This window comes from Pseudomonas sp. BF-R-26, assembly GCF_019947395.1.
GTDB lineage: Bacteria > Pseudomonadota > Gammaproteobacteria > Pseudomonadales > Pseudomonadaceae > Aquipseudomonas > Aquipseudomonas farris.
The window spans coordinates 1-57,671 of sequence record NZ_JAGYGK010000003.1; the positions used below are offsets into that span (position 1 = coordinate 1).

31 protein-coding genes, 1 rRNA gene and 1 pseudogene (1 of these 33 running past the window's edge) are annotated in these 57,671 nt (G+C 60.7%); 23 read left to right on the plus strand and 10 right to left on the minus strand.

Translation table 11 applies throughout. The annotated features are described in order from the left end of the window. Positions 1–186 precede the first annotated feature (186 nt). Positions 187–302: ribosomal RNA gene (gene rrf / locus KGB18_RS04280) — 5S ribosomal RNA — on the plus strand. A gap of 469 nt (positions 303–771) precedes the next feature. Continuing rightward, a complete protein-coding gene (locus KGB18_RS04290) occupies positions 772–2,652 on the plus strand; it encodes a methyl-accepting chemotaxis protein (protein WP_123719013.1) in 1,881 nt (626 codons plus the stop codon). Positions 2,653–2,807: 155 nt separating this feature from the next. Here the strand turns inward: KGB18_RS04290 and KGB18_RS04295 are convergent, their stop codons facing one another. The 5 genes from KGB18_RS04295 to KGB18_RS04315 form a co-directional block, all read right to left on the minus strand. Continuing rightward, the gene (locus KGB18_RS04295; RefSeq protein WP_223569439.1) at positions 2,808–3,275 is read right to left on the minus strand and encodes an SRPBCC family protein; all 468 of its coding nucleotides are present in this window, start codon (positions 3,273–3,275) and stop codon (positions 2,808–2,810) included. A gap of 29 nt (positions 3,276–3,304) precedes the next feature. Then, entirely contained in the window at positions 3,305–6,721 is a 3,417-nt protein-coding gene (locus KGB18_RS04300; RefSeq protein WP_223569440.1) for a non-ribosomal peptide synthetase, read from the minus strand. Between the two features lie 13 nt (positions 6,722–6,734). Further along, entirely contained in the window at positions 6,735–7,664 is a 930-nt protein-coding gene (locus tag KGB18_RS04305) for a diiron oxygenase (RefSeq protein WP_223569441.1), read from the minus strand. After that, positions 7,661–8,437: a DUF3050 domain-containing protein gene (locus KGB18_RS04310; RefSeq protein WP_201062752.1), complete on the minus strand. Its 777-nt coding sequence runs from the start codon at positions 8,435–8,437 to the stop codon at positions 7,661–7,663. Before KGB18_RS04310 ends, KGB18_RS04305 begins: the two co-directional genes overlap by 4 nt. A 746-nt stretch (positions 8,438–9,183) precedes the next feature. Further along, the gene (locus KGB18_RS04315) at positions 9,184–9,894 is read right to left on the minus strand and encodes a GntR family transcriptional regulator (protein WP_123719008.1); all 711 of its coding nucleotides are present in this window, start codon (positions 9,892–9,894) and stop codon (positions 9,184–9,186) included. 198 nt (positions 9,895–10,092) lie between these two features. Here KGB18_RS04315 and lapG point away from each other — a divergent pair, with 198 nt between their 5' ends. From lapG to KGB18_RS04330, 3 genes and pseudogenes are all read left to right on the plus strand, one after another. After that, the gene (gene lapG / locus KGB18_RS04320) at positions 10,093–10,785 is read left to right on the plus strand and encodes a cysteine protease LapG (RefSeq protein ID WP_123719007.1); all 693 of its coding nucleotides are present in this window, start codon (positions 10,093–10,095) and stop codon (positions 10,783–10,785) included. A 14-nt stretch (positions 10,786–10,799) separates the two neighbouring features. Further along, the gene (gene lapD / locus KGB18_RS04325; protein WP_123719006.1) at positions 10,800–12,746 is read left to right on the plus strand and encodes a cyclic di-GMP receptor LapD; all 1,947 of its coding nucleotides are present in this window, start codon (positions 10,800–10,802) and stop codon (positions 12,744–12,746) included. Between the two features lie 456 nt (positions 12,747–13,202). Then, positions 13,203–13,406 (plus strand): annotated as a pseudogene (locus KGB18_RS04330) (DUF6124 family protein); the annotation flags it as partial. Between the two features lie 26 nt (positions 13,407–13,432). On the opposite strand, the gene KGB18_RS04335 reads toward KGB18_RS04330, so the two are convergent. Further along, on the minus strand, positions 13,433–13,771 hold the full coding sequence (locus KGB18_RS04335) for a tryptophan synthase subunit beta (RefSeq protein ID WP_123719004.1): 339 nt from the start codon (positions 13,769–13,771) through the stop codon (positions 13,433–13,435). A gap of 147 nt (positions 13,772–13,918) precedes the next feature. Beyond that, positions 13,919–27,760, minus strand: coding sequence for a retention module-containing protein (locus tag KGB18_RS04340; RefSeq protein ID WP_223569443.1), 13,842 nt, complete (start codon positions 27,758–27,760; stop codon positions 13,919–13,921). Between the two features lie 359 nt (positions 27,761–28,119). Between KGB18_RS04340 and KGB18_RS04345 the strand changes: the two genes are divergently transcribed. From KGB18_RS04345 to KGB18_RS04395, 11 genes are all read left to right on the plus strand, one after another. Next, on the plus strand, positions 28,120–29,472 hold the full coding sequence (locus KGB18_RS04345) for a TolC family outer membrane protein (protein WP_048395956.1): 1,353 nt from the start codon (positions 28,120–28,122) through the stop codon (positions 29,470–29,472). Between the two features lie 39 nt (positions 29,473–29,511). After that, entirely contained in the window at positions 29,512–31,668 is a 2,157-nt protein-coding gene (locus tag KGB18_RS04350) for a type I secretion system permease/ATPase (RefSeq protein WP_123719029.1), read from the plus strand. Then, positions 31,658–33,025, plus strand: a complete 1,368-nt coding sequence (locus KGB18_RS04355) for an HlyD family type I secretion periplasmic adaptor subunit (protein ID WP_052967242.1) — start codon at positions 31,658–31,660, stop codon at positions 33,023–33,025. The genes KGB18_RS04350 and KGB18_RS04355 overlap by 11 nt, the downstream gene beginning before the upstream one ends. A 191-nt stretch (positions 33,026–33,216) precedes the next feature. Continuing rightward, positions 33,217–34,128: a TauD/TfdA dioxygenase family protein gene (locus KGB18_RS04360; protein ID WP_223569444.1), complete on the plus strand. Its 912-nt coding sequence runs from the start codon at positions 33,217–33,219 to the stop codon at positions 34,126–34,128. 15 nt (positions 34,129–34,143) lie between these two features. Further along, complete coding sequence (locus tag KGB18_RS04365) at positions 34,144–35,169, plus strand: ABC transporter substrate-binding protein (RefSeq protein ID WP_223569445.1); 1,026 nt, start codon at positions 34,144–34,146, stop codon at positions 35,167–35,169. Between the two features lie 5 nt (positions 35,170–35,174). Continuing rightward, on the plus strand, positions 35,175–36,035 hold the full coding sequence (locus KGB18_RS04370; protein WP_123719032.1) for an ABC transporter ATP-binding protein: 861 nt from the start codon (positions 35,175–35,177) through the stop codon (positions 36,033–36,035). 19 nt (positions 36,036–36,054) lie between these two features. Further along, a complete protein-coding gene (locus KGB18_RS04375) occupies positions 36,055–36,921 on the plus strand; it encodes an ABC transporter permease (RefSeq protein ID WP_123719033.1) in 867 nt (288 codons plus the stop codon). 202 nt (positions 36,922–37,123) lie between these two features. Then, positions 37,124–38,044 (plus strand): LysR family transcriptional regulator, encoded by a 921-nt coding sequence (locus KGB18_RS04380; protein ID WP_050682100.1) that lies wholly within the window; start codon positions 37,124–37,126, stop codon positions 38,042–38,044. A 198-nt stretch (positions 38,045–38,242) separates the two neighbouring features. After that, positions 38,243–39,781 carry an MFS transporter gene (locus KGB18_RS04385; RefSeq protein WP_223569446.1) on the plus strand — a complete coding sequence of 513 codons (1,539 nt, stop codon included), beginning with the start codon at positions 38,243–38,245 and terminating at the stop codon, positions 39,779–39,781. A 26-nt stretch (positions 39,782–39,807) separates the two neighbouring features. Then, positions 39,808–40,872: an HlyD family secretion protein gene (locus KGB18_RS04390; RefSeq protein ID WP_223569447.1), complete on the plus strand. Its 1,065-nt coding sequence runs from the start codon at positions 39,808–39,810 to the stop codon at positions 40,870–40,872. After that, on the plus strand, positions 40,869–42,446 hold the full coding sequence (locus KGB18_RS04395; protein WP_223569448.1) for an efflux transporter outer membrane subunit: 1,578 nt from the start codon (positions 40,869–40,871) through the stop codon (positions 42,444–42,446). Before KGB18_RS04390 ends, KGB18_RS04395 begins: the two co-directional genes overlap by 4 nt. Here the strand turns inward: KGB18_RS04395 and KGB18_RS04400 are convergent. Further along, on the minus strand, positions 42,427–43,116 hold the full coding sequence (locus tag KGB18_RS04400; RefSeq protein WP_123719037.1) for an NYN domain-containing protein: 690 nt from the start codon (positions 43,114–43,116) through the stop codon (positions 42,427–42,429). The two genes, KGB18_RS04395 and KGB18_RS04400, sit on opposite strands and share 20 nt — an antisense overlap. A 496-nt stretch (positions 43,117–43,612) precedes the next feature. Here KGB18_RS04400 and KGB18_RS04405 point away from each other — a divergent pair, with 496 nt between their 5' ends. Genes KGB18_RS04405 through KGB18_RS04420 form a run of 4 tightly spaced genes read left to right on the plus strand, consistent with a single transcriptional unit; the run spans position 43,613 to position 48,332 of the window. Continuing rightward, positions 43,613–44,395 (plus strand): efflux RND transporter periplasmic adaptor subunit, encoded by a 783-nt coding sequence (locus tag KGB18_RS04405; RefSeq protein WP_123719038.1) that lies wholly within the window; start codon positions 43,613–43,615, stop codon positions 44,393–44,395. Beyond that, positions 44,392–45,711, plus strand: coding sequence for an efflux RND transporter periplasmic adaptor subunit (locus tag KGB18_RS04410; protein WP_223569449.1), 1,320 nt, complete (start codon positions 44,392–44,394; stop codon positions 45,709–45,711). Before KGB18_RS04405 ends, KGB18_RS04410 begins: the two co-directional genes overlap by 4 nt. Then, the gene (locus KGB18_RS04415; RefSeq protein ID WP_223569450.1) at positions 45,712–47,808 is read left to right on the plus strand and encodes a biotin/lipoyl-binding protein; all 2,097 of its coding nucleotides are present in this window, start codon (positions 45,712–45,714) and stop codon (positions 47,806–47,808) included. It abuts the gene before it with no gap. 26 nt (positions 47,809–47,834) lie between these two features. Then, positions 47,835–48,332, plus strand: a complete 498-nt coding sequence (locus tag KGB18_RS04420) for a GNAT family N-acetyltransferase (RefSeq protein ID WP_050682093.1) — start codon at positions 47,835–47,837, stop codon at positions 48,330–48,332. Between the two features lie 25 nt (positions 48,333–48,357). Here KGB18_RS04420 and KGB18_RS04425 read toward each other — a convergent pair whose 3' ends face one another. Together KGB18_RS04425 and KGB18_RS04430 are read right to left on the minus strand one after the other, a co-directional pair. Continuing rightward, complete coding sequence (locus KGB18_RS04425; RefSeq protein ID WP_038978407.1) at positions 48,358–48,669, minus strand: DUF6916 family protein; 312 nt, start codon at positions 48,667–48,669, stop codon at positions 48,358–48,360. Positions 48,670–48,724: 55 nt separating this feature from the next. Then, positions 48,725–49,312 (minus strand): phage tail protein, encoded by a 588-nt coding sequence (locus KGB18_RS04430; protein WP_052967251.1) that lies wholly within the window; start codon positions 49,310–49,312, stop codon positions 48,725–48,727. A gap of 246 nt (positions 49,313–49,558) precedes the next feature. Here KGB18_RS04430 and KGB18_RS04435 point away from each other — a divergent pair, with 246 nt between their 5' ends. The 3 genes from KGB18_RS04435 to KGB18_RS04445 all read left to right on the plus strand — a co-directional run. After that, positions 49,559–51,130, plus strand: a complete 1,572-nt coding sequence (locus KGB18_RS04435; protein ID WP_201062739.1) for a glycosyltransferase family 39 protein — start codon at positions 49,559–49,561, stop codon at positions 51,128–51,130. Positions 51,131–51,289: 159 nt separating this feature from the next. After that, positions 51,290–52,126 (plus strand): sulfotransferase family protein, encoded by an 837-nt coding sequence (locus KGB18_RS04440; protein ID WP_038978410.1) that lies wholly within the window; start codon positions 51,290–51,292, stop codon positions 52,124–52,126. 50 nt (positions 52,127–52,176) lie between these two features. Beyond that, positions 52,177–57,671 carry the 5' portion of an Ig-like domain-containing protein gene (locus tag KGB18_RS04445; RefSeq protein WP_223569451.1) on the plus strand. 2,365 nt of this gene lie beyond the right edge of the window, so 5,495 of the gene's 7,860 nt are visible here — the first part of the coding sequence; its start codon is at positions 52,177–52,179; the stop codon falls past the right edge of the window.

Here is a 57,671-nt window from a genome sequence, read left to right on the forward strand (position 1 = left end):
TCCCGAACTCAGCAGTGAAACGATGCATCGCCGATGGTAGTGTGGGGTTTCCCCATGTGAGAGTAGGTCATCGTCAAGATTAAATTCCGAAACCCCTATCTGCGTATGCAGGTAGGGGTTTTGTTTTAGTAGAAGTCACTGATTTTGCTGGCACGTTACCGCTGTAACGGGCTGGTCACAGAATTTCTTGACGACCATAGAGCATTGGAACCACCTGATCCCATCCCGAACTCAGCAGTGAAACGATGCATCGCCGATGGTAGTGTGGGGTTTCCCCATGTGAGAGTAGGTCATCGTCAAGATTGAATTCCGAAACCCCTGTCTGCTTATGCAGACAGGGGTTTTGTCTTTCTGGGCTATAGAAACCTCAATCCGGTATGGGGTACATGCCGCTCTTGCGTGCCTTGCTACTCCTTCGAGCCAGCAACTTGCGCCACCAGATATAGATTCCCGTCACCGACAGTACTGCTATCAAAACACCCCACCGCGATCATCACTTGCCCGGTGAGCCAACGATCCGCCCTCTACTGCCGTTCGAACAACTGTCAGCAAACACTGCTACTCGGGCGCTCTAACACGCCGTTCGGCGGGTATCTGACTGAAGTACCCTGCATTTCGTACAAATTCCTAAGATTTCTCCTGCTCGTGCCGACAGACTGATGAGACATGCGTGCACCAAAGTAGAGCGGCTCCAGAATGCCGTCTGCGCTGTTACATGGAATGTTGCAACCCGGAACGCATCCCCACTTTTTGCATAAGAAGTCCCATGAAATGAATCTTAAGTTCAGTCATAAAATTCTGCTGGCCGCTTCAGGCGTCGTGGTGCTGGCTTTTGCGTTGTTCACTTTGTACAACGACTATCTGCAGCGAAACACCATCCGACAAAACCTCGAGTCTTCCGTTGAGCAAGCAGGCGAGCTGACCGCCAGCAGCGTGCAGAACTGGATGAGCGGCCGGGTGCTGGTCCTGGAAAACCTCGCGCAGAACGTCGCTCATCAAGGCGCCAATGCCGATTTGCCGGGGCTGGTCGATCAACCCGCCCTCACCTCGAACTTCCAGTTCACCTACGTCGGACAGGCCAATGGTGTGTTCACCCAGCGTCCTGACGCGAAGATGCCGGACGGCTACGATCCGCGTCAGCGCCCTTGGTACAAACAAGCTGTGGTCGCCGACAAGACCATGCTGACTCCGCCCTACATGGCTGCGGTCGGCGGGTTGGTGGTGACCATCGCCATGCCGGTGAAAAAGCAAGGCGAACTGCTGGGCGTCGTCGGCGGTGACCTGAGTCTGGAAACCCTGGTGAAGATCATCAACTCGGTGGACTTCGGTGGCATCGGTCACGCGTTCCTCGTCAGTGCCGATGGTCAGGTGATCGTCAGTCCGGACAAGGATCAGGTGATGAAGAACCTGAAAGACATCTATCCGGGTTCCAGCGTCCGTATCGGGAAAGGCAATCAGGAAGTAGAACTGAACAAGCAGGACCGCATCCTCTCGTTCACGCCGGTGAGTGGTTTGCCGAATGCCGAGTGGTACATCGGTCTGTCGATCGACAAGGCCAAGGCCTACGCACCACTGAGCCAGTTCCGCACCTCGGCGCTGATCGCGATGTTCATCGCCGTGACCGCCATTGCAGTGTTGCTGAGTCTGCTGATCAGCGTGCTGATGCGTCCGCTGACCACGATGGGCCGTGCGATGCAGGACATCGCTCAGGGCGAGGGCGACCTGACCCGTCGTCTGGTGGTAGAAAGCAAAGATGAGTTCGGCGAGTTGGGCGGCTCCTTCAACCAGTTCGTGGAGCGGATTCACGCGTCGATTTCCGAAGTGTCCTCGGCGACCCGTCAGGTTCATGACCTGTCGCAACGGGTGATGGCATCGTCCAACGCTTCGATCCTCGGCTCCGACGAACAAAGCGCCCGCACCAACAGCGTGGCTGCGGCGATCAACCAATTGGGTGCCGCCACCCAGGAAATCGCTCGTAACGCCGCCGATGCTTCGCAACACGCCAGCGGCGCGAGCGAGCAGGCTGATGACGGTCGTCAGGTGGTGGAAAAAACCATTCTGGCCATGACTGAGCTGTCGCAGAAAATCAGCCTGTCCTGCACGCAGATCGAAACCCTGAACGCGAGCACCGACAACATCGGTCACATTCTCGATGTGATCAAAGGCATCTCCCAGCAGACCAATTTACTGGCGCTAAACGCGGCCATCGAAGCGGCCCGTGCCGGTGAGGCCGGTCGTGGTTTTGCGGTGGTGGCGGACGAGGTGCGTAACCTGGCTCATCGCACTCAGGAATCGGCGGAAGAGATCCACAAGATGATCAGCTCGCTGCAGATCGGTTCCCGCGAAGCGGTGACCACCATGAACGCCAGTCAGGTCTCCAGCGAGCAGAGTGTCGAAGTGGCGAACCAGGCCGGCCTGCGACTGGTCAGCGTGACCCAGCGCATCGGCGAAATCGACGGCATGAACCAATCGGTGGCCGCAGCAACCGAAGAGCAGACTGCCGTGGTGGAAACCCTCAACGTCGACGTCAACCAGATCAACCTGCTGAACCAGCAGAGCGTGGCCAACCTCAATGAAACATTGAAGGATTGCGATGCGCTGTCCCAGCAGGCCAATCGGTTGAAGCAGTTGGTTGATAGTTTCAAGATCTGATTGAGGTCAGTTCTACCGCGTTATCGTTCAATCGCGAGCAGGCTCGCTCCCATATGGGATTTTCAGTGATCACAACATTTGTGAACGACTGATAACCCCTGTGGGAGCGAGCTTGCTCGCGATAGCGGTATACCAGTCACCGCTGAACCGAAGCCTTATACAAACCGCTTCACCACATTCCCCATCGCATCATCGGCAAACCCCTGAACAAAATCCTTGAACCCCGGCAGTGCCTCGGCGCCGCCCTGGGCCGGTTCGGCGATGATGGTCCAGGTCGCTCGCGACTTGCTCGCCCCCAAGGAATCAACACTCATCGCCGCCCACAAATTGGCCACGCCCAGCGTGTTGTAGATCGTCGTCCAGGTCATGTTCAGCGCCTGGTCATCCCGGGAGTTGAGTTGCTCGACCACCAGGTTGCCATCCTTGAAGAATTTCTTGCGCAGCGATGACACGCCTTCGCCGGTCATCTCGATATGCGACAACGCCGGAATGAATTGATCGAAGCCGGCAAAGTTACCGACCACCGCCCAGACTTGCGCCGCATCGGCCGGTACTTCCACCGAAGACACAACGTGGCAGCCGTGAGGATTTTTGATCAGGGTATCGGGTTGCAGAGTATTCATGGTTTTGCTCCGTGCAGGGTTAGGGTGAATCAGATGAAGTTGATTTCTTTGAGGTAGTCGCAGCCGCGCCGCAGCAGCGCCGGGGATTTTTCCGGGTAGTGCGCGCCCATCTGCCGGACGCCGGCCTGGGCGTTGTCGTGGCCGATCATCGAGATGTCGCCGATGTCTTCTTCGAAGCCGTTGAGGTAGAAACCCAGCACGCCAAACAGCGCGTTATCACTGTCGACTCGGCCCAGTTGCTGCTGCCAGTCGGCGACGCTGACCATGGCGAACTCCCGACCGGCCTCGCGAAATGACGCCACGTAGCAATCCCAGCTAAGGGGCTCGGGGTTGTGCAGGTTGAACACCGCTTTTTCGGCCTGGTAACGGCTGGCGTGGAAGGCGATGAAACGGGCGAGGAAATCCACCGGCATCAGGTCGAAATTCAGCGCGAACTCCGGCACCTGGCCGAGCTGGATCGAGCCCTTGAGCATCAGCATCAAGCGATTCTTGTGGGGCTGGCAGACGCCGGTGAGGCTGTTGAAGCTGATGTTGCCGGGGCGATAAAGATTGACCCGCACCCCACGCTCCCGCGCCCGTTCGAGGATCCGCTCGCCGACCCATTTGGACAGGTTGTAGCCGTTCTTGATGTAGATCGGCGGTGTCTGCGCGGCGGGCAATTCCAGCACCCGGCCATCGTCGGAAATCGTGCTGGACGCCGAGAGCGTCGAGATGAAATTGAAGATCTTCTTGCTGCGTCCTTCACACAAACGCAGGCACTCGAAAATCGGCTCGACGTTGTCCCGCGCCAACGACTCGTAATCGAGGACGTGATTGACGTTGGCGGCGTTGTGCACCAGCGCGCCGAACTCGCGGTCCAGTCGTTGGTAAACATCTTCGCTGAGCCCCAGTTGCGGGCGAGTGATGTCCGCCGCGTAAACCCGCACCCGGCTCAGGTCCAGATGCTCCAGACGGTTCTCCCGCAACGCCTGAGAAAAGCGTTGCGCCGCCGATTGCCCGCCACCATCGCGCACCAGGCACGCTACTTCGCTGGCGCCCCAGGCCAGCAGCGCTTCGACGATATGAACACCGACAAAGCTGTTGGCGCCGGTGACGATCACCTTGTGCACATCGCCCATTCGGCTGACTGGCAACGGCTTGATGTCCAGTTCACGGAAGGCATCGGCCAGGGCTTTTTCGCTCAACACTTCTTCGGTCCCGGAGCCGCGCACCAAGGTCGCCAGCTTTGCAATTGTCGGCAGTTCGATGAAGCGGTTGATCGAGATGCTGCGGCCGAACTCCTCACGCAAACGCAGCAACATGCGCGACAGCAGGATCGAGTGCCCGCCGAGATTGAAGAAACTTTCGTCGGTGGAAATATCGCTGGCGGGCAGCTCCAGCAGCTCGGCCCAGATCTCCAGCAGCAGCGCTTCATCGGCGCTGACGGGCAAACGCCGTTGGCTGTTTTCGGTCACGTTGATGGGCAGTTCCAGCAGCGCTTTACGGTCGACCTTGCCGTTGCTGGCGAACGGCATGCTCGCCAGCTCGGTCCATGCGGTCGGCTGCATGTAGTCCGGCAGAAACTGTATCGCGTGGGCTTTCAAGGCTTCGCGAGCAGCACCGGGTTGCTCTTCCTGAGGCTGCGCGAGAAAGGCCAGAATCCGTCGATGACGGTCGATAACCACCGCCACCTGACGGTACAGCTGACTGTCGCGAAGGCAGCGTTCGATCTCTTCCGGCTCGACCCGAAAGCCGCGAATCTTCACCTGATTGTCTCGCCGTCCGCACAGCTCGATACCGTCGCGGGTCCATTTGGCCATGTCGCCAGTGCGATACGCGCGCAAGCTCTGGCCGTTCGGCAGGCTCAGGTTCAGATAGCGTTCGGCAGTCTGCTGCGGGTTGTTCAGGTAACCCAGGCATACCCCCGGGCCGACGATGTACAACTCACCGACGGTTTGCTCGGCCACCGGTTGAAAGTTCTCATCGAGGATCAGCACCTGACTGTTGGCAATCGGTGCGCCGAGGGTCCGGTTGTTGTCGCCGGTGCGCAGTTGCCGCGCGGTGATCAGCACCGTGGCTTCGGTCGGGCCATAGAGGTTGTAGAGATTGCCTTGGCGGGTCAGTTGCTCGATCACATAAGGTTCGCAGACATCGCCACCGGTCATCACATGATCGAGGATTTGCAACTGATCCAGCGGCAGGATGCTCAACAGCGCCGGCGGCAAAAAGGCGTGGCTCAGCCGCTGGTGACGGATCAGCTCGACCAGTTGCAACGGATCGCGACGTTGGTCCTCGTTGGGCACGATCAGCTCGGCGCCCTGAAGCAATGTCGGGAAAATATCGATCAGCGATGAGTCGAAACTCAACGATGAAAACTGCAACGCCCGACTCTGTTCGGTCAGCTGCACGTAGGCGGCGTACCACGCGGTGAAGTGCGCGAGGTTGGCCTGGCTGAGTAACACACCTTTGGGGTGCCCCGTGGTGCCCGAGGTATAGAGCGCCATGCACGGCGCGTCGAGATCAGGTCGTTTGCGCATCAAGGGTTGATCGAGATTCACATCGCCGATGTCGATGCCGCTGATGTCCAGCCCAGGCATCGTCTCGCTGAGCGGATGTTCTCCGTCATGCAGCAACAACACAGCCCCAGCGTTTTCCAGAATGTACTGCTGACGTTGCAACGGATGGCTTGGCTCCAGCGGCAAGTACACCGCGCCGCTGCCCAGAATCGCCAGAATCCCCGCATACAACGCGCTGCATTTTGGCAGGCAGATCCCGACCACCAACGGTCCCTGGTGCTGATCGAGCAACGGTTGCAAGCGCTGTTGGATGGCGCGGCTGTGGACGTGCAATTGCCGATAGCTCAGCGACGTACCGGCGATGTTCAGCGCTGGTCGCTCGGCAGACTGGATGAAGCGCTGTTCAAGCCGCTCGATCATCGGGATCTGGGCGAGTTGCAGCAGCCATGGTTCCGCCGTGGTGTTGAGCTGATGGACGTAGGCCAGACGCTCTAAAAACAGCAGGTTTTCCACCTGCTCGAAGTGCGCGGAAGCCATCGGTTCTGCCTGCGAGAAATAATCGGCATCCCGGGAGAAGCGGCTGACCAGCAGTGCCACGTGATCGACCAGATCGGCCACCGCTCGCAGGCGCAATGCCTGGCCGTTACCGGACAGTTCTTCGGCGACTGGCACGCGACTTAGCTGCATCAAGTTGTATGTGCACAGCAGGTCCAATGCTGGCAGGCCTGAGGCTCCGGGCAGCCCGACACCCAGCTGCAGCGTCAGGCGCGGTGCATCGCCGAAGTCCTGAAACGGCAGGCTCGCATCGTCGATCAGCAAATCAAACGTGCTTGGCGGTAGCGCCTCCAGATTCGCCAGCCGCACCAGTGAATGACCGTGTTGTTCGAGTTCCAGCGCCAGGTCGGTCAGGGCCTGGCTTTGCCCAATGAGCAAAATATCGAGACGTCTCATGATGTTCTCCTCGTTAAACCAGGTAGTCGCTCAGGGTGCTTTGCACGCACGGTGAATCGAGCAGCGAACTGCTGCGGAAAAACCGCACGATGTTGGCGACCAGCGGGTGATGGCGATTGATCGGGAAGGCCAGCCCCGACACTTCGCTCTTGAGTGCCCGCCGCGCTGCGTCGCTGATCTGCAAGGCGTCGATCAAGCGGAAGTCGAAGGACTTCTGGATGTCGTTGGTCAGGTAATGGCCGATGAATACCGGGAGGATTTGCGCGATGCGCTGGCGGTCGTCTTCGCTTGCGGTGTGCCAATAGATGCGCACCAACCGCGCCCAGAACCCGGAGTGACGGCCCTCGTCGAGCAAGTGGTCGGCCATCAGGCCCTTGATCGACTGCTTGACTGTGTCGTCCTTGGCGAACGCGGCGACATCGCCGGTCACGGTGTTCTCGGCGATCGCCACGCAGATCAGCTCCACGGCGCTGCGCAGGTGTTCCGGTGCGAGCGCCACGGCCGCTGGAATGGCACGGCTCAGTTCGATTTCATCCGGCAGTCCGATCGGCGTAATGCCGGTCATGGCGACGGTTTGCTGCATGAAATCCATGGCCACCAGGGCGTGGTAATCCTCGTCCACCACCACGGTCATGGCGTCGTAGCGACAGGCGAACGGGAACGCCACGCTGAAGCGGTTCTTGGCGATGCTGCGGGCGGTCTTGTCGACGATCTCGGTTTCGAAAATCACCACGTCGTTGATGAACTTGTAGAGCGTCTGCACCAGAGCAAAGTCCCGTTGTTCCGGGCATTCGCGCAGGAAGGTTTCACTCAGCACCAGCGGCTGACGGCTCAGCGGATAGATCAGTTTGTCGTCGTTTTCCAGTACGCGCCGGGGGCGGGTGCGAATGGTCGCGCGGCTTTCCCAGGCGTCGGCGAAGGATTGGTAGTCGGCGGCGTTCATGCGTTCACCTCCGCCACCGGTTCGCTCATGCTCAGGCGCAAGCCGTCCCACAGAGCGATGCGGCTTTCCACGGCGGCAATGGCGCTGGCGTAGACGTCTTCTTCGCGCTGCGGATCGCCATCGACCAGGCGGGCGAGGAGCTTTTCCGCCGCCGGGCCGTGGTCTTCGGAATCGACTTCGATGTGCCGTTCCAGGTAGTAACGGAAGGTAGGCGCCTGTTCGATGCCGATGCCCCAGTCGTCGAGAATCCGCTGGAACATCTGCGGGATGACACTCTCGCGGCCATGCAGAAACGCCGCCGCCACACTGTGGCCCGGTGCATGCATAGCGGTGTGCAAGGTGTGGCGCACGAACTGCGCGGCCGCCGGGTCGACGTCCACGCTTTGCAGTGCCACGTCGTAGCTCACGCCTTCTTTTTGCAGCGCCACGAAGCGTTCGACGGCGGCCGTGCTGGCACCGACTTCGCGCATCGCATCCAGGTACAACTCAAAATGGCTGTAGTGACCCTGGGCGGGACGATCATCAGACTCTTCACCGAGCACGATCTCGTTGATCAACCGCGCGGCCTGAGGATCTCGCGGAGGCAGCCAAGGCAGTTGAACGCAGGTCAGTTCCTGTTGCAGGCGCTTGGTCAGCGACATGAAATCCCACACCGCAAACACATGGGTTTCCATAAAGCGTTGAAGGACCGATAACGAATGTATTTCAGAGAAGATCGGGTGCGCACTAAGTTCTGCTTTCTTCTGATTGAGACGATCTTTAGTCGGTTTCATGAGCGAGCCTATAAGTGATCTGGAATACCGTTGAGGGTGGTGTTGATCAATAAGTGACGGTTGCTTGAAGTTTCTTGTTGGCGAGCAGGGGCCTCAATTGAATTGATGTTATTCAGGTGTGTAATCACTAAGTAGTACGTGGTGCCCAGTGTTTGTGGGCGGCGGAGAAAAACTAATACACGATTAAAGTGTCGGGCAAGTCATTTTTGAATTAATTTAAAGTTTAACTTTGTCGGGCGCGACAAGTTCCAATAAAACTTTTGTATTGAGTTTTATTTGGGCGTAGTTGCTCCTTTCAGCTTATATAGGCCAAAATTTAAATAAAGAGTGAATGCCTCACTCAAAGCAACTTTCTACTGGGTTAGTTGATGTGATCTGAGGGGGTGGAAGTTGGCTGGGAGCGACGCCGGTTCTTCCTTTCCCGTGGCAAGACTCCTTCCGTAGGTTCTTGGTGCGTCGACTGCTCCGTGGGTGCGGTGCGCCGTCCGTCATTATTCGTTGGCAGCTCAAGAGTGAGCGTAATTCACGGCAGTCGCTATCGCCCCTGCATGATCTGCCAGGTGCAATTGTCGGGCTGGAAGATGGCGGGGGCTTTGTGGAGCAGGCATGAAGTCGCTGCACACCGGTCCGGTATGAACGAAAAGGGGGATTTGTAAGCAGATTGTTCGTCGACCAATCCAGGTGCGGATCAGCTCAATAGCGAAAGCGAGCCACTCAATGGGCTCGCTCGGGGCTGTCGCTGCGGGTTATTTCGAGGTTTTCCTGCGCTGCGGTTCAGAGCTTTCGAGGTAGCGTGTGATGACTTCGACACCCCGATTGAGGTGGTTTTCGAGCAACGTCACCGAGCGCTCGACGTCCCGCTCCTCGGCGGCGCGCAATAACGCTCGGTGATCTTCCTGGGACAGTTTGCCCAGGCCCATGGCTTCCAGATTGAAGCGCAGAAAGCGTTCCTCTTCATTCAACCCGTCTTCGACGAGTCTCAGCAGCCGCTGGTTGGGGGCCTTTTTATAAAGCGCCATGTGGAACAGGCGATTGAGCCGGCCTATCTCGGTGTAGTCGTGTTCCGTTTCCAACTCGTCGATATAGCGCGCCGCCTGTTCGAAGTCGACGGCTTCAAGCAGGGGGATCGACCGACGCAGGGCTTCGGACTCCAGTAAAATTCGCAGTTCATAGGTTTCTGCCGCGTCGCCCTGAACCAGCGGTGCAACCACCGCGCCTTTATGGGCGATCACGTTGAGCAGCGATTGCGCTTCGAGTTGGCGCAAGGCTTCGCGCACCGGCATGCGGCTGACGCCGAACAGGTCGGCGAGGTCTTGCTGACGCAGAGCGATGCCGCAAGGAATGCGACCGTCGAGAATCGCCGCGCGCAAGGTTTCTTCGATTACCGACCGCGCCAGATGGGCGGGAATCGGTCCGTTGACCTTGATACTGCTGAGAGGGTTGGGCTTCTGTGTCACAACAAACGCACCCTGTTTGGCTGAAATATTTGGATCCAACTGGACACTAGTGACTGCTTGACTGGTTGTCAAACGGGCAAAAGATCGCATTACCTTAAAGTCTAGCGTGCCGACAGTGATCTCACCGTGCCATTGTCTTTTACCGGGCTAACCTGCACCATCAACCGACTTCCACCTGCCTACCCTGGATGCCTCGCATTGGCGGCACGTTTCGCGATCCCTCGGACTTTGCGCTGGCTAGGCTGCGCGCTGCTGCTGGCCGGCGTCATGCTGGGCGGGTTGCATGCCGACTGGGATTTTTCGCTGATCAGTCGCCGCGCGCAGGCATTGTACGGACCTTTGGGTGAAGGGCAGCAGCGCATCGATGCATGGCAGCAGTTGCTGGCCACGCAAAAGCAGATTGGCGAGCTGGAACAGCTCAACGTGGTCAACCGCTTCTTCAACAAGCAGATGCGCTACGAGGAAGACATCGATCTGTGGCACGAGGTCGATTATTGGGAAACGCCGATCGAAGCCTTGTGGAAAGGCGCCGGCGACTGCGAAGACTACGCTATCGCCAAGTATTTCAGCCTGCGCCATCTCGGTGTCTCCAGTGACAAGCTGCGCATCACCTACGTCAAGGCTTTGCGCCTGAACCGCGCGCACATGGTGCTGACCTACTACTCGAGCCCCGAGGCCATGCCTTTGGTGCTCGACAGCCTGATCGACGCGATCAAGCCCGCCAGCCAGCGAACCGATTTGCTGCCGGTCTACTCTTTCAATGCCGAAGGGTTGTGGTTGCCGGGTGCCAAGGGCAACAAAAAGGTCGGAGACACCAAACGCCTGTCCCGCTGGCAGGATGTGTTGAAGAAAATGCAGGCCGAAGGTTTTCCGGTCGAGACGACTAACTAGGAGCACGCGCTCAGATGTCTTTGTTCAAACAGCTGTTGATCGCTATCTGTCTGTTCCTGGTGGTCGCCTTCACCGGCAGCTTCATGGTCAGTCTGGAAAGCTCGCGGACCCAGTACGTCAACCAGTTGCGCTCCCATGCCCAGGACGCAGCCACGGCGTTGGCGCTGTCCCTGACGCCGAACATCGACGACCCGGCGATGGTCGAGTTGCTGGTCAGTTCGATCTTCGACAGCGGTTATTACGCGAGCATCCGTGTGGTCGATCTGGCCAACGACAAGACGATTGTCGAGCGCAGCGGCATTCCGGCGGTCACCAACGTGCCGGACTGGTTCGTCAAATTGATCGGCCTGGAACCGGCCGGTGGCGACGCGATTGTCAGCCGTGGCTGGGAGCAGGCCGCGCGGGTCGAGGTGGTTAGCCACCCGATGTTCGCGTTGGCCAAGCTATGGCAGAGCGCGTTGGGCAGCCTTGGTTGGTTGCTGATCTGCGGCGCGGTGAGTGCGGTGCTGGGCGCGCTGTTGCTGCGCCGGCAACTGAAGCCGCTGGATTACATGGTCAAGCAATCCCACGCCATTGCTCGCCGCGAATTCCTCAGCCTGCCGGAACTGCCGCGCACCCCGGAACTGCGCCGGGTGGTGCAGGCGATGAACCAGATGGTCGAGAAGCTCAAGGCGCTGTTCCAGGAACAAGCCGAACGCAGTGAAAGACTGCGGGCCGAGTCCTATCAGGACAACCTGACCGGCCTGGCCAACCGGCGCTATTTCGAAATTCAATTGAACGCGCGAGTGAGCAATCCTGAGCAGGCCAGTTCCGGCTATTTGCTGCTGCTTCGGGTCAAGGATCTGGCTGGTTTGAACCAGCGGCTAGGCGGTCAGCGTACCGATGAATTGTTGAAAGCGGTGGGCGAGCAGTTGTCCCGTGAGTGCGCCAAGTACCCGGAAACCCAGAACCTCGTCACGCGCATTCGTGGCGGTGAATTCGCCGTGCTGGCGCCGGGGCTGGTGCGCGAAGAAGCGCTGCAACTGGCGAGTAACCTCGACAGCGCCTTGGCGAGCCTGCATGCGACGGGCGCCACGGACGTGGCGTCGGTGGCCTCGATCGGGCTGGCCCCGTTTGCCCATGGCGACTCGCCGCAAGCGGTCATCGGGTTGGCGGATCAGGCACTGGCCCAGGCGGAAAGTCAGGGCGAACCAAGCTGGGCGTGCCTCGATCACAGTACATCGGCCCGGGTTGGCGATGACCACCATGCCTGGCACACCTTGCTGGATCAGGCGTTGGATCAGCAGCGTTTCGAGCTGTACTTCCAGCCGGTAGTCGCCAGCCACGACACGCAGGTAGTGCTGCATTACAAAGTGCTGTCGCGCCTGCTCGATGAGCAGGACCAGACCATTCCCGCCGGGCGTTTCCTGCCATGGCTCGAGCGTTTCGGCTGGACCGCGCGGCTGGACCGTTTGATGCTGGAATTAGTGCTCGAGCAGATGGCCGACCATGAAGAGTCGCTGGCGCTGAACCTGTCTTCGGCGACACTGGCGGATCCGCAGGCGCTGAACAAAGTGTTCGATATTCTGCGTCAGCATTCGAATCTCGGGGAACGATTGACCCTGGAAATCGGCGAGGAACAATTGCCTGAGCAAGCGGTGCTGGAACAGCTGACGCGGCGTTTGCGCGAGCTTGGATTCTCGCTGAGTCTGCAACGATTTGGTGGGCGCTTCAGCATGATCGGCAACCTGGCGCGGCTGGGGTTGGCGTATCTGAAGATCGACGGCAGTTACATCCGGGCGATTGATCAGGAGAGTGACAAGCGTCTGTTCATCGAGGCGATTCAGCGGGCAGCGCACAGCATTGATTTGCCGTTGATTGCCGAGCGGGTCGAGACCGAAGGGGAGTTGGCGGTGATTCGTGAGATGGGGTTGTATGGGGTTCAGGGGCAACTCTTCGGTGAGCCGAAGCCTTGGCGGTGAGGCTGATGCCGTCATCTCGGGCAAGCCCGCTCCCACAGGATTTGTGTGGTACCACAATCCTGCGTTCACCTGCGCCCCCTGCGGGAGCGGGCTTGCCCGCGATGGCGCCCGTGCGGACTCCGATTATTCCGGTAGCAAAGTCCTAGGAGATTTCCTTCAAGTTGTAGCGGTTTTGGTGAACTTGTTCCGGCCGAAGTCCAAGGCTAGTCTGGCCTTGTCACTGAATAATCGGTGACACGGACGTGCAAGTCCGACCAAACTGTTTAGGTAGCGTGCTGCCATTCCTCTCAATGAGCATTTCGATGCTCACTGCTTTATGGCGGCTGCGCGCAGGAGATCCTCGGATCTGCTGGGTGTCCTAAACAGTCCCGGTCTTGCACACCTGCGCACGGCCGCCACCCTATTCGCGTGCAAGCGAACGGTGACGGCTCCAACTTACTGTTTAGGGTATTTCTTATGTTCAAAGTAACGCCGAATCCGCCTGCTCCCCGCAAAGGCCGCCTCGTCACCGTCTCCCCCGACATCGACACCGAAGCCCTTCTGGCCAACGCCTCCGAAGACCTACTCTCCATCAGCGCCATCGCCGCCGACCTGGCGGATGACGTGGAAGGTTCACGGCGCTCAATAGCCCTGGCGCTGAGCCGAATGGCCGATGGCGTCAGTAAAGGCAACAATGAAGGCAGGGACTAGATCAACCCCGTCTCATCATCATCGATCAACTGGCTCAACCCGCCCAACGCTTCACGGGCCTGGGTCCGGTCCATCAGCTTGGCTTGTGCAGCGGCCGGCAGGTCGGTGACGCGGATCACGCCTTTTTGGGTCAATACCTGAATCAAGTCGTCGAGTACCCGGATCATTTCCAGGTCGCTCTGCTTGAGCTGCTTGAGGCTGGTTTCAACCACTTCGTTGGCATACCAGGCCTGGATTTCATGGTTGTCGGCCGGTAGCGTTTCCGTGGCCTCGGCGTAGGCCGTGGCTTCCACGCGCACTAACTGACCTTGCGCATCGCGTTGCACGTAAAACATTGAGCATCCCTCGGAAATGGACCAGCGTCGTGCTGTCAGCAGCATAGGCCAACGCAGGCGAGTATGCGGTGCGACGACAAAATCGTCACCCGTGAGGTGGGCACAAACGTGACGACCGCCCGGTTTGGGCGGCCGTCAGCCTGCTGATCAGGTGTTGTTGTGATCGACTTTAATGGTCGGATCACTGCCGGCAATCAGCGAGTTGATGCTGGCGCTGGACCAATTGTTGCCTTCCAGTTTGATCGTCACGTCCGGGGTGGCCGCTGCTGCGTCGGCACCGTTGAACTTGCCGCCAGAGCTGACTTGCAGGGACGACACACCATCCACCGTGGAGATCTTCAGGAAGTTATCAATGGTGCTGCCGGTTTCGCCCTGCAACAGATCACGCAGGTCGATGCGGTCGCCTTCGCTGGCCTTGAAGTCCTTGATCACGTCGCTGCCGGTGTCGCCAGCCTTCCAGATGAAGGTGTCGGCACCCGAACCGCCAATCAGAATGTCGTTGCCTTGACCGCCGATCAACGAGTCATTGCCGCTGCCGCCGAGCAGGATGTCATTGCCCTTGCCGCCGTCGAGGAGGTCGTTGCCACCCTGGCCGAAGAGAATGTCGTTGCCCGCGCCACCCAGCAGCGTGTCGTTACCGTCGTGAGCGCCGGACACGTCGAACGCGGTGTAGTGCTCGGTGATGTACTGGTGCACGTTGCTGGTGGTGACTTTGCTGGCGTCGACGCCGGTCTGCTGGGCCACGAACGCCTGCATGGCCTGATAACCCTCACCGGCAACGCCGTTGAAGCTCACCAGATCGCCGAACAAGAGGTCGTTGCCGTCACCGCCATTGACCGTGTCGGCACCCGGCATCGTCGCTTCGGTATGGCCGATGATCGAGTTGGCCAGGTCTTTCGGGTCGATGTTGGTTTGTGGCGTTTGATCCGAGTCGTACGGCTTGAGGTCGCCAAGCGTGACGTCCTTGTTCAGGCCGATCGCTTCTACTGTCGACACGTTGTTCAGCAATGCAAAACTGTCAGTGGAGTTGTCAATTGCGTTGGAGCCAGTGCTGCTGCCATTGCCATCGCGATAGGACAGTTCGTAGGTGCCGTTGCCCTCGGCGCGGAGGGTGCCCAGCTCGGAACTGCTCCAGTGACCGCCCCATTGGTTTTTGTAAGTCTGCAACGTGACGGTGCCGCCGCTATCGATGGTCAGGTAGTGAGTGCTGTCCAGGTAGCTGGAATAGGTCTGCCCCAATTTGTAATTGGCGGTGGTGATGACGTCATCGAGCTTCACGTTGCCGAACAAGTTCGGGTTGGTTTGCTCGCCGCTCTGGTAGTAGGTCGGCTTGCCATCGGTGATGAAGTACGTGAGGTTCTTCGCGCCAGTGTTGGCCAGTGCGTCGGCACTCTGGAACCAGTTGGCCGTGGTTTTGAACACGTCCTCGTAGTTGGTGCCACCGCCGGACGACATCGAATCCAGAACGGATTTGAGCAAAGTCAGAGCGTTCGGGTCATTCAGGTTCACCGACACCGACTTGTTGACCTGGTTATCGAAGTCCACCAGGAAGATGTTCACCGTCCCGGAGTTGCCGCCCATGCTTTGCTTGAGGGTGTTGAACACCGCCGTCAGCGAATCCTTGGCGGCGCTGATCGAAGAAGCGCTCATGCTGCCCGAGCTGTCGACCATGAAGGCGATGTTGTAGTTGGTGCCCGGCACCACGGTCAGCCCGCCGATGTCGGCAATCATGATGTCGTTGCCGTCGGTGCCGGTGATGGTGTCATCGGCGGCGGTGGCGGTGATGGCGTTGTATACCGCCGGGTAAACCGTAACGGGGATCTGTGCGGTGCTTGGCGCCGAACCGCCGAGCGCTTCGGTGGATGTCGAGGTGACGGTCAGGGTGAACTGGCCGTTGTAGTACGGCGGCGGGGTGACGGTCAGCGTGCCGAGGTTCCAGCCGGTGACGTTGGCTTCACCAGAGGTAGCGCTGGCGGTGAAGGTGTGGCCCGCGCCATCGGTGAGCACCGAGCCCGCCGGTATGCCGCTGATCTTCACGCTCAGGCTTTCGGAGCCGTCGGTGTCGGTCAGTGCCGTTTTGATCGCGGACAAGTGAACGCTGGTGCCTTCGGCGCCTTCGTTGAGTTTGTAGCCGTCGTAGTAGCCTTCGCCATTGGTGCCGTGCAGGTCGGAAACCGTCACGCCAGAAGCGGCCAGATCCGCCACGCCGGTGTACAGCGGCACACCGGCACTGCTGAGGTCGACCGGCGCACCGCCGTTGACCGACAGGTTGACGTCATAGCTGCCCGGGCCCTTCTGGTTATGGTGGTAAATGTCCAGGGTGTAATAACCGCTGGTGGTCGGGGTGAACGAACCGTTCAGGTTACCGCCCGCACCCCAAGTAATTGCGGCCACGTTTTTACCGCCAATGGTCACCAACAGGCTGTCGTCACCGGTACCGCTGAAGGTGTAAGTCTTGCCCGCTTCGAGGTAGATCAGGCCGGACGTTTTCGAGGCCGTGCCAGCCGTGACACTGCCGTCGGACTGAACGTTGGTCACGGTGCCGCTGGAGTTCGGTGTACCCGCGCCGTCGATGACCGATTTCAGCGTGCCGGAAGACGCGCCGTTGCCATCGGTGCCGAGGCCCGACAGACCGGTCCAGACTTCCTTGGTCAGGCCGGTGGACTTGACGCTGTTGTCCGCGACGCTCAGGGAGGGCGCGTCGGCAACCGGCGTGATGTCGATTTTCACCGTGCCAGTGTTGCCCAGCAGTTGACCGTCGGTTGGCTGAAACTTGATTTGCGCGTAGTCCGCCTGGTTGTTGCCCACGTTGGTGCCGCCGTAGCCATCGACGCCCGATTCGTTGGCATCTGGCGTGAAGCGCAATTTGCCGGCGTCGATATCGGCCTTGCTGAAGGTCTGGTTGGTCGCCACGTCTTTCCAGGTCGCACCGTCCAGGTACTGCAATTTACCTTCGCCCGGTAGCTGAGTGATTTTCACCCCCAGGTTGGCGGCCGGGCTATCGACATCGCTGATGCCGAAGGTCGACCAGCCGAGGATCAGCGGGGTGTCTTCGGTGCCAGTGACGTTAACCGGTGCGGCGGTCGGCGCATCGTTCACAGCCACTACGTTGACGGTGGTGGTCGCGGTGTTGGAGTAGTTGCTGCCATCGGTCACCGTCACGGTGATGATCCGCGGCACGGTGCTCGGGTCCTCACTGCTGTTGGTGAAGCTGATGTTTTTGATCTGCTGCATGTAGTCGGCCAGCGTCGCGTTGCCCGACAGGGTCAGGGTGACGGTGCCGTCCTGGCTGTTGGCGTTGATGCTGATGCCATTGACGCTGTTGCCCAGGTTCAGCGCGTCGCCCGGCTGACGGTTGGTCAGCACGATGGTGGCGCCGGTCAGCAGCGTGCTATCCGGGTCGGTGATGCTCAGGTCGGTGTCGCCGATCGAGACGCCCTGGCCCGTGGTGCCTTCGGTGAAGGTCACGTTGTAGTTGGCCCCGGTGGCGCCGCTGGAGTTGTTGGCGTCCAGGTCGAGAACCGGCGCGGCATCGTTGTCGATGATCGAGGTGCTGACGCTGCCGTTGGAAGCGCTAACCGCGAGGTTTTCGAAGTTGCCACCGTTGGCCGAGTCAATCTTGACCACGAAGTTTTCGGTGCCTTCGGTGAGCTTGTCGTCCAGCGTCGCAACGTCGAAGCTCGCGCTGCTGGCGCCCGCCGGGATTTTCACGGTGTACACGCCGGTGAAGTCAGAACCGTCGGCAGCGGTGCCGCTGTAGACGATTTTCAGGGTCACTTCGGTCTGCGCCGGATGCGTCAGGCTGACGGTGTAGCTGGCGGTCTGGCCTTCGGTGACCGAGGTGCTGCCGCTGATGCTGACTTCGGTTTTGTCGATCGTGTCGGTGACAGTCGTGACCGCAGCGGTATTGCTGGTGACCAGGTTTTCGAAGTTGCCGCCGGTCGCGCCAGTGATGGTTGCTTCGACTTGGCCGGCGTCTTTGTAGACGTCGTCCTTCGGCGCATCGACAGTCACGGTGCCAGTGGTTTTGCCAGCGTCGATGGTGATCACGGCGCCATTGCTCAGCGTCACGGTCACCGGAGTGCCGGCGGCGTTGGTCAGGGTCGCGGTGTAAGTGATCTGGCTGCCTTCGGCGACCGAGTTGGTCGCGCTCAGGCTGAGGTTGGTGGTGTCGACGGTGTCGGTCACGGTGGTGCTGACCGGCGTTTTATCCGCTACCAGGTTCTCGTAATTACCGCCGCTGAGGCTGGTGATCGAGTTGGTCAGCGGGGCGTGACCGGCCAAGGCGTCGTTCGGTGCGGCGGCAGTCACGGTGCCGGTGGTTTTACCGACTTCGATAGTGATCGTCTGACCGTTGGCCAAGGACACGGTGACCGGGCTGCCCGTCACGGGAGCACCGACAGTCGCGGTGTAAGTGACGGTGCCACCTTCAGCTGCCGAAGCGGTGGCGTTCAGGGTGACGGTCGAGGTGTCGATGGTGTCGGTGATGCTGGTAACCGCTGGAACCGTGCTTGGCACCAGGTTTTCGAAGTTGCCACCGGTGGCGGTGGAGATGGTTGCCTGGACAGTGCCGGCGTCTTTGTAGACGTCGTCTTTTGGTGCATCGACGGCCACGGAGCCGGTGGTTTTGCCCGCTTCGATGGTGATGATGGCGCCGTTGCTGAGCGTGACGGTCACTGGTGTGCCAGCGGCGTTGGTCAGGGTTGCCGTGTAGGTGATCTGTCCGCCTTCATCCACGGTGCCGGTCGCGGTCAGCGACAGGTTGGTGGTGTCCTGGGTATCGGTAACTGAGGTATCTGCTGACTTACCGTCAACTTCCAGTTTCTCGTAGTTTCCGCCCTTGGCATCGTCGATCTTGACGCTCAGCGAACCACCACCAGTCAGGGCATCGTTCGGCGCAGTGAAATTGACGCTGGCGCTGCTCGAGCCGACGGGGATGGTGATGGTCTGGCCGTTGGACAGGGTGACAACCACCGGCGAACCGGTGACCGGTGCGCTGACGGACGCGGTGTAAACCACGGTGCCGCCTTCAGCCACAGTGCTGGTCGCAGTGAGGTTCACGGTCGAGGTGTCGATGGTGTCAGTCACATCGGTGACCGCAGCCGCCGGATTGGTGGTCAGGTTTTCGAAATTGCCGCCCGCAGCGTCCTTGATCGTGACTTCAACCTTGCCGGCGTCTTTGTAGACATCGTCTTTCGGTGCGTCGACAGTCACGGAGCCGCTGGTGGCCCCGACCGCGATAGTGATGATCGCGCCGTTGCTCAACGTGACGGTCACTGGTGCGCCGGCGGTGTTGGTCAGGGTGGCTGTGTAGACGATGGAGCCACCTTCAGCGACCGAATCGGTAGCGCTCAGGCTGAGGGTGGTGGTGTCCGCCGTATCGGTAACCGAGGTGTCCGCCGACTTGCCGTCGACGTCCAGCTTCTCGTAGTTGCCACCCTTGGCATCGTCGATCTTCACGCTCAGGGAGCCACCGCCGGCCAAAGCATCGTTCGGCGCAGTGAAATTGACGCTGGCGCTGCTCGAGCCGACCGGAATGGTGATGGTCTGGCCGTTGGACAGGGTGACAATGACTGGCGAACCGGTGACCGGTGCGCTGACGGACGCGGTGTAAACCACGGTGCCGCCTTCAGCCACAGTGCTGGTCGCGGTGAGGTTCACGGTCGAAGTGTCGATGGTATCGGTGACGTCGGTGATCGCAGCCGCTGGGCTGGTCGCCAGGTTTTCAAAGTTGCCGCCTGCAGCGTCCTTGATCGTGACTTCGACCTTGCCGGCGTCTTTGTAGACGTCGTCCTTTGGCGCATCGACGGTTACAGAACCGGTGGTTGCACCGGCGGCGATGGTGATGATCGCGCCGTTCGACAAGGTCACGGTGACCGGCGTGCCGGCGGCGTTGGTCAAGGTCGCGGTGTAGACGATGGAGCCACCTTCAGCGACCGAATCGGTAGCGCTCAGGCTGAGGGTAGTGGTGTCCTGGGTGTCGGTCACCGAGGTGTCCGCCGACTTGCCGTCGACTTCCAGTTTCTCGTAATTGCCTCCTGCTGCGCCGTCAATCTTGACGCTCAGGGAGTTACCACCTGCCAGCGGGCTGTTTGGCGCAACAAAGTTCACGCTGCCGGTGGTTTCGCCGACCGGGATGGTGATGGTCTGGCCGTTGGACAGGGTCACAACCACCGGGGAACCGGTGACCGGTGCGCCGACCGTCGCGGTGTAGACCACGGTTTCGCCTTCGGCGACGTTCGCGGTGGCGCTCAGCGAAACGGTGCTGGTATCGATGGTGTCGTTGACGGTAGTGATCGCCGGGGTGTCGCTAGCCACCAGGTTTTCGAAATTACCGCCGGTCGCGCTTTTGATGGTTGCTTCGACGGTGCCTGCATCTTTGTAGACGTCGTCCTTTGGTGCATCGACGGTCACGGAACCGGTGGTTTTACCCGCTTCGATGGTGATCACGGCGCCGTTCGACAGCGTCACGGTGACTGGTGTGCCGGCCGCGTTGGTCAGGGTCGCCGTGTAGGTGATCTGGCCGCCTTCATCCACGGCACCGGTCGCGGTCAGCGACAGGTTGGTGGTGTCCGCAGTGTCCGTCACCGAGGTATCCGCCGACTTGCCGTCGACGTCCAGCTTCTCGTAGTTACCGCCCTTGGCATCGTCGATCTTGACGCTCAGCGAGCTGCCACCAGCCAGCGCATCATTTGGAGCAACGAAGTCGACAGAACCGCTGCTCGAGCCGACCGGGATGGTGATGGTCTGGCCGTTGGACAGGGTGACAACCACTGGCGAACCGGTAACCGGTGCCGATACGGACGCGGTGTAAACCACAGTGCCGCCTTCGGCGACGGTAGACGTCGCGGTCAGGTTCACGGTTGAGGTGTCGAGGGTGTCAGTCACATCGGTGACCGCAGCCGCCGGATTGGTCGCCAGGTTTTCGAAGTTGCCGCCCGCGGCATCCTTGATGGTCACTTCAACTTGGCCGGCGTCTTTGTAGACGTCGTCTTTTGGTGCGTCGACAGTCACGCTGCCCGTGGTTGCGCCAGCGGCGATGGTGATCACAGCGCCGTTGCTCAACGTGACGGTGACCGGAGTCCCGGCAGTGTTGGTCAGGGTCGCGGTGTAAACAATGGAACCGCCTTCAGCGACCGAATCAGTAGCGCTCAGGCTGAGGGTAGTGGTGTCCTGGGTATCGGTGATCAAGGTGTCGGTCGACTTGCCGTCAACTTCCAGCTTCTCGTAGTTACCACCTTTAGCGTCGTCGATCTTGACGCTCAGCGAGCCGCCACCGGCCAGCGCATCGTTTGGTGCGGTGAAGTTGACGCTGGCACTGCTCGAGCCGACCGGAATGGTGATGGTCTGGCCGTTGGACAGGGTGACAACCACCGGCGAACCGGTGACCGGCGCCGACACGGATGCGGTGTAAACCACGGTGCCGCCTTCAGCGACAGTCGAAGTGGCAGTCAGCGAAACGGTGCTGGTGTCGATGGTGTCGTTGACGGTAGTGATCGCCGGGGTGTCGCTAGCCACCAGGTTTTCGAAATTGCCGCCGGTCGCGCTTTTGATGGTCGCTTCGATGGTGCCGGCATCTTTGTAGACGTCGTCCTTCGGTGCATCGACGGTCACAGAACCGGTGGTTTTACCCGCTTCGATGGTGATGACGGCGCCGTTCGACAAGGTCACGGTGACCGGCGTGCCGGCGGCGTTGGTCAAGGTCGCGGTGTAGACGATGGAGCCACCTTCAGCGACCGAATCGGTAGCGCTCAGGCTGAGGGTGGTGGTGTCCGCCGTATCGGTAACCGAGGTGTCCGCCGACTTGCCGTCAACTTCTAGCTTCTCGTAGTTACCGCCCTTGGCATCGTCGATCTTGACGCTCAGGGAGGTGCCGCCGGTCAGGGCATCGTTTGGCGCAGTGAAGTTGACGCTGGCGCTGCTCGAGCCGACCGGAATGGTAATGGTCTGGCCGTTGGACAGGGTCACAACGACTGGCGAACCGGTGACCGGTGCGCTGACGGATGCGGTGTAAACCACGGTCCCGCCTTCTGCCACAGTGCTGGTCGCGGTGAGGTTTACGGTCGAGGTGTCGATGGTATCTGTGACGTCGGTAACCGCTGCCGCCGGATTGGTTGCCAGGTTTTCAAAGTTGCCGCCTGCGGCGTCCTTGATCGTGACTTCAACCTTGCCGGCATCTTTGTAGACGTCGTCTTTCGGCGCGTCGACAGTCACGGAGCCAGCGGTTGCACCGGCGGCGATGGTGATGATCGCGCCATTGCTCAGCGTGACGGTGACCGGTGTGCCGGCGGCGTTGGTCAAGGTCGCGGTGTAAACGATGGAACCGCCTTCAGCGACCGAGTCAGTAGCGCTCAGGCTGAGGGTTGTGGTGTCCGCAGTATCGGTCACCGAGGTATTCGCCGACTTGCCATCGACGTCCAGCTTCTCGTAGTTACCGCCCTTCGCATCATCGATCTTGACGCTCAGCGAGCTGCCACCGGCCAGTGGGCTGTTTGGCGCGACAAAGTTCACGCTGCCAGTGGTTTCGCCGATCGGGATGGTGATGATCTGACCGTTGGACAGGGTGACGACCACTGGCGAACCGGTGACGGGTGCGCTGACCGTCGCGGTGTAGACCACGGTTTCGCCTTCGGCAACGTTCGCGGTGGCGCTCAGCGAAACGGTGCTGGTGTCGATGGTGTCGTTGACGGTCGTGATCGCTGGGGTGTCGCTGGCGACCAGGTTCTCGAAGTTGCCGCCGGTCGCGCCTTTGATGGTCGCTTCGACGGTGCCGGCGTCTTTATAGACGTCGTCCTTTGGTGCGTCGACGGTCACGGAGCCGGTGGTTTTGCCTGCTTCGATGGTGATCACGGCGCCGTTCGACAGCGTCACGGTGACTGGTGTGCCGGCCGCGTTGGTCAGGGTCGCCGTGTAGGTGATCTGGCCGCCTTCATCCACGGTGCCGGTCGCAGTCAGCGACAGGTTGGTGGTGTCCTGGGTATCAGTCACCGAGGTATCCGCCGACTTGCCGTCAACTTCCAGCTTCTCGTAGTTACCGCCCTTGGCATCGTCGATCTTGACGCTCAGCGAGCGGCCACCAGCCAGCGCATCATTTGGAGCAACGAAGTCGACAGAACCGCTGCTCGAGCCGACCGGGATGGTGATGGTCTGGCCGTTGGACAGGGTGACGACCACTGGCGAGCCGGTGACAGGCGAAGTTACGGACGCGGTGTAAACCACGGTGCCGCCTTCGGCCACAGTGCTGGTCGCGGTGAGGTTGACCGTCGAAGTGTCGAGAGTGTCAGTCACCTCGGTAACCGCCGCTGTTGGGCTGGTGGTCAGGTTTTCAAAGTTGCCGCCTGCGGCGTCTTTGATGGTGACTTCGACGGTGCCGGCGTCTTTGTAGACATCGTCTTTCGGCGCATCGACGGCCACGGAACCGCTGGTGGCGCCGGCGGCGATGGTGATCACGGCGCCGTTCGACAAGGTCACGGTGACCGGAGTCCCGGCCGCATTGGTCAGGGTCGCGGTGTAAACAATCGACCCGCCTTCAGCGACCGAGTCAGTAGCGCTCAGGCTGAGGGTGGTGGTGTCCGACGTGTCAGTGATCGAGGTGTCGGCCGACTTGCTGTCGACTTCCAGTTTCTCGTAGTTACCACCTTTGGCATCGTCGATCTTGACGCTCAGGGAACCGCCGCCAGCCAGTGCATCGTTTGGCGCAACGAAGTCGACAGAACCGTTGCTCGAGCCAACCGGGATGGTGATGGTCTGGCCATTCGACAGGGTCACAACCACCGGCGAACCGGTCACCGGTGCCGACACGGACGCGGTGTAAACCACGGTGCCGCCTTCAGCGACACTCGAAGTGGCACTCAACGAAACGGTGCTGGTGTCGATGGTGTCATTGACGGTGGTCACCGCCGGTGTATCGCTGGCGACCAGGTTCTCGAAATTGCCGCCGGTCGCGTCTTTGATGGTTGCTTCGACGGTGCCGGCATCTTTGTAGACGTCGTCCTTCGGTGCATCGACGGTCACGGAGCCGGTGGTTTTACCTGCTTCGATGGTGATGACGGCGCCGTTCGACAAGGTCACGGTGACCGGCGTGCCGGCGGCATTGGTCAGGGTCGCGGTGTAGGTGATCTGGCCGCCCTCATTCACGGCACCGGTCGCAGTCAGCGACAGGTTGGTGGTGTCAGCGGTGTCGGTCACCGAGGTATCCGCCGACTTGCTGTCGAGGTCCAGCTTCTCGTAATTACCGCCCGTTGCGCCGTCAATCTTGACGCTCAGGGAGCTGCCGCCCGCCAGCGGGCTGTTTGGCGCGACAAAGTTCACGCTGCCGGTGGTTTCGCCGACCGGGATGGTGATGATCTGACCGTTGGACAGAGTGACGACCACCGGCGAACCAGTGACGGGAGCGCCGATCGTCGCGGTGTAGACCACGGTTTCGCCTTCGGCGACGTTCGCGGTGGCACTCAGCGAAACGGTGCTGGTATCAATGGTGTCGTTGACAGTGGTGACTGCCGGGGTGTCGCTAGCCACCAGGTTTTCGAAATTGCCGCCGGTCGCGTCTTTGATGGTTGCTTCGACGGTGCCGGCATCTTTGTAGACGTCGTCCTTCGGTGCATCGACGGTCACGGAGCCGGTGGTTTTACCTGCTTCGATGGTGATGACGGCGCCGTTCGACAAGGTCACGGTGACCGGCGTGCCGGCGGCATTGGTCAGGGTCGCGGTGTAGGTGATCTGGCCGCCCTCATTCACGGCACCGGTCGCAGTCAGCGACAGGTTGGTGGTGTCAGCGGTGTCGGTCACCGAGGTATCCGCCGACTTGCCGTCGACGTCCAGCTTCTCGTAGTTTCCGCCCTTCGCATCGTCGATCTTGACGCTCAGCGAGCTGCCACCAGCCAGCGCATCATTTGGAGCAACGAAGTCGACAGAACCGCTGCTCGAGCCGACCGGGATGGTGATGGTCTGGCCGTTGGACAGGGTGACAACCACTGGCGAACCGGTGACCGGCGCCGACACGGATGCGGTGTAAACCACGGTGCCGCCTTCGGCGACGTTCGCGGTGGCTGTCAGCGAAACGGTGCTGGTATCGATGGTGTCGTTAACGGTGGTCACCACCGGTGTATCGCTGGCAACCAGATTCTCGAAGTTGCCACCGGTCGCATCTTTGATGGTTGCTTCGACGGTGCCGGTGTCTTTATAGACGTCATCCTTCGGCGCATCGACAGTCACGGAGCCGGTGGTTTTGCCCGCTTCAATAGTGATCACGGCGCCGTTCGACAAGGTCACGGTGACCGGCGTGCCGGCGGCATTGGTCAGGGTTGCCGTGTAGGTGATCTGGCCGCCTTCATCCACCGAACCGCTGGCGGTCAGCGACAGATTGGTGGTGTCCGCAGTGTCCGTCACCGAGGTATCAGCCGACTTGCTGTCAACTTCCAGCTTCTCGTAGTTTCCGCCCTTCGCATCGTCGATCTTGACGCTCAGCGAGCTGCCACCGGCCAGCGCATCGTTTGGCGCAACGAAGTCGACAGAACCGCTGCTCGATCCGACCGGAATGGTAATGGTCTGGCCGTTGGACAGGGTGACAACCACTGGCGAACCGGTGACAGGCGAAGTTACGGACGCGGTGTAAACCACGGTCCCGCCCTCAGCGACAGTAGACGTCGCCGTCAGATTGACCGTCGAAGTGTCGAGGGTGTCAGTCACATCGGTGACCGCGGCTGCCGGGGCAGTCACCAGGTTCTCAAAGTTGCCACCGGCGGCGTCCGCGATGGTCACTTCAACCTTGCCGGCATCTTTATAAACATCATCGGCAGGCGCATCGACGCTCACGCTGCCGGTGGTTGCGCCGGCGGCGATGGTGATCACCGCTCCGTTCGACAAGGTCACGGTGACCGGCGTACCGGCCGGATTGGTCAGGGTCGCGGTGTACAGAATCTGACCACCTTCGGCCACTTCGGTGGACGCCGACAGGCTCAGGCCGGTGTCGTCTTTCGAATCGGTAATGGTGGTGAGCGCCGGCTCGGTGCTCGGGGTCAGTTGCTCGAAATTGCCACCGGTGGTGCCGGTGATCGTAGTGCTGACGGTGCTGCCATTGTTGTAGACGTCGTTGGCCGCGGTATCGACAGTCACGCTGCCGGTGGTCTTGCCCGCTTCGATGGTAATGACCGAGCCGTTGCTCAAGGTCACGGTCATCGGCGTGCCGGCCGGGTTGGTCAGGGTGGCGGTGTAGGTGATCTGTCCACCTTCGACGACGGTGCCGGTGGCGCTGAGGCTCAGGCCGGTGTTGTCGATCGAGTCGGTAATGGTGGTGACTGCCGGCGTGGTGCTCGGTACGAGATTCTCGAAGTTGCCGCCGGTAGCGCCAGTGATCGTGGTGCTGACGGTGCTGCCGTTGTTGTAGACGTCATTGGCCGGGGTATCGACGTTCACGGAGCCGGTGGTTTTACCGGCTTCGATGGTAATGGTCGAACCGTTGGACAAGGTGACGGTGACCGGTGTCTGCGCCGGGTTGGTCAGGGTCGCGGTGTAGGTGATCTGGCCACCTTCAGTGACGCTGCCGGTGGCGGACAGGGTCAGGCCGGTAGTGTCGACCGAGTCGGTAATGGTGGTGACCGCCGGAGTCGGGTTCGGCACCAGATTCTCGAAGTTGCCGCCGGTAGTCCCGGTGATCGTGGTGCTGACGGTGCTGCCATTGTTGTAGACGTCATTGGCCGGCGTCGGAACGTTCACGCTGCCGGTGGTGTTGCCAGCGGCGATGGTGATGGTCGAACCGTTGGACAGAGTCACGGTGACTGGCGTCTGCGCCGGGTTGGTCAGGGTCGCGGTGTAAATGATCTGACCGCCTTCGGTGACGGTCGAGCCCGCCGTCAGCGTGACGGTGGTGGTATCAGGCGAATCGGTAATGGTGGTGACGGCCGGAGTCGGGTTTGGCACCAGGCTCTCGAAGTTGCCGCCGGTAGCGCCGGTAATTGTGGTGCTGACGGTACTGCCGTTGTTGTAGACGTCATTGGCTGGTGTTGGAACGTTCACGCTGCCGGTGGTGTTGCCGGCGGCGATGGTGATGGTCGAACCGTTGGACAAGGTGACGGTGACCGGCGTCTGCGCCGGGTTGGTCAATGTCGCGGTGTAGGTGATCTGGCCACCTTCAGTGACGGTCGAGCCTGCTGACAGTGTGACGGTGGTGGTGTCGACGGTGTCGGTGACCTGGGTCACGGCCGGAACGGTCGGCGGGGTGACCACGATACCGCTGCCGCCCGTGGTGCCGGTGACGGTCACGTTGATCTGGGTCGGATCGTTATAAACAGTGTCGTTCGGTGCCAGCGGAACGTTGACGGTGCCGGTGGTTTGGCCGGCCGCAATTACGATCACCGAGCCGTTGGACAAGGTGATGGTCAGGTCGGTCAGCGGTGCCTGGGTCAGGGTCGCGGTGTAAACCAGCACGCCACCGGCCTCGGTGATGGTCGGCGTGGCGCTCAGGCTCAGGGTCGATTCGCGCAGGGCATTGGCGCTGGTATCAGCAGTCTGGCCGCCGGTGGTGTCTTGGGTTGCCAACGCGGCAGTGGCGAGACCCTCAGTCGGAAAGCCGATAGTCGGGTCGACCCGGGCAGCGGTTGCCTCCAGGGCCACGAAGGTATGGCCACCACCGGCAGCACCACCCGTGCCCGCAGCCGTAGGGCCGGCTGCGGTGGCTTCAAGAGCAGTGGTCGGGTCGACGCCGGCGGCGATGGCTTGTTGCAATTCGTCAACCGATGGCGCGGCTTGTGCAGTGGCTTGCGCAAGGTCGGTGCTGGAATCCGGATCACTGCCGCTCCACTGAGTGTCGCGGCCCAGGTCCAGGGTGCGGCCATCAGCCAGTTCGAGCGTAATGGCGCCGGCGGCACCGGTGTCTACCTGATCGCCGACCAACAACCGGTCGCCTTCAACGAGTACGCGGCGGATGCCTTCTGGCGACACCGCGAAAACCTGACCAACAATGCTTTTGACGATGGCAACAACACTGCTCATTGAAGACTCTCCGGGTGTCACGTTCAGTTGACCTCCATGAACCGCTCGGCGTGTTCGCCGATCGGGGCTGGACGTACTTTCTAAGATGTTTGATGCATAACTTTGACGCGGTAATCGTCAATAATTTGGCTATATTTTTTCGAAATTAACTTTATGCCAAACTATTGACCTTATGGGAGCCATCCTAAACAATCGCCCCAGTAATGTCACATTGATATTTAAGCGGCGACCTGTCCTACAGCGTGTGATCCAGTTCCGATTTTGAACTTTCCGACATACGGTCATTCCGGTTGCCATCATCCGATGCAGCGCCACGTTCTGCAGTGATTCAAGACAAGAAGTCTCGGGAAATTCCAACTATGCGTTTGCACCTGTTCAAGGTTCTACCCTTCGCCCTTGCCGCCAGCTTTGTTCAGGCGCAAAGCCTCCCGCAGGCCATGCAGCAGGCGCTGGATGTCCATCCGGAAATCCAGGCAGGGGTTAACAGCCGATTGGCCGCGGATTATCAGTTAAAGGCCGCTAAAGGTGGATACCTGCCGAGGGTCGATCTGCTGGGCGGTTATGGTCGTGAAGGCACCGACAGCGTCACCACACGTGCCGCCGGTAACAACAACCACTGGGAAACGCTGAACCGCAGCGAGTCAAGTTTACGTCTGTCACAGATGGTTTTTGACGGTTTTGCGACGTCCAGCGAAGTGGGGCGTCAACAAGCCACCGTTAATTCTCGCGCTTATTCCTTGCTGGGCACCTCGGAACGTACCGGACTGACCGTCGCTCAGGTCTATCTCGATGTATTGACCCGCCGCGAATTCGTGCGCCTGGCCGAAGACAATCTGAAGAACCACGAACGGATCCTTGACCAGATCAAGTTGCGCACCCAGCGCGGCGTGGGTAGCGGCGCCGACCTGGATCAGGCTGACGCGCGTATGGCCCAGGCCCGCAACAACCTGATTACTGAACAGACCAACCTGGCTGATGCCGAAACCAACTACCTCAGCGCCGTCGGCCAGATGCCCGATCAACTGGAGCGGCCTGCCGATTTCATGGCGCTGTTGCCGGCCAACCTGAATGAAGCCCGGGCGCAGATGCTGGAAAACAGCCCGATCCTGCGCTCCGCCGAATCCGATATCGCTGCCGCCGAGAAGCAGTACGAAGCCGCCAAGTCGAGCTTCTACCCGCGCTTCGATGCCGAATTGGGTCGCACCGCCGATAACGATATCGACGGCCAGAACGGTCACAACAATGAATGGCAGGCCATGCTGCGCATGCGCTTCAATTTGTTCGCCGGTGGCAGCAACAAGGCTGATCTGGAATCCAAGTCCTACCTGTCGAACCAGGCACTGGATATTCGCAACAACGCCCTGCGCGTGTTGAACGAAGAACTGGGTCTGGCCTGGAATGCCCTGAACAACGCCAACGCCCAGGTGCCGATCGCCCAGCAATATGTCGATCGCAGCGCCAGTGTGCGCAGCGCGTATCAGAAGCAGTTCAGCCTCGGCGAGCGGACATTGCTCGATCTGCTCGACAGTGAAAACGAGCTGTTCAGCGCTTCCCGTCGGCTGGCCGAGATCAAAAACATTCAGTTATTTACTCAGTACCGAATCAAGGCGACCATGGGCGAATTACTCAAAAGTCAGGGCGTGGTCGCACCATTGGCATCCGTTGTGCAAAACGACGTGAAGCCCAAGGTTCAGCTGCCCGGGATGAATTGAGTCCTGCCCCATTTCAATTGTTAGCCAAGAGTGTCGAGCGTGGAATCAGAAGTCAGTCGAGTTCAACTCATTCATGATCCGCGCGCGCTGCATGACGATCCGTTACTGGACGGCCTGTTAGCCCTTTGCACTTTGCACCAGAAACCGGCCAGCGCCGCGATGCTGACCACCGGCCTGCCGTTACCCAAACAACGCCTGAGCGTCGAACTGCTGCCCCGTGCGGCTGCTCGCGCCGGGCTGCAAGGGCGGGTGTTGCAACGCAAGCTGGAGCAGATTCCGGCGATTGCCATGCCGGCGCTGTTGCTGCTCAAGGAAGGTCGCAGTGCGGTGCTGCTCGGCTGGCACGGTGAAGACCAGGCCCGCCTGCTGCTTAGCGAAAGCGATGGTGGTGAAGTCTGCGTCAGCCGTGAACTGCTGGCCGACGATTACAGCGGCAAAGTCTTCTTCGCCCAACCCCAACACAAATTCGACGTCAACCACGGCACGCTGATCCCGCGCGCGCGTTCGTGGTTTCGCGACACCCTCAAGCGTTCGCGCTGGCTGTACGTCGACGCCATCGCTGCCAGTTTTCTGATCAACATCATTGCCATGGCCGCGCCGCTGTTCGTGATGAATGTCTACGACCGCGTGGTGCCGAATCAGGCCGAATCGACCCTGTGGGTCCTGGCCATCGGCATCACGGGCGCTTATCTGTTCGATCTGATCCTCAAGAGCCTGCGTAGCCTGTGCCTGGACCTGGCCGGCAAGAAAACCGACTTGATCATCTCCGCGACGCTGTTCGAGCGCATCGTTGGCATGGCCATGAAGTACCGCCCGGCCCGGGTCGGCAGCTTCGCCCAGAACATTCATGAGTTTCAGAGCCTGCGGGACTTTCTCGCGTCGCTGACCCTCACCAGCCTGATCGACCTGCCGTTTACGCTGCTGATCTTCATGGTCATCGCGATTCTGGGCGGGCATCTGGTGTGGATTCCGGTGTTGGCGTTCCCGATTGCCCTGCTGATCGGTTATGCCTTGCAGAAACCGCTGGTGGCGACCATGGAACGAACCATGGCCCTGGGCGCCGAGCGCCAGTCGAGCCTGATCGAAACCCTCGCCGGTCTCGATGCGGTGAAGGTCAATAACGCCGAAAGCGAACGCCAGTATCAGTGGGAACAGACCATCGGCACCCTCAGTCGCCTCGAACTGCGGGTGAAAATGCTGTCCGGTCTGGCGATGAACATCACCTTGCTGATTCAGCAACTGGCCGGGGTGATCATGATTGTCTTTGGCGTGTACCAGATCATCGACGGCCACCTGAGCATGGGCGGCTTGATCGCGTGCTACATGCTCAGCGGTCGTGCCCTCAGCCCACTGGCTTCGTTGTCCGGCCTGCTGACCCGCTACCAGCAGGCCCGCGTGACCATGACCTCGGTCGATCAGATGATGGAGCTGCCCCAGGAGCGCAATTTCGACGAGCGCCCTCTGAGCCGCAAAGTACTGCAAGGCGCCATTGAGTGCCGCCAGCTGAGCTTCACTTACCCGGATCAGCAGAATCCCGCGCTGAAGAACATCAACCTGATCATCAAGCCCGGCGAGAAGATCGGCATCATTGGCCGCAGCGGTTCTGGCAAAAGCTCCCTGGCCAAACTGCTGGTGGGCCTCTATCAACCGGACGACGGCGCGTTGCTGGTGGATGGTGTGGATATCCGTCAGATCGACGTCAGCGAATTGCGCCACAACATCGGCTACGTGCCCCAGGACATCCAATTGCTCGCCGGTACCTTGCGCGACAATCTGGTCTCGGGCGCGCGCTATGTCGAAGATGAACTGGTGCTGCAAGCCGCGGAACTGGCCGGCGTTCACGAATTCGCCCGTCTGCACCCGCAAGGTTATGAGCTGCAAGTCGGTGAGCGTGGGCAGAACCTGTCCGGCGGTCAGCGTCAGAACGTCGCCCTGGCCCGAGCGCTGCTGCTCAACCCGCCGATCCTGTTGCTGGACGAACCGACCAGCGCCATGGACAACACCGGTGAGGAACGCCTCAAGCAACGCCTCGCTGCAGTGGTTGAAAACAAGACCGTGGTGCTGGTGACGCACCGGGCTTCGCTGTTGTCGCTGGTAGATCGTCTGTTGGTGATCGACCGTGGGCAGATTCTCGCCGATGGCCCGAAAGCCGCCGTGATGGAAGCGTTGAAGAAGGGGCAGATCAGTGTTGCTTAAGTCCGGGGTCAAAGATTCCATCCGCCGCTACTTCAAAGGCTCCGCGTCGCTGCAAGGCCAGCCTCTTCCCGAGGTCAACAAAGCGCTGATTGAAGACGCCCCGCGCGTGGTGCGATTGACGATCTGGGCGATCATCGGCTTCTTCGTGTTCCTGATGCTCTGGGCCAACTTCGCGGTGATCGATGAAGTCACCAAGGGCGACGGCAAGGCGATTCCGTCGTCGAAGATCCAGAAAATCCAGAACCTTGAGGGCGGCATCGTCTCCGAGTTGTTCGTCACCGAAGGGCAGATCGTCGAGGCCGGCGCGCCGTTGATTCGTCTGGACGACACGCGGTTTGCCTCCAACGTCGGTGAAACCGAGGCCGATCGGCTGTCGATGCTGCTGCGTGTGGAACGCTTGAGCGCCGAGGTCGATGACCGTCCGCTGAACTTCCCCGTCGACGTGCTCAAGGCTGTTCCCGTCCAGGCAGCCAGTGAAGAGTCGCTGTACACCAGCCGTCGTCAGCAATTGCACGATGAAATCGGTGGCTTGAAGGAGCAGTTGATCCAGCGTCAACAAGAGCTGCGCGAGTTCACCTCCAAGCAGGCTCAGTACCGCAGCGGTCTGGCCTTGCAGCGCCAGGAAATCAACATGTCCGAGCCGTTGGTGGCTCAGGGCGCGGTGTCACCGGTGGAGGTTTTGCGACTCAAACGTGCCGAGGTCGAAACCCGCGGGCAACTGGACGCCACTACCCTGGCGATCCCTCGCGCCGAATCGGCGATCAAGGAAGTGCAGCGCAAGATCGACGAGACTCGCGGTAAATTCCGCAGCGAAGCCCTGACCCAACTCAACGAAGCGCGTACCGATCTGAACAAGGCCCAAGCCACTGGCAAGGCCCTGGAAGACCGGGTTAGCCGGACGCTGGTGACATCGCCGGTGCGGGGTATCGTCAACAAGTTGCTGGTGAACACCATCGGCGGTGTGATCCAGCCGGGCAGCGATCTGGTGGAGATCGTGCCACTGGATGACACCTTGCTGGTGGAAGCCAAAATTCGTCCGCAAGACATCGCCTTCCTGCATCCGGGGCAAGAAGCGACGGTGAAGTTCACAGCTTACGACTACACCATTTACGGTGGGCTGAAGGCCAAGCTGGAGCAGATTGGTGCTGACACCATCACCGACGAAGACAAGAAGACCACGTACTACATCATCAAGCTGCGTACTGACCGCAGCCACCTGGGGACGGATGAGAAGCCGTTGCTGATCATCCCGGGGATGGTGGCGTCGGTGGATATCATTACCGGCAAGAAGACCGTGCTCAGTTATTTGCTCAAGCCGATTATTCGGGCTCGGGCCGAGGCGTTGCACGAGCGGTAGGACGCTAAACCTGTTCTGCCATATCGTTATTCGCTAACGGTATTTAAATTTAAATTCTTATACCTATAAAGTCACTCCCCTGCGTACCTGCCGACCAATCGGCGCGCCGCACGACACGAACCAACACGGGACCTCCGTGAGTTTCTGATCGACGCGCGCCCTTGAGCGTGCCGTGCGTGGGAGTGATTTTTATGTCAGCCGTCTCTTTTTCTCCAAAACCTGCATCAACCAGCGCCGCCACCATCGCGTCGCAAGTCTTCGAAGTCCGTCCGTTCAGCGGTGCCGTCGGTGCCGAAATCATCGGCCTGGACCTGTCCCGCCCGATCAATGACCAGGACTTCGCCCGCGTCCATCGCGCGCACCTGGACCATCACGTGGTGGTGTTCCGCGACCAGCGCATTACCCCCGAACAGCAGATCGCCTTCAGCCGCCGTTTCGGCGTGTTGCAGATCCACGTGCTCAAACAGTTCCTGCTGGCCGGGCATCCGGAAATCCTCATCGTTTCCAACATCATCGAAAACGGCCAATCCATCGGCCTCGGTGACGCCGGCAAGTTCTGGCATTCGGATCTTTCCTATAAAGAACTGCCGAGCCTGGGTTCGATGCTGCATGCCCAGGAGCTGCCGTCCGAAGGCGGCGACACGCTGTTCGCCGACATGCACAAAGCCTGGGACAGCCTGCCCGAGGCGCTGCGTAAAGCCGTCGAAGGTCGCTCGGCCGCGCATTCCTACACGGCGCGCTACAGCGAGACAAAATTCGAGGGCAACTGGCGTCCGACCCTGACGCCGGAGCAACTCGCTCAGGTCGCCGAAGTGGTTCACCCCGTCGTCCGCACTCATCCGGAAAACGGTCGCAAGGCGTTGTTCGTAAGCGAGGGCTTCACCACCCGCATCGTCGGTTTGCCGGAAGACGAGAGCAAACAATTGCTCGACGAGCTCTACGCCCACAGCGTGCTGCCGCAAAACATTTACCGCCATCAATGGCAGGCCCACGACCTGGTGTTCTGGGACAACCGCTCGCTGATTCACCTCGCCGCCGGATGTCCCAGCCATCTGCGCCGCAAGTTGTATCGCACCACCATCCAGGGCGACGCGCCTTTCTGATTTCGGAGAATTCCCATGTCCAAACGTCTTCCATTTGCACCATTGGCTGCGGCCATCGGCTTGGGTTTCAGCCTGCTCGCCGGCAGCCTGGTAGCGCCGACCGTGGCTCACGCCGAAGGTGAAATCCGTATCGCCGAACAGTTCGGCATCGTTTATCTGCTGCTCAACGTGGTGCGCGATCAGAGCCTGATCGAGAAGTACGGCAAGCAGGAAGGCATCGACATCAAGGTCGACTGGACTCAGCTCTCCGGCGGCTCGGCAGTCAACGATGCGTTGCTCTCCGGCTCCATCGACATTGCCGGTGCTGGTGTCGGCCCGCTGCTGACCATCTGGGACCGCACTCACGGCAAGCAAAACGTCAAAGCCGTGGCTTCCCTGGGCAACTTCCCTTACTACCTGGTGAGCAATAATCCGAAGGTCAAAACCATCGCCGACTTTACAGAGAAGGACCGCATTGCGGTGCCGGCGGTCGGGGTTTCGGTGCAGTCGCGCTTTCTGCAATACGCGGCGGCCAAGCAATGGGGTGACAAGGAATTCAATCGCGTCGACAAGTACACCATCGCCGTTCCACACCCGGATGCCACCGCGGCACTGATCGCCGGCGGTACTGAATTGAGCGGGCACTTCTCCAACCCGCCGTTCCAGGATCAGGCACTGGAAAACCCCAACGTACATGTGGTGCTGAATACCTATGATTTGCTCGGCCCGAACTCGCCGACCGTGCTGTTCGCCACCGAGAAATTCCGCAACGAGAACCCGAAAACCTACAAAGCCTTTATCGCTGCGCTGACCGAAGCGGCCGAGTTTGCGCAGAACGATAAAGGTAAGGCGGCCGACACTTACATCCGTGTCACCAAGGCCAAAATCGACCGCGCGGCGTTGCTGAAAATCATCGACAACCCGCAGTTCGAATTCAGCATCACACCGAAAAATACCTACCCGCTGGCGGAGTTCCTCTACCGCGTCGGCGCGATCAAAAACAAACCGGATTCGTGGAAGGATTACTTCTTCCAGGACGCCCAACCGCTGCAAGGGAGCTGACCGACATGAACGCCCCTTTGCAGGGCCACACGGTCAGCAAACCGATCACGACAGCTCAAGCGCTGTTGTCGGTCGACCAGGTCAGCCTGGAATACCGCACGCCGGCGCGTGTGGTTCGAGCGACCCATCAAGTCAGTTTCGAGATCGATCCGGCGGACCGCTTTGTGCTGCTCGGTCCTTCCGGCTGCGGCAAGTCGACGTTGCTTAAGGCCGTTTCCGGGTTCATCCAGCCCTGTGAGGGCGAGATTCGACTGCAAGGTCAGCGGGTCGATGCGCCAGGGCCAGACCGGATCGTGGTGTTCCAGGAGTTCGATCAGCTGCCGCCGTGGAAAACCGTCAAACAGAACGTGATGTTTCCGCTGCTCGCTTCCAAAACTCTCAAGCGCAAAGAGGCTGAAGAGCGGGTGCTGCACTATCTGGACAAGGTCGGTCTGGCGGCGTTTGCCGATGCCTATCCGCATACCTTGTCTGGCGGCATGAAAGCTCGCGTGGCCATTGCTCGCGCCTTGGCGATGCAGCCGAAGATCCTGTTGATGGACGAGCCCTTCGCCGCCCTCGACGCGCTGACCCGGCGCAAGATGCAGGAAGAGTTGCTGCTGCTCTGGGAAGAGGTGCGTTTCACGCTGCTGTTCGTCACTCACTCCATCGAAGAGGCGTTGGTGGTGGGCAACCGGATTTTGCTGCTGTCGCCCCATCCGGGTCGGGTGCGGGCGGAAGTCCACAGCCATCAATACGACTTGCACAGTTTGGGTGGCGTGGCGTTCCAGGAATCGGCGCGACGGATTCATCGGCTGTTGTTCGATGAAGGTCAGTCGCCGGAAACCGAGCGTGAACTGGACTTCGCCGACATCCGCATCGCTTATTGAGCCATTGGAGGATTGCCCGATGAGCCATTCATCATCTGCGCGTAAAGAGTACGAAACTGTTTTGCAGCCGCTGACGAGTGTGCCGCTGGAGCGTGAATTGCCGCTCGGCCAGCGCCTCTGGCAGCAGGGTTGGCTGCGCAAAAGTCTGATCCTGATTTTGCTCGCGGCGCTTTGGGAGGCCGTCGCCCGATATCAGAACAACGACCTGCTGCTGCCGAGCTTTTTGCAAACCGCCAGCGCGCTGCAGGATGGCCTGCTCAGCGGCGAACTGCTGAGCAAGGTGTGGATTTCGCTGGTTGTTTTGCTCAAGGGTTACCTGATTGGCATCGTTCTGGCGTTTGTCCTGACGACGCTGGCGGTGTCGACCCGGTTCGGTCGTGATCTGCTGAGTACGTTGACCTCAATGTTCAACCCGCTGCCGGCCATTGCCCTATTGCCACTGGCGCTGCTGTGGTTTGGCTTGGGGCAGAACAGCCTGATTTTTGTACTGGTGCATTCGGTGCTCTGGGCGTTGGCCTTGAATACCTATGCCGGGTTTCTTGGTGTCTCGGAAACCTTGCGCATGGCCGGGCGTAATTACGGCCTCAAGGGCATGCGTTTCGTGCTGTTCATCCTGATTCCGGCCGCGTTGCCGTCGATTCTTGCCGGGCTGAAAATCGGCTGGGCCTTCGCCTGGCGGACGCTGATCGCCGCCGAACTGGTGTTTGGCGCTACCAGTGGCAAGGGCGGTTTGGGTTGGTACATCTTCCAGAATCGCAATGAGCTGTATACCGACAAGGTGTTTGCCGGGTTGGCGGTGGTGATCTTGATCGGGTTGCTGGTGGAGAATCTGGTGTTTGATACGTTGGAGCGGGTGACGGTGAAGCGGTGGGGGATGCAGCGCTGAGTTTTGCAGTGTCTGATCTGGCGCCATCGCGGGCAAGCCCGCTCCCACAGGGTTCTGTGTCGAACACATAGTCCGCATCCACTGAAGATCACTGTGGGAGTGGGCTTGCCCGCGATGGCGCCAGACCTGCCAATACATCAGTCAGGAGGATGTTTGCTAGCATTGCGTCTGAATCAATCCAGATCAGACATGAGTGCTCAGCATGCAACTCCCGGACATGAACCTGTTAGTCGCCCTCGACGCCTTGCTCGACGAGGGCAGTGTGGTGGGCGCTGCGCGGCGGATGAACCTCAGCCCGGCGGCGATGAGCCGGACGCTGACGCGAATTCGCGAGGCCATCGGCGATCCGATTCTGGTGCGCGCCGGTCGTGGTCTGGTGCCGACGCCCAAGGCGCTGGAGTTGCGCGAGCAGGTGCGGGATCTGGTGGAGCAGGCCGCTTTGCTGTTCCGCTCCGCCGATGATGTGGATCTGGGCAGTTTGCGCCGGCGGTTCAGCATTCGCGCCAATGATTTCTTTGTTGGCGTCTACGGCGGCAAGCTATTCGACACGATGGAGCGCCAGGCCCCGCATTGTGAATTGCGCTTTGTCCCCGAGGGCGATGGGGACGACGAAGCGTTGCGTGAAGGACGCATCGATTTAAGCGTCAGCAACAACCGGCCACTGATGCCGGAAGTGAAAGTGCAGAACCTGTTTTCCACTCACTTTGTCGGGCTGGTGCGTGAAGATCACCCGTTGTTCGATGAAGAAATCACCGCCGAACGTTACGCCGGTTTTTCCCATATCAGCATGTCGCGCCGGGGAATCGCCCGCGGGCCGATCGACACGGCACTCAACGCCTTGGGGCTGGAGCGGCGGGTGGCGGTGATTGCGCCGAGCTTCCATGCGGCGATGTTCGCCTTGCCGGATTCCGATTTGATTCTGCCGGTGCCCAAGGAAGCTTTGCTGAGCGTGCGACGCCTGGGCTTGAAACTGCGCTCATTCACCCTGCCGATTCCGTTACCGACCCTGATGTTGACCCAGGCCTGGCATCCGCGTTTCGACAAGGATCCGGCGCATCGCTGGATGCGTGAAACGCTCAAGACCTGTTGCGATGAGACCTGGCTGGCCGCACAGCCGGTTTAAAGATCAAAAGATCGCAGCCTTCGGCAGCTCCTACCAGGGATGTGTGTTCGCCATGCTTTTGTAGGAGCTGCCGAAGGCTGCGATCTTTTGACCTGACGATTGCGTATGGCGCACTTATAAGCTGCCAATAAGTCAATTTTCGTAAGCTTCCACGCTCCCTAAAATGCTTCGGTATTCCCCTTCCGGAGCTTGCAGTACATGACTTCCCTCACGGTCACGGCGCCTCTCGCTGCGGCCAAACCAGCGACCGCCGTCACGCCTCCGGTCTTCGGCCCGCGAATCATCATCGGCCTGGTGGGCGTGTTGCTGGCGGTGCTGGTGTCGGGCTTGAACGAGATGGTAACCAAGGTCGCCCTGGCCGATATCCGCGGCGCGTTGGCCATCGGTTACGACGAAGGCACCTGGCTGGTCGCCAGTTACACCGCGACCTCGGTGGCTGCCATGGCATTTGCCCCTTGGTGTTCGGTGACGTTCTCGTTGCGCCGCTTCACCCTGTACGCGATCAGTGCGTTCACCCTGTTGGGTGTGTTGTGCCCGTTCGCCCCGAATTACGAAAGCCTGCTGGTCATGCGCATCTTGCAAGGTCTTGCCGGCGGCGCGCTGCCGCCGATGCTGATGACCGTTGCCCTGAGGTTCCTGCCGGCCAACGTGAAACTCTATGGCCTGGCCGGTTATGCCCTGACGGCGACCTTCGGCCCCGGTCTCGGCACGCCGCTGGCCGGGTTGTGGACCGAGTACGTCGGCTGGCAATGGACCTTCTGGCAAATCGTCGTGCCGTGCCTGATTGCCATGGCAGCGGTGGCTTACGGTTTACCCCAGGATCCGCTGCGGCTGGAGCGCTTCAAACAATTCAACTGGCGTGGCTTGCTGCTGGGGTTTCCGGCGATCTGCATGTTGGTAATCGGCATTCTGCAGGGCAATCGGCTGGACTGGTTCGAGTCGAGCCTGATTTGCGGACTGCTCGGCGGCGGGCTGCTGTTGCTGGTGCTGTTTCTGATCAATGAGTGGTCGCAACCGATTCCGTTCTTCAAGTTGCAGATGCTCGGTATCCGCAACCTGTCGTTCGCGCTGTTGACGCTGGCCGGCGTGCTGGTGGTGTTGCTCGCGGTGGTCATCATTCCCTCCAGTTACCTGGCTCAGGTCCAGGGTTATCGCCCGGTGCAGACCGCGCCGATCATGCTGCTGGCGGCGTTGCCTCAGTTGATCGCGCTGCCGTTGGTGGCAGCGCTGTGCAACCTGCGTTGGGTCGATTGTCGCTGGGTGCTGGGGATCGGGCTGAGCATGCTGACGCTGTCTTGCCTCGGTGGTTCGCATCTGACGTCAGCGTGGATTCGCGACGATTTCTATGTCCTGCAATGGCTGCAGATTTTCGGTCAGCCCATGGCCGTGCTGCCGCTGTTGATGCTCTCCACTGGCAGCATCACTCCGATGGAAGGGCCGTACGCCTCGGCCTGGTTCAATACCGTGAAAGGCCTGGCGGCGGTGATCGCCACCGGGGTGATCGAAGCACTGACCACCGCAAGGCTGCATTTCCATTCGACCATGCTGGTGGACAACCTGGGTAATTCGCCCTTGGTCCAAAGCGACAACGCAGGCCTGGCTCATCGACTGCATCAACAGGCCTTAGTGCTGACCTCCTCCGATCTTTATCTGTGCATGGCCGGCGTCGCCGTGGCGCTGATCCTGATGATTTTCTGGCTGCCGACGCGGATCTATCCACCGCGCGCGCCGACTTGAATGCTTCACTGAAACAGAAGGTTTTTATGACGACTCAATCAAAGCAAAAAGTTGCTGTCGGCGTTGCCGCAGTAATGGCAGTCGGCGTGTTGGTTTACCTGCTGGCGCCGGGCTTGTTCGGCAAGCGCACACAGCAGAGCACCAACGATGCTTTCGTCGCAGCGGACTTCACACGGGTGGCGCCGCGCGTGGCGGGGTTCATCAAGGACGTGCTGGTGGAAGACAACCAGCTGGTCAAGGCCGGGCAGTTACTGGCGTTGATCGACGATCGCGATCTGCGCGCCGCCGCTGAGGCTGCCGACGCTGAAACCCTGGTGGCCAGGGCGCAGTTGCAGAATGCTCGGGCCACCCTGGAGCGCCAGACATCGGTGATCGCTCAGGCCCAGGCCACGGTGGTTTCGGCAAAGGCTGAAATGGCTTTCGCCGAGCATGAACTGAACCGCTACAACCACCTCGCCGGGGTGGGTGCCGGCACGGTGCAGAATGCTCAGCAAGCGCGGACGCGCATCGATCAGGCCTCCGCTCGCTTGGCCAATGCCACGGCGGTGCTGGCGGCGGAACGCAAGCAGGTTGAGATTCTGACCGCCCAGCGTGATGCGGCCGAAGGAGGGTTGAAACGAGCACAAGCGGCGCTGGAAATGGCCAGCTATGAGCTGTCCTATACGCGCATCGTTGCGCCCCAGGACGGGATGGTCGGCGAGCGCGCGGTGCGGGTCGGCGCTTATGTCACACCGGGCAGCAAGATTCTGGCCGTGGTGCCGTTGGAGCGGGCCTATGTGGTCGCCAATTTTCAGGAAACCCAACTGACTGACGTACAGCCGGGGCAGAGCGTGCAAGTACACGTCGACAGCCTCGGCGGCGAAGCCCTGCGCGGTCGCGTCGAGAGCATCGCACCCGCCACTGGTGTGACCTTCGCCTCGGTCAAACCGGACAACGCCACGGGCAACTTCACCAAGGTTGTGCAACGGATTCCGGTGAAAATCGTTCTGGAACCGGGTCAGGCATTGGCCGATCGGTTGCGGGTGGGGATGTCGGTGGAGGCGAGGATTGATACTGCAAGCGCCAGCGAGCATGAGGTTGCGCAACGATGAACTTTGTTAATCGCACATCCCTGTGGCGAGGGGGCTTGCCCCCGTTCGAGTGCGCAGCGCTCGCAAATTTTGGGTCCGCTGCGCGGCCCAACGGGGGCAAGCCCCCTCGCCACAGAGTCAGTATTCATTCAGTGGTTTTTGTGTTGAGTCTGCTTTCATTGAGTGCCTGCACTGTCGGCCCGGACTTCCAGAAACCTCAGCCGCAACAAGTGGCCGAATGGTCCAAACCAACTAAAGCCGCCGCCAGTCAGGTCGTTCCCGCTGAAATGGACGAACGCTGGTGGGAGGTATTCCACGACCCGAAACTCTCTGCCCTGACCCAACGTGCCCTGACCGACAACCTCGACCTCAAACTCGCCAGCAGCCGCTTGCAGCAAAGCCGCGCCGCGCGCCAGGTGATCACCGCCAACCGCTATCCCAATACCGCCGCCAGCGGCAGCTATGGGCGCAAACGCAACAGTGGTGAAGGCCTGAACGATCCGTCGGGCAACAACGGCGACTTGGCGTTCAACCTGTGGGACGCAGGCTTTTCCGCCTCTTGGGAGCTGGATTTCTGGGGCCGTGTGCGCCGCGAAACCGAAGCCGCCGATGCCACGCTGGAAGTGGCGGAAAACGATCGTCGTGGCGTGCTGCTGTCGGTGCTCGCCGAAACCGCTCAGGACTACATTCAACTGCGCGGTGTGCAAAGCACGCGGGCCGTCACCGAGCAGAACCTCGACGTTGCCCGGCATAGTTTGAAACTCTCGCAATTGCGCCTGGCCGACGGTGTGGCGACGGATCTGGACGTTGCCGAAGCCGCTGCGCAAGTCGCGGCCATCGAGTCACGTTTGCCGGCGCTTGAGCAGCGTCAGTCGCAACTGATCAACGCCCTGAGCCTGTTGATGGGCGAACCGCCGCAAGCGCTGTCCGCTGAGTTATCCACAGACGCCCCGGTGCCGCAAACCCCGCGTCAGGTCGCCATCGGCTTGCCGTCGCAATTGGCCGAGCGCCGCCCCGACATTCGTCAGGCCGAAGCCCGTCTGCATGCCGCGACCGCCAGCATCGGCGTGGCCAAGGGCGACTTTTATCCACGGATCACCCTGTCGGGCAATATCGGTTCGCAAGCCATGCAGTTGAGCGACTTCGGTTCCTGGAGCTCGCGCTCGTTCGGCATCGGTCCGCAGTTCAGCCTGCCGCTGTTCGACGGCGGTCGCCTGCGCGGCATGTTGTACCTGCGCGAAGCCCAGCAACAGGAAGCAGCGCTGGCCTACCAGCAAACCGTGCTGCGGGCCTGGCATGAAATCGACGATCAACTCACCGCCTACAACGCCAGCCAACTGCGCCGCGACAGCCTCGCCGAAGCTGTGCGCCAGAACCAGATCGCCCTGCGCACCGCGCAACAGCAGTACGTCGAAGGGGTGGTGGATTTCGTCAACGTCCTCACCGTGCAGAGCGAATTGCTGGCGACCCAACAGCAGTGGGTCGAGAGTTCGACCGGGGTGTCGTTGGCGATGGTTGGTTTGTACAAGGCGTTGGGTGGGGGATGGGAGTCGGTGTATCCGGTGGGAGGTGCAGTTACCAATAATCCGGTTTGATCGCGGGTGCCTTATGAGTAGGCACGCGAACTGGAAACTGGTGCGTCTGAAGTTCTTCTGAGGTTACGACACGTCGCATCCAGTGTGAGTGCTCCTTTAAAGAGCCTGGTGACGGACGGTTTAGCTCGGCTCTATGAGGAAGAATGACTCCAACTCTTATGTCAGGGAAATCTTCTCGAATTGCTCTCAGGGCTGGAGTCATGTCGGTGTCGCTGGATACCAGGACTAGCTGTTCGATTTGCTCATGGAAATGGAGCTTGGCCTGTCTTGCTGCAGTGCGATACATGCTTATTGCGATGTGGACATCCGTTTCTTTCTCTTCAAGCTTCCAGATGTCGATCTTGTCTTGGCGAGAGGCAGCGGTCTTTCTGTCAATGAAGCGAGGCGCTTTAGCTGGCTCAAGTTTATGGCGACCATAGTGAACGGTAATATTGGTCGTTTTTAAAGCACGGACGTAGGTGTCTTGGGCTTCTTTGGACACTCTACCGCGAGTGGCAAGTTCTGGTTTGACAGAAGAGGTGAAGTAATCAACCGAGATGAGTGAACTTTGTGGGTTCTCGATGTAGGCGACATGGCCCAGCAAGCCTTTGAGATTGAGCCATTTGTATGGAGTACCCGCGAGCAATCCATAGAACACGTTGTAGCCATCAACAAAGAAAGCGGTACGCACAAACTCAATCCTCAGAAACGAAAAAACCGGCCTAGGCCGGTTTCTTCACCCCAACTGCCAGTGAATTTAATCTCTGCGTACGGGGTTCAGTAGGGCGATCCTAGATCGAGTTAGCGATGACGTCAACCGTTGGCTGACCAAGGCGTCATTCGGATGGACATGTCCAGCACCGGCAAGCCAGTTTTGTAGATTTGCCTGGTTGATAGTCAAGCCATTCCTGGACCCATCTATTAATGATTGTTACGGCGGAAAGGGTAGATGTGCCGTTGTGTTTGTAGGGGATGAAGTGTCTATTGCCGATTTCGTTTTTGATCGAATGGTCGTTCCTGATTTCGTGTGGGATTTAATACCAATGCTCATTACCCTTAGGAATCAAACGACCACACCGAAAATTTCGTCCTTTTTGAAACATTACATTTCCAACCAATGATGGCCATCCGCTTGACGCTCACCCCCGCTGTCATAGACTCCGCTAATCCGTCAGGGAGTTACGGTTATGCGGCGTGTTCGTATTTTGGTTATTGGATTGACCTTTGTAACGTGCGTAGTACAGGCGCAAACGCCTGCACCAGACGATCCGTTGCTGGAAAGCAGCGCGCTCGGCGGTAATGCGTCGGCCAGCAGTGAAGCCCGTGGTGTGCTGCGAGCCCGGGATCAGGCGGTGCTGGCCAGCGAGTTGTCGGGGCGGATTGTCGAGTTGCCGTTCAGTGAGGGCGAGTCGTTCAAAAAGGGCGACACCCTGGCGCGGTTTGACTGTTCGGCTTATCAGGCTCAGCTCAACGCGGCTCAGGCCGCCAGCCGTGGTGCCGGTGAAGAGCTGGCGCACAACAAACAACTGGCGGCGTTGAATTCGGTCGGGCGCTTTGAAGTGGCGCGGGCCGAGGCCAAGGTCAGCGAGATTCAGGCGCAGTCTCAGGTCTATCAGGTTCAGGTCAAACGCTGCAATGTGGTGGCGCCGTTCGATGGTCAGGTCGTCGAGCGCAAGGTCAAGCGCTACGAAAGCGTTGCTGCCGGTGCGCCGTTGCTGGACGTGGTCGACAACCGCACTCTGGAAATTCACCTCTTGGTGCCGTCGCGCTGGATGGGCAAGCTCAAGCCCGGCCAGACGTTCAGTTTTGTCCCCGATGAAACCGGTCAACCGCTGGATGCGACGGTCAAACGCCTCGGTGCGCGGATCGATGAAGGCAGCCAGACTTTGCTGCTGGTAGCGGCGCTGCCCAACGCCAACGGTCTGTTGGCCGGCATGAGCGGAACGGCGCATTTCGCGGAGTTCAAATGAACGCCCCGGTGACCGGCGGCGCCGAGCAGGTGTTCGCAAGGTTTCTCGACCTCGAACGCCAGACCCGCGCCGCGCGCACGCCTTCGCAACTGGCTTACAGCCTGGTGAATGACGGTCAGGCGCTGTTCGGTTTCCGCCATGCCGCGCTGTTGATCGCCGGCAAGGTGCAGGCGGTCACCGGTGTCAGTGCCGTGGAACCGAATGCGCCGTTCGTGGCGTTTGTCGAGCAAGCAGTCGCGCAGCTGTTCAAGCTTGAGGTGCTGAAACAGGCGCGGGTGATCACACCCGATCTTCTCAGTGAATCGATTCTGGCCGATTGGCAAAGTCTGTCAGCCGCTCAGGTGTTCTGGCTGCCGCTGATCGATCATCAGGGCGAGGTGTTCGGCGGTCTGTGGCTGGCGCGGGATGTGCTGTGGAACCCTTCCGAACAAGTGCTGCTGTCGCAACTGGGCGACACCTACAGCCATGCCTGGCTGGCGCAGCAACCGCGCAAACCCTGGCGACTGCGCTGGACGCGCAAGCGTCAGGTGGCGCTGGTTGCCGTGTTATTGCTCGGGTTGCTGATCCCGGTGCGCCAATCGGTGCTGGCCCCGGCCGAAGTCGTCCCGTTGGGCGGTCGGGTGGTCGCGGCGCCGCTGGACGGGGTGATCGCCGAGTTTCTGGTCAAACCCAACCAGACGGTGAAAACCGGCGACCTGCTGCTGCGCTTCGAAAGCACCACGCTTAAGGCTCAGGCCGATGTGGCCGAGCGCGCCCTGGGCGTTGCCGAAGCGGAACTCAAGGCCAATTCTCAACGCTCCTTCGCCGATGCCGAATCCAGTTCGAAGATCGATCTGCTGGCGGCCCGCGTCGAGCAAAAGCGCGCCGAACGGGATTACGCCCGTGAATTGCTCAAACGCAGCGAGGTACGCGCCGAGCGGGACGGCATCGCGGTGTTCGCCGACGCCGAGCGCTGGACCGGCAAACCCGTGCAAACCGGCGAGCGGCTGATGGAAATCGCCGACCCGAACCAGGCCGAGTTGCGCATCGAATTGGCCGTGGGCGATGCGATTGCCCTGGAACCGGGTGCGCAGGTCGCACTGTTTCTCGACAGCGATCCGCTGCAGCGGCATTTGGCGAAACTCGAACGTTCGGCCTACGAAGCGCAGCCCACTGCTGCCGGGCAACTGGCTTATCGACTGGATGCAACGTTCGACGCTGCGCCGCCACGTATCGGCCTGCGCGGCACCGCGAAAGTCTTCGGCGACCGTGCGCCGCTGGCGTTGTACCTGTTGCGTCGACCGTTGGCCGGGTTGCGTCAGAGCGTGGGCCTGTAGATGAGCCTGCCGAGCCTGCGGGCAGACCTGCAGTTGTCGACGGCGGCCCCGGCCCTCGACGGGTCGCCGCGCTGGACTTTGGCCGACCCGGTGCGTGGGCGGTATTTCAAACTCGGAGCGGCGGCGATGCGCCTGCTGCGCCATTGGTCCCTGGGCGATCCGGAGCAAGTGCTGCGTGCCGCCAACCGCGAACCGGGGCTGCCGCTGGATGGTGCGGCGCTTGAGCAATTGCTGGAGTTTTTGCGCGGCCACGACCTGATCAGCGCCCTCGACCCGTCGCAGCGCGCCAGTTACAGCCTGAAGGCCGCGGCTCAGCGCCAGAGCCTGTGGCAAATCCTGCTGCATCAATACCTGTTTTTCCGGATTCCGCTGTGGCGCCCGGACGCCTTTCTCAATCGCGCCTGGCCGTGGCTGGAGCGTTTCGGCCCGCGCGCATTGCGCTACGGATTGCCCGCGACACTGGGGCTTGGGGTATTTCTGGTGTCGCGGGACTGGCAGCGGTTTATCGCCACCTTTCCGCACCTGTTCAGCCTCGGCGGTGCACTGGCGTTCGCTGTGGCGCTGTTTTTCGCCAAGCTTTGCCACGAGTTCGGCCACGCCTTCATGGCCAAGCGCGCCGGTTGTCGGGTGCAGAGCATGGGCGTGGCGTTTATGGTGCTGCTGCCGATGTTTTACACGGACGTCAGCGACGCCTGGCGCGTCAATGACCGCCGTGCGCGGTTGCTGATCGGTGCCGGCGGGGTGCTGGCGGAACTGGTGTTGGCGTGTATCGCGCTGCTCGCCTGGTCGCTGCTGCCTGACGGCCCCGGGCGCACGGCGGCGTTCATGCTCGCCAGTGCGACCTGGATCACCACGCTGGTGATCAACCTCAATCCTTTCATGCGTTTCGATGGCTACTTCTTGCTCAGTGATTTCTGGGAAGTGGACAACCTTCAAGGGCGGGCCTTTGCCTTGTGTCGCTGGCGGCTGCGCGAATTTTTGTTCGGCTACGCAGCCCCGGCGCCGGAGCCTTGGTCGCCGAAGATGCAGCGGCGTTTGTTGATCTGGGGGTATGGCGCTTGGTTGTGGCGCGCGGCGCTGTTTTTCGGGATTGCGCTGGCGGTCTATCACCTGTTCTTCAAAGTGTTGGGGATCTTCCTGATGCTGGTGGAGCTGGTGTGGTTCATCTTTCTGCCGATCCTGAACGAGTGGCGGCAATGGTGGAGCCGTCGCGAACAGGCGCATGCGCCTCGGGTACTGCTCAGCGGTCTGGCGTTGCTTGGGTTGTTGCTGCTGCTGGCGCTGCCATGGCGCAGCGCGGTGGAGTTGCCGACGATGCTTGAGGCCGGACGCGCCAGTGCCCTGCACGCGCCAGTGGCGGCGCGGGTCAAGACGGTGAATGTGCATGATGGCCAGATCGTCGCTCAGGGTGATGTGTTGATCGAGCTGGAATCACCGGATCTGGACTCACGCCAGGCCATCGTCCGTCGCGAGATCCAGATCCAGCAATTGCAGATGCGCCGTCAGGCCGGCCGCAGCGAAACCGCGGCCGATGCCGGTATCGTCGAACAGCGCCTGGCGGAAGCGGTGGCCGAATATCGGGGCCTGGCCGCCCAGCGTGAACGTCTGCTGCTGCGCGCCCCCCACGGCGGCAAGGTGCGCGACCTGCTGCCCCAGTTGACGGTCGGTCGCTGGCTTTCGACCAAAGATCCTTTGGCGCGGGTGGTCGAAGACGGCGCGCGGTTGCGCGGTTATCTGGCTGAAGCCGAACTCTGGCGTGTCGCCCCGGGTGCCAGCGGACGGTTCATCGCCGATGACCCGATGCACCCGGCGATCAAGGTGCAATTGAGTGAAATCGATACCAATGGCGTGGCTTATGTCGATCAGGAAGCGCTGACCTCTGATCATCACGGGCCGATCGCCGTGCGCCGGGATCAACATCAGCGCGCCGAGCCAGTACAGGCGCAGTACGGCGCGCGGTTGAGCATCCTCGAAAATACGCCGACACCGGTGCAACCCTTGCGCGGCATTGTGGTGTTGCAGGGCAGCGGCGAGTCGTTGCTGGGCGTTGCCTGGCGACGCTTGGCGGCTTTGGGGGTCAGGGAAAGCGGCTTCTAAGGGTGAATAGCTAAGGGAGAACAGCGATGGCGAAAACCGATTCAGTGGCAGCGGACGGTTTGGTGGTCAGGCCTTCGCGGACCAGCGATGGACCTTTTCTGCACAGCCTTTACCAAGCGGCGCGGCCGGATCTGCAATGGATCGACGGTGAGCAAGAGGTGGTCGAGCAGGTGGTTGCCCAGCAATTCAAAGTGCAGGAACAAGGGCTGGGGGAGAACTTCCCCAATGCCATGCATTACGTGATCGAGAAACTCGATACGGCCATTGGCGCGTTGACCACCGACTTCGGCCCCAATGAAATTCGCGTGCTGTACCTGGCTTTTATCCCACAGGCCCGAGGCAAGGGTTACGGTCGGACGGTGCTGCAAGGCGTGCAAAAAGCCGCACAACAAATCCGCTGCCCGGTAGCGACGGTGGTCTGGGCCAACAACCCCCATGCGCGCCAGCATTACCTGGCGCTGGGGTTTCAGGTTGAAGAGCGCAACCCGGCGGCAGAGCGGTTGGTGTGGTACCCACAGGGTTGAACACACCGCCGCTTCCACAAAGTTCTCAGTTGAAGGCGATGTAAAAGTACCCCAGTTGCGGATCACGCCCCATCGCCGGCACTCGGGAGACAAAGATATCTTCTACCTGACCCAGCTCCGGCAACTCCAGCGCACACAAGCCATCGACAAAATCGGTGGGTTGCAGGCTGTTGAATTCGACGCTGAACGGCATGCGTTCGCTGTTTGGCATTTGTGAGCGGGGCGTTTCTGCAAGGGTGTCGATATGGATCGGCAATTCACTGCCATCGGGCAGCCGCAACGTCCCCGTCTTGCCCAGCAGTGCCTGAAAGTGTTGGCTTTGAACCTGTTGCAGCATGGCATCACTCCATCAGCAAAAGTGGCCGGGTGATTTGCATCCCCCGGCCAGACCCTCAGTTACGCGAAGGGAAAAGACCGTTCAGGGCGATGCTGAAGTTGAGCACCAGGAACGGGTTCATCACCGCCATGGGCAAGCCGTTGCCGGCAGACGAGATTTCTCCCGCTACCGTGGTGGCTACGCCCTTGAGCGGCACGGCCGCAGCCCCTTGCTGATCGGAGTAAATACTCGCCGAGCCCGGCCCGCCTCCCGAGGCGCCGATGTAGGCGTTGGTGGCGGTCGGGTTGGTGACCGGGTTGCTCGCCGGGCTGGCCAGTTGCAGGGTGGTGGTGGCCGTGAGCCCGGCCATGGCGTGGGTGTGGTTGGGCAGGTTGGTGATAGTCGCGGTGACGTTCTCGGTCCCGGAGACTTCGCCGATGACGCGCGGGGTCAGGCCCAAGCCGTTGCCCATGGCGACCGGCATGCGACCTTGCAGGTTGGGCAGCATGAAACTGGTGGTGCCATTGCCTCCGAAGTTGACTCCCAGCAGTGCGAAAACCGTGTTGTATTGTGAGATCGCCAGCGTCTGGCCGTTGCATAGGGCCCAGCCGTTGGGCGCGAAGTTAAAGGCGAAAGGCTGGATAGTGCCGATGAATACTTCCATGGTTCCTCATCCCTCAGGTTAGTGTCTGATACGTCACGTTGCAGGCCCGGTTATCCGGGCAGTTCGCGCTGATCAGCCGACTCCTTTCATCTCCGTGGCTGGGTCACGCCACGCCAAAGCGTAGACGCTGATCGGAATGATTGCCGGACGTCGTCCGTCGCAAGGCCAGCATCGACGTCGGGCTCGCGCCTGTCCTACAGTGCTCGTGAAGCTTCGGTTTTCACATGGCCGTTGCAAGGGGAGGTAATGGAGGCGCGCAGAGAAACACCGCTGGGCGATACCCAGGACCCGCATGCGATGCCGGGGTTGTGGGCGGCTGTCCGTCGCTTGCTGCAATGGGCGCGGGAGCACTGGCTGTTGCCGATCCTGGTATTGGCCACGCTGGTGCGTTTTTACGACCTGACGGCGGCGGCGATCTGGGGCGACGAAGGGGCCAGCCTGTTGCTGAGCCAGTATTCCTTGGCCGGGATCTGGGAACATGCGGCTCATGATGTGCATCCACCCCTGTATTTCATGCTGCTGCACGGCTGGATCGGCCTGTTCGGCGACGGCATTTTTTCGATTCGCAGCCTGAGTGCGTTGCCGGGGATTGCCACGGTGGGACTCGGCGTCTGGCTGGTGGACTTGCTCGCCACCCGCCGCGCCGCATTGCTGGCCGGGGTTCTGCTGGCGCTGCTACCCACGGCGGTGCGTTACAGCCAGGAAGTGCGGATGTATTCGCTGCTGGGGCTGTGGCTGATCGGTGCCACGATCGCCTTGATGTATTGGATCAGGCGGCCGCAACGCACGCGCTATCTGGTGATTTACACCTTGCTGATGAGTGCGGCGTTCTACACCCATTACTTCACGGCGCTGTGCGTGCTGTGTCACTGGCTGTATCTGGGACTGATCCGCGTGCAATCAGGGTATCGATTGCGGCACATTCAGCGCTCTGGGTGGTGGCTGGCCAATGTGGCGATTGTGGTGTTGTACCTGCCGTGGGTGCCCAATCTGCTCGATCTTGTGCAGCACATGGATCAGCTCAAGGCTAATGGCGATGTGGGGTGGGAGGCGCCCGTCACGCTCGGCTCATTGCCTTCGATGATTTGGTCGTTCCTGATTCAGGACGATGGCGAGAACCTGCCCACGCTGGTTTTTATCGCGCTGCCAGTGGCGCTGCTGACCCTGGCGGGCGTGGCGCTGGCGCGGGATCGCAGTGTTTTCCGGGGCAGTGCACTGGCGGTGATCTACACCGTTCTCCCAGTGTTGCTGGTGTTTGTGGTGTCGTTCATATCGCCGGTGTTTATCGAGCGTTACCTGACCGCTTATGCCCTGGGCTTGCCGATGCTGGTGGCGCTGGCCATCGATCGCTTGTACGCGGGCTCCAAGGTATTGGCGCTGGCGGTGCTGATGCTATTTATCGGCATCGAACTAGTGGGCCTGAAGAACAATGCCACGGTGGATACCGACGATCAGATCAGCGTCATGGTCAACTACGTGAACCAGCACTTCACCCCCGGCGACCGAATCGTCACCAGCGACATGCTCTGGTACTTGAGTTATGTCTATTACAACCGCACTGACGCCAAACCATTGCTGTACACGCCGCCGTTGGCCGATGGCAGGTCGAGCCGGCCGAACGCTTATGGTTTCGGCACGTTGGTGGCCGAGGACGTCTATCTGGATAGCCTCGGCGGCTTGCCCAAAGGCACTGGTCGCGTGTGGCTGGTCGGTAGCGTCGATGGACCGGACGAGTTCGCGCCCTTGCCCGCGGGTTGGCAAAGCGTCAGCAAAACCCACGCGGGAGGCGCCGAGGCACGCTTGTATGTGCTGAAGTAAGCCCGTGTTTTCAAGGCTTAATCGATTCATCTTGCAGCCGGTTATATCAATCGTTTTTTCCAGTCGATTTAGCTCCGATTTGATATCAAAGCACCACTAGTCGCAATACCATTCATGGTCTACGCTCGTCATACAAAAGGACTTATGGCGGGTGAATGGATGCAACACTTTCACTTTATTTCCGGCTTGCCGCGCTCAGGCTCGACCCTGCTTTCTGCCATTCTTTTGCAGAACCCGCGCTTTCATGCCGGCATGACCAGCCCCGTGGGTGCGCTCTTTTCCGGTGTTCTGGAACAATGCAGCGCCGGCAGCGAGTTCGGTGCGGTGATCGACACCGACTTGCGTCGCCGCCTATTGCGCGGCTTGTTCGACTCTTTCTACGCTGACAAGGCCGACAAACCGGTGGTGTTCGACACGAACCGCCTGTGGAGTTCGCGTCTGCCGGCAATCAGCGATCTGTTCCCTCAAGCCAAGATCATTGCCTGCGTGCGCAATGTCGCCTGGGTCATGGACAGTATCGAGCGCCTGTACCGCGCCAATCCCTTCGAAAACACCAAGCTGTTCGGCGATGCCGTCGAGCGCAACACGGTCTATAGCCGCTGCGAAACCCTGGCCCAGCGCAATCGGCTGGTGGGGTTTTCCTGGGCCGCCCTCAAGGAAGCCTATTACGGCGAACACGCCGACTCGTTGCTGATCATCGATTACGACCTGCTGAGCCAGGCGCCGGAGCGGGTGATGCGGCTGGTCTACGACTTCATCGGCGAACCCTGGTTCGAACATGACTTCGATCATTTGGCCTATGACGCACCGGAATTCGATCAGGCCCTCGGCCTCTCGGGGTTGCACAAGGTGAAGGCCAAGGTTCAATTGCAGTCCAGGCGGACGATCCTGCCGCCGGACTTGTTCAAGCAATACGCCGAGTTGTCCTTTTGGCTCGATGGCTCCGCCAGCGCCGCCAATGTCATTCGTATGAAAGCCGACGCCGCGATCAGTTGATCGCGGCGTTTTCATTGATGCGTCCAAAAGTTCGAGTCCGGGTGAGCAGCATGTGGTGGAGCAAAGGCAAGTCGCGGGTTACCGAAGGCGCACGAGCGCTGGCCTCGCCAATGATCATGTCCCTGGAGCCACGCATGCTGTTCGACGGCGCGGTGGCCGCCACCGTTGCCGACACCGCCCAGACTGACAGCCATGCCACCGCCGAGGCGGTCAAGGCGCCGACGGCCGATCAACCGGTCGCCAGCAAGGACACCCACGGCCAGGCCGATGCCACACCGGCGCCAGCATCTGCTGCGGTGCCGGGGCAGAGCGTGGTGTTCGTCGATTCGCGGGTCAAGGACGCTGCCAGCCTGCTTCAGGGCATTGCGCCCGGCACTCAGGTGGTTCAGCTGGACGCCAGCAAAGATGGCCTGCAGCAAATCGCTGATTATCTGGACAGCCATCAGGGCGTCAGCTCGGTGCAGATCATTGCCCACGGCAACGCGGGCGATCTGTGGCTGGGCGATAGTTATCTGTCGGCCGACAACGTCGCGGCTCGCAGCGCGGTACTGGCGGAAATCGGCAAGGACATGAACGTCGGCGGCGACATCATGATCTACGGCTGCTACACCGCCGAAGGTGAGCGTGGCTTGAGTTTTGTCGACTCGCTGGCTCAATTGACCGGCCGCGATGTGGCTGCTTCCAGTAATCGCACCGGGATAGGTGGCGACTGGAATCTGGAAATTGCCACCGGCAACATCGAAAGCGCCAACGTCCTCTCGACCACGGCCATGAGCGACTATCAATGGGGCCTGGCCACTTGGACCGCCACCAACAACGCCAACACAGGCGTCGGCTCACTGCGTGCGGCCATCGCCTCGGCGCAGAACGGCGATATCGTCACCTTTAGCAGCGGCATGACGGTGCAGCTGACGTCCGAACTGCTGATCAACAAGAACATCACCGTTGATGGCGACTTGAACAACGACGGCGCGGCTGACGTGATTCTCGATGGTCAGTACAGGACCCGAGTGATTGAGGTGGCGTCCGGCAGCATCGTGACACTCGATGGTCTGGTGCTCACCCGTGGCCTGGTGTCAGGTACGGGTGGCAACGGTGGTTACGGCGCCACGGGCGCGATGGCCGGGGGGATTTTCAACGCAGGGATTCTGACCCTGAACAACGTTACCGTGACCTCCAACGGCGCTTCCGGTGGCGGTGGCGGCGGCGGTGTCACCGGCGCTTTTTACGGCGGTGGCGGTGGTGGCGGCGGCGGTTTGGGCGGCCAGGGCGGCGGGCATGGCGGTTCGGCAGGGCCGGGTACCGGCACGTTGGGCGGCGGTGCGGGCGGCGGTGGCGCCGGTGGTTATGGCGGCGGTTATGACGCGACCCACATGGGCGGTCGCGGCGGTACCACCACTGGCGGTGCTGGCGGGGTGGGCGTTTCCTATTACAGCAACGGCGGTAACGGTGCGACGGCCACCAATGGCACGATTTCCATTGGCGGTGGCGGCGGCGGGGCCGGTTGGGACAAGGTGGGTGGCGCTGGCGGCAACGCGGTGGGCGGGATCTACAACGCCAGCAGCGGCACTATAACCATCGTCGGCACGTCGACCATCAGCAACAACATCGGCGCCGGTGGCGGCGGTGGCGGTGGCGGTGGCCAGGGCAGCAATGCCAGCAATGGCGGCGTCGGCGGCCGGGGCGTCGGTGCGATCTGGAACAAAGGCACGCTGCTGATCACGGCCGCCAACTTCGCCGCCCTGGCCGGTAATGCCGCGGCCAGTGGTGCAGGCGGTACCGCGCAGGGCGGAGGTACAACCGGCACCTCGCCGACCTCCGTCGCGACAATCTATAACGATGGCGGTGTACTCAACACCGCGTATTCGCCACCGCCGACCGCGACCATTGTGGTGGCTGACAGCACACTGAGTATCGGCGAAACGTCCTTGGTAACGATCACGTTCTCCGAGGCGGTGACCGGTCTCACCAATGCGGATCTGACCATCGCCAACGGTACGTTGACGGCAGTGAGCAGCGGCGATGGCGGCATCACCTGGACGGCAACGTTCACGCCGACCGCCAGTATTTCCGATACGACCAACGTCATCACCCTGGACAACACCGGGGTGATCAACGGTCTGGGCACCGCCGGCGTCGGTACGACCAACTCCAATAACTACGTCGTCGATACGGCGCGGCCAACCGTCGGCATCGTGTTCACCGACACGGCCCTCAGGGTCGGCGAAACGTCGCTGGTGACCATCACGTTCTCCGAAGCGGTGAGCGGTTTCACCAACGCCGACCTGACGATTGACAACGGCACCTTAACTGCCGTGAGCAGCAGCGACGGCGGGATCACCTGGACCGGGACCTTCACCCCGACCGCCAGCATCACCGATGCGACCAACCTGATCACCCTGGACAACACTGGGGTCAGCGACCTGGCGGGCAACGCCGGCAGCGGCACCACCGATTCGAACAACTACGCCATCGATACCGTGCGGCCAACGGCGACCATCGCGGTGACGGACACCGCGCTGAGAATCGGCGAAACCTCTCTGGTAACGATCACCTTCTCCGAAGCGGTGAGCGGTTTCACCAACGCCGACCTGACCATTACCAACGGCACGTTGACCTCGGTGAGCAGCAGCGACGGCGGCATCACCTGGACCGCCACGTTCACCCCGAACGCGAGCATCAATGACACGACCAACCTGATTACCCTGAACAACACCGGGGTCAGCGATCTGGCGGGCAACGCTGGCAGCGGCACCACCGATTCCAACAACTACGCCATCGATACACTCCGTCCAACCGCGACCATCGTGGTGGCAGACACCGCGCTGAGAATCGGCGAAACCTCTCTGGTGACGATCACCTTCAGTGAAGCGGTCAGCGGTTTCACCAACGCCGACCTGACCATCACCAACGGCACGTTGACCTCGGTGAGCAGCAGCGACGGCGGTATCACCTGGACGGCAACCTTCACCCCAACCGCCAGCATTACCGATACGACCAACCTGATCACCCTGGATAACACCGGGGTCAGCGACCTGGCGGGCAACGCCGGGTCCGGCACCACCGATTCCAACAACTACGCCATCGACACCGTGCGCCCAACGGCCACCATTGTGGTCGCAGACACGGCGCTGAGAATCGGCGAAACCTCTCTGGTGACGATCACCTTCAGTGAAGCGGTAAGCGGTTTCACCAACGCGGACCTGACCATTACCAACGGCACGTTGACTGCGGTGAGCAGCAGCAACGGCGGCATCACTTGGACCGCTACGTTCACGCCTTCGGCGAGCATCAATGACACCACCAACCTGATCACCCTGGACAACACAGGGGTCAGCGACCTGTCGGGCAACGCCGGCAGTGGCACCACCGACTCCAACAACTACGCCATCGACACGCTGCGCCCGACCGCCACGATTGTGCTGGCCGATACGGCGCTGACGGCGGGCGAAACCTCGCTGGTGACGATCACCTTCTCCGAGGCGGTGACCGGTTTCACCAACGCTGACCTGAGCGTCTCCAATGGCACGTTGACCGCGGTGAGCAGCAGCGACGGCGGCATCACCTGGACCGCGACGTTTACCCCGACAGCAGGGATCATCAGCGCGACCAACGTCATCAGCCTGGCCAACACCGGCGTGGCGGATCTGGCGGGCAATACCGGCAGCGGGATCAGTTCTTCGGGCAACTACGCCATCGATACCGCCCCGCCGACCGCGACGATTGTGGTGGCGGACACTGCGTTGAGAATTGGTGAAACGTCACTGGTGACCATCACCTTCAACCAGGCCGTGACCGGTTTCACCAACGCCGACCTGACCATCGCCAACGGCACGTTGACCTCGGTCAGCAGCAGTGACGGCGGCATTACCTGGACCGCCACCTTCACCCCGACTGCCAGCATCACCGACACGACCAACCTGATCACCCTGGCCAACACCGGCGTGCAGGCTGCCGCCACCGGTAACGTGGGCAGCGGCACTACCGATTCCAACAACTACGCCATCGACACCGTGCGCCCGACGGCCACCATCGTGGTCGCGGACACCGCGCTGAGAATCGGCGAAACCTCTCTGGTGACGATCACCTTCAGTGAAGCGGTGAGCGGTTTCACCAACGCGGATCTGACGATTGCCAACGGCACGTTGACCTCGGTGAGCAGCAGCGACGGCGGGATCACCTGGACCGCGACCTTCACGCCCTCCGCGAGCATCAACGACACGACCAACCTGATCACCCTGGACAACACCGGCGTGGCTGATCTGGCGGGCAACGCCGGTAGCGGCACCACCGACTCCAACAACTACGCCATCGACACGCTGCGCCCAACGGCCACCATCGTACTGGCCGATACGGCGCTGACGGCGGGCGAAACCTCGCTGGTGACGATCACCTTCTCCGAGGCGGTGAGCGGTTTCACCAACGCTGACCTGAGCGTCTCCAATGGCACGTTGACCGCGGTGAGCAGCAGCGACGGCGGCATCACCTGGACCGCGACGTTTACCCCGACAGCAGGGATCATCAGCGCGACCAACGTCATCAGCCTGGCCAACACCGGCGTGGCGGATCTGGCGGGCAATACCGGCAGCGGGATCAGTTCTTCGGGCAACTACGCCATCGATACCGCCCCGCCGACCGCGACGATTGTGGTGGCGGACACTGCGTTGAGAATCGGTGAAACGTCACTGGTGACCATCACCTTCAACCAGGCCGTGAGCGGTTTCACCAACGCCGACCTGACGATTGCCAACGGCACATTGACCGCGGTGAGCAGCAGTGACGGAGGCATCACTTGGACGGCGACTTTCACCCCGACTGCCAGCATTACTGATACGACCAATCTGATCACGTTGGACAACACCGGCGTGCAGGCTGCCGCCACCGGCAACGTGGGCAGCGGCACCACCGATTCCAACAACTACGCCATAGACACCGTGCGCCCGACGGCCACCATCGTGGTGGCGGACACCGCGCTGAGAATCGGCGAAACCTCTCTGGTGACGATCACCTTCAGTGAAGCGGTAAGCGGTTTCACCAACGCGGATCTGACCATTACCAACGGCACGTTGACCACGGTGAGCAGCAGCGACGGCGGTATTACCTGGACCGCCACCTTCACGCCTTCCGCGAGCATCAACGACACGACCAACCTGATCACCCTGGACAACACCGGTGTGGCCGATCTGTCGGGCAACGCCGGCAGTGGCACCACCGACTCCAACAACTACGCCATCGACACCGTGCGCCCGACCGCGACCATCGTTCTGGCCGACCCTACCCTGAGTGCCGGCGAAACCTCGCTGGTGACCATCACCTTCTCCGAGGCAGTAACGGGTTTCACCAACGCCGACCTGAGTATCGCCAATGGCACTTTGAGCGCGGTGAGCAGCAGCGACGGTGGCATCACCTGGACCGCGACTTTCACCCCAACCGTCGGCGTGAATGACTCGAGCAACGTCATCACTCTGGTCAATACCGGTGTGACCGATGTGGCCGGCAACACCGGCAGCGGCACCACCAACTCCGGCAACTACACCATCGATAC

Excerpts from the sequence above, each read along its gene's own strand:
- KGB18_RS04290 (WP_123719013.1), top strand. The coding sequence starts at position 772 with ATGAATCTTAAGTTCAGTCATAAAATTCTGCTGGCCGCTTCAGGCGTC.
- KGB18_RS04295 (WP_223569439.1), bottom strand. The coding sequence starts at position 3,275 with ATGAATACTCTGCAACCCGATACCCTGATCAAAAATCCTCACGGCTGC.
- KGB18_RS04300 (WP_223569440.1), bottom strand. The coding sequence starts at position 6,721 with ATGAGACGTCTCGATATTTTGCTCATTGGGCAAAGCCAGGCCCTGACC.
- KGB18_RS04305 (WP_223569441.1), bottom strand. The coding sequence starts at position 7,664 with ATGAACGCCGCCGACTACCAATCCTTCGCCGACGCCTGGGAAAGCCGC.
- KGB18_RS04310 (WP_201062752.1), bottom strand. The coding sequence starts at position 8,437 with ATGAAACCGACTAAAGATCGTCTCAATCAGAAGAAAGCAGAACTTAGT.
- lapD (WP_123719006.1), top strand. The coding sequence starts at position 10,800 with ATGTCTTTGTTCAAACAGCTGTTGATCGCTATCTGTCTGTTCCTGGTG.
- KGB18_RS04335 (WP_123719004.1), bottom strand. The coding sequence starts at position 13,771 with ATGTTTTACGTGCAACGCGATGCGCAAGGTCAGTTAGTGCGCGTGGAA.
- KGB18_RS04340 (WP_223569443.1), bottom strand. The coding sequence starts at position 27,760 with ATGAGCAGTGTTGTTGCCATCGTCAAAAGCATTGTTGGTCAGGTTTTC.
- KGB18_RS04345 (WP_048395956.1), top strand. The coding sequence starts at position 28,120 with ATGCGTTTGCACCTGTTCAAGGTTCTACCCTTCGCCCTTGCCGCCAGC.
- KGB18_RS04360 (WP_223569444.1), top strand. The coding sequence starts at position 33,217 with ATGTCAGCCGTCTCTTTTTCTCCAAAACCTGCATCAACCAGCGCCGCC.
- KGB18_RS04365 (WP_223569445.1), top strand. The coding sequence starts at position 34,144 with ATGTCCAAACGTCTTCCATTTGCACCATTGGCTGCGGCCATCGGCTTG.
- KGB18_RS04370 (WP_123719032.1), top strand. The coding sequence starts at position 35,175 with ATGAACGCCCCTTTGCAGGGCCACACGGTCAGCAAACCGATCACGACA.
- KGB18_RS04375 (WP_123719033.1), top strand. The coding sequence starts at position 36,055 with ATGAGCCATTCATCATCTGCGCGTAAAGAGTACGAAACTGTTTTGCAG.
- KGB18_RS04380 (WP_050682100.1), top strand. The coding sequence starts at position 37,124 with ATGCAACTCCCGGACATGAACCTGTTAGTCGCCCTCGACGCCTTGCTC.
- KGB18_RS04385 (WP_223569446.1), top strand. The coding sequence starts at position 38,243 with ATGACTTCCCTCACGGTCACGGCGCCTCTCGCTGCGGCCAAACCAGCG.
- KGB18_RS04390 (WP_223569447.1), top strand. The coding sequence starts at position 39,808 with ATGACGACTCAATCAAAGCAAAAAGTTGCTGTCGGCGTTGCCGCAGTA.
- KGB18_RS04395 (WP_223569448.1), top strand. The coding sequence starts at position 40,869 with ATGAACTTTGTTAATCGCACATCCCTGTGGCGAGGGGGCTTGCCCCCG.
- KGB18_RS04405 (WP_123719038.1), top strand. The coding sequence starts at position 43,613 with ATGCGGCGTGTTCGTATTTTGGTTATTGGATTGACCTTTGTAACGTGC.
- KGB18_RS04410 (WP_223569449.1), top strand. The coding sequence starts at position 44,392 with ATGAACGCCCCGGTGACCGGCGGCGCCGAGCAGGTGTTCGCAAGGTTT.
- KGB18_RS04415 (WP_223569450.1), top strand. The coding sequence starts at position 45,712 with ATGAGCCTGCCGAGCCTGCGGGCAGACCTGCAGTTGTCGACGGCGGCC.
- KGB18_RS04420 (WP_050682093.1), top strand. The coding sequence starts at position 47,835 with ATGGCGAAAACCGATTCAGTGGCAGCGGACGGTTTGGTGGTCAGGCCT.
- KGB18_RS04425 (WP_038978407.1), bottom strand. The coding sequence starts at position 48,669 with ATGCTGCAACAGGTTCAAAGCCAACACTTTCAGGCACTGCTGGGCAAG.
- KGB18_RS04430 (WP_052967251.1), bottom strand. The coding sequence starts at position 49,312 with ATGGAAGTATTCATCGGCACTATCCAGCCTTTCGCCTTTAACTTCGCG.
- KGB18_RS04435 (WP_201062739.1), top strand. The coding sequence starts at position 49,559 with ATGGAGGCGCGCAGAGAAACACCGCTGGGCGATACCCAGGACCCGCAT.
- KGB18_RS04440 (WP_038978410.1), top strand. The coding sequence starts at position 51,290 with ATGCAACACTTTCACTTTATTTCCGGCTTGCCGCGCTCAGGCTCGACC.